This is a genomic window from Rhodococcoides trifolii (genome assembly GCF_014635345.1).
GTDB classification, from domain to species: domain Bacteria; phylum Actinomycetota; class Actinomycetes; order Mycobacteriales; family Mycobacteriaceae; genus Rhodococcoides; species Rhodococcoides trifolii.
On sequence record NZ_BMCU01000006.1, the window covers coordinates 283,172 to 340,842 of the forward strand.

Annotated in this window: 49 protein-coding genes and 1 pseudogene (2 of these 50 running past the window's edge); 37 read left to right on the forward strand and 13 right to left on the reverse strand. The window is 63.6% G+C overall.

The features are described from left to right. The 3 genes in view from IEW02_RS23225 to IEW02_RS23235 are tightly spaced (at most 44 nt apart) and all read left to right on the forward strand, a layout consistent with a single transcriptional unit that may run on beyond the window. On the forward strand, nt 1-172 hold the end of the coding sequence (locus IEW02_RS23225) for an acetaldehyde dehydrogenase (acetylating) (RefSeq protein WP_188547452.1). The gene continues 776 nt to the left of window position 1, outside the view; 172 of the gene's 948 nt are visible here — the last part of the coding sequence; its start codon lies beyond the left edge, outside the window; it ends in the stop codon at nt 170-172. Further along, the gene (dmpG, locus tag IEW02_RS23230) at nt 169-1,212 is read left to right on the forward strand and encodes a 4-hydroxy-2-oxovalerate aldolase (protein ID WP_188547454.1); all 1,044 of its coding nucleotides are present in this window, start codon (nt 169-171) and stop codon (nt 1,210-1,212) included. The genes IEW02_RS23225 and dmpG overlap by 4 nt, the downstream gene beginning before the upstream one ends. Nucleotides 1,213-1,256: 44 nt before the next feature. Then, a complete protein-coding gene (locus IEW02_RS23235) occupies nt 1,257-2,129 on the forward strand; it encodes an alpha/beta fold hydrolase (protein ID WP_188547456.1) in 873 nt (290 codons plus the stop codon). Between the two features lie 74 nt (nt 2,130-2,203). Here the strand turns inward: IEW02_RS23235 and IEW02_RS23240 are convergent, their stop codons facing one another. Beyond that, on the reverse strand, nt 2,204-3,931 hold the full coding sequence (locus tag IEW02_RS23240; RefSeq protein WP_188547458.1) for an acetolactate synthase catalytic subunit: 1,728 nt from the start codon (nt 3,929-3,931) through the stop codon (nt 2,204-2,206). Between the two features lie 138 nt (nt 3,932-4,069). Here IEW02_RS23240 and IEW02_RS23245 point away from each other — a divergent pair, with 138 nt between their 5' ends. From IEW02_RS23245 to IEW02_RS23275, 7 genes are all read left to right on the forward strand, one after another. Next, nucleotides 4,070-4,969: a LysR family transcriptional regulator gene (locus tag IEW02_RS23245; RefSeq protein ID WP_188547460.1), complete on the forward strand. Its 900-nt coding sequence runs from the start codon at nt 4,070-4,072 to the stop codon at nt 4,967-4,969. A gap of 114 nt (nt 4,970-5,083) precedes the next feature. Beyond that, nucleotides 5,084-6,049 (forward strand): NAD-dependent epimerase/dehydratase family protein, encoded by a 966-nt coding sequence (locus tag IEW02_RS23250; RefSeq protein ID WP_188547462.1) that lies wholly within the window; start codon nt 5,084-5,086, stop codon nt 6,047-6,049. Next, nucleotides 6,046-6,864 (forward strand): alpha/beta fold hydrolase, encoded by an 819-nt coding sequence (locus IEW02_RS23255; RefSeq protein WP_188547464.1) that lies wholly within the window; start codon nt 6,046-6,048, stop codon nt 6,862-6,864. Before IEW02_RS23250 ends, IEW02_RS23255 begins: the two co-directional genes overlap by 4 nt. Before the next feature lie 79 nt (nt 6,865-6,943). Then, the gene (locus tag IEW02_RS23260) at nt 6,944-7,573 is read left to right on the forward strand and encodes a cysteine hydrolase family protein (protein ID WP_188547466.1); all 630 of its coding nucleotides are present in this window, start codon (nt 6,944-6,946) and stop codon (nt 7,571-7,573) included. 33 nt (nt 7,574-7,606) lie between these two features. Continuing rightward, on the forward strand, nt 7,607-8,518 hold the full coding sequence (locus IEW02_RS23265) for a DODA-type extradiol aromatic ring-opening family dioxygenase (RefSeq protein ID WP_188547468.1): 912 nt from the start codon (nt 7,607-7,609) through the stop codon (nt 8,516-8,518). After that, nucleotides 8,515-10,050 (forward strand): aldehyde dehydrogenase family protein, encoded by a 1,536-nt coding sequence (locus IEW02_RS23270; protein WP_188547470.1) that lies wholly within the window; start codon nt 8,515-8,517, stop codon nt 10,048-10,050. The genes IEW02_RS23265 and IEW02_RS23270 overlap by 4 nt, the downstream gene beginning before the upstream one ends. After that, nucleotides 10,047-11,450 (forward strand): MFS transporter, encoded by a 1,404-nt coding sequence (locus IEW02_RS23275; protein WP_188547472.1) that lies wholly within the window; start codon nt 10,047-10,049, stop codon nt 11,448-11,450. The genes IEW02_RS23270 and IEW02_RS23275 overlap by 4 nt, the downstream gene beginning before the upstream one ends. A 112-nt stretch (nt 11,451-11,562) precedes the next feature. Here IEW02_RS23275 and IEW02_RS23280 read toward each other — a convergent pair whose 3' ends face one another. The 3 genes from IEW02_RS23280 to IEW02_RS23290 form a co-directional block, all read right to left on the reverse strand. Then, nucleotides 11,563-12,717 carry an alcohol dehydrogenase catalytic domain-containing protein gene (locus IEW02_RS23280; RefSeq protein ID WP_229746278.1) on the reverse strand — a complete coding sequence of 385 codons (1,155 nt, stop codon included), beginning with the start codon at nt 12,715-12,717 and terminating at the stop codon, nt 11,563-11,565. A 102-nt stretch (nt 12,718-12,819) separates the two neighbouring features. Continuing rightward, nucleotides 12,820-15,705 (reverse strand): aminotransferase, encoded by a 2,886-nt coding sequence (locus IEW02_RS23285; protein ID WP_188547476.1) that lies wholly within the window; start codon nt 15,703-15,705, stop codon nt 12,820-12,822. 140 nt (nt 15,706-15,845) lie between these two features. Next, nucleotides 15,846-16,460, reverse strand: a complete 615-nt coding sequence (locus IEW02_RS23290) for a TetR/AcrR family transcriptional regulator C-terminal domain-containing protein (RefSeq protein WP_188547478.1) — start codon at nt 16,458-16,460, stop codon at nt 15,846-15,848. A gap of 97 nt (nt 16,461-16,557) precedes the next feature. Here IEW02_RS23290 and IEW02_RS23295 point away from each other — a divergent pair, with 97 nt between their 5' ends. The 4 genes from IEW02_RS23295 to IEW02_RS23310 are packed head-to-tail and all read left to right on the forward strand — an operon-like array spanning nt 16,558 to nt 20,976. Continuing rightward, nucleotides 16,558-18,090 (forward strand): APC family permease, encoded by a 1,533-nt coding sequence (locus tag IEW02_RS23295; protein WP_188547480.1) that lies wholly within the window; start codon nt 16,558-16,560, stop codon nt 18,088-18,090. Continuing rightward, nucleotides 18,083-19,675, forward strand: a complete 1,593-nt coding sequence (locus IEW02_RS23300) for an amidohydrolase (protein WP_188547482.1) — start codon at nt 18,083-18,085, stop codon at nt 19,673-19,675. The genes IEW02_RS23295 and IEW02_RS23300 overlap by 8 nt, the downstream gene beginning before the upstream one ends. Further along, a complete protein-coding gene (locus IEW02_RS23305; RefSeq protein ID WP_188547484.1) occupies nt 19,672-20,148 on the forward strand; it encodes a DUF3237 domain-containing protein in 477 nt (158 codons plus the stop codon). The genes IEW02_RS23300 and IEW02_RS23305 overlap by 4 nt, the downstream gene beginning before the upstream one ends. Nucleotides 20,149-20,184: 36 nt before the next feature. Then, nucleotides 20,185-20,976: an SDR family NAD(P)-dependent oxidoreductase gene (locus IEW02_RS23310; RefSeq protein WP_188547486.1), complete on the forward strand. Its 792-nt coding sequence runs from the start codon at nt 20,185-20,187 to the stop codon at nt 20,974-20,976. A 568-nt stretch (nt 20,977-21,544) separates the two neighbouring features. Here IEW02_RS23310 and IEW02_RS23315 read toward each other — a convergent pair. Next, nucleotides 21,545-22,348 carry a hypothetical protein gene (locus tag IEW02_RS23315; protein WP_188547488.1) on the reverse strand — a complete coding sequence of 268 codons (804 nt, stop codon included), beginning with the start codon at nt 22,346-22,348 and terminating at the stop codon, nt 21,545-21,547. After that, the gene (locus tag IEW02_RS23320; protein WP_229746262.1) at nt 22,345-23,151 is read right to left on the reverse strand and encodes a HipA domain-containing protein; all 807 of its coding nucleotides are present in this window, start codon (nt 23,149-23,151) and stop codon (nt 22,345-22,347) included. Before IEW02_RS23320 ends, IEW02_RS23315 begins: the two co-directional genes overlap by 4 nt. 185 nt (nt 23,152-23,336) lie before the next feature. Here IEW02_RS23320 and IEW02_RS23325 point away from each other — a divergent pair, with 185 nt between their 5' ends. Both IEW02_RS23325 and IEW02_RS23330 read left to right on the forward strand, forming a co-directional pair. After that, entirely contained in the window at nt 23,337-24,002 is a 666-nt protein-coding gene (locus IEW02_RS23325) for a class I SAM-dependent methyltransferase (protein ID WP_188547490.1), read from the forward strand. Between the two features lie 245 nt (nt 24,003-24,247). Next, nucleotides 24,248-24,838: an ArsR/SmtB family transcription factor gene (locus tag IEW02_RS23330; RefSeq protein ID WP_229746263.1), complete on the forward strand. Its 591-nt coding sequence runs from the start codon at nt 24,248-24,250 to the stop codon at nt 24,836-24,838. Here IEW02_RS23330 and IEW02_RS23335 read toward each other — a convergent pair. Further along, the gene (locus IEW02_RS23335) at nt 24,801-25,142 is read right to left on the reverse strand and encodes a hypothetical protein (protein ID WP_188547492.1); all 342 of its coding nucleotides are present in this window, start codon (nt 25,140-25,142) and stop codon (nt 24,801-24,803) included. The genes IEW02_RS23330 and IEW02_RS23335 overlap by 38 nt on opposite strands. A 230-nt stretch (nt 25,143-25,372) precedes the next feature. On the opposite strand from IEW02_RS23335, the gene IEW02_RS23340 reads away from it, so the two are divergent. The 9 genes from IEW02_RS23340 to IEW02_RS23380 all read left to right on the forward strand — a co-directional run bounded on the left by IEW02_RS23340 (nt 25,373) and on the right by IEW02_RS23380 (nt 38,579). Beyond that, nucleotides 25,373-25,888: a hypothetical protein gene (locus IEW02_RS23340; RefSeq protein ID WP_188547494.1), complete on the forward strand. Its 516-nt coding sequence runs from the start codon at nt 25,373-25,375 to the stop codon at nt 25,886-25,888. 224 nt (nt 25,889-26,112) lie between these two features. Next, entirely contained in the window at nt 26,113-26,496 is a 384-nt protein-coding gene (locus IEW02_RS23345; protein ID WP_188547496.1) for a hypothetical protein, read from the forward strand. After that, nucleotides 26,493-28,007 (forward strand): hypothetical protein, encoded by a 1,515-nt coding sequence (locus IEW02_RS23350; protein WP_188547498.1) that lies wholly within the window; start codon nt 26,493-26,495, stop codon nt 28,005-28,007. The genes IEW02_RS23345 and IEW02_RS23350 overlap by 4 nt, the downstream gene beginning before the upstream one ends. Before the next feature lie 208 nt (nt 28,008-28,215). Further along, nucleotides 28,216-28,452, forward strand: a complete 237-nt coding sequence (locus tag IEW02_RS23355) for a hypothetical protein (RefSeq protein ID WP_188547500.1) — start codon at nt 28,216-28,218, stop codon at nt 28,450-28,452. A gap of 396 nt (nt 28,453-28,848) precedes the next feature. Beyond that, nucleotides 28,849-32,184 (forward strand): DUF4132 domain-containing protein, encoded by a 3,336-nt coding sequence (locus tag IEW02_RS23360; protein ID WP_188547502.1) that lies wholly within the window; start codon nt 28,849-28,851, stop codon nt 32,182-32,184. Continuing rightward, entirely contained in the window at nt 32,181-33,269 is a 1,089-nt protein-coding gene (locus tag IEW02_RS23365; RefSeq protein ID WP_188547504.1) for an ATP-binding protein, read from the forward strand. Before IEW02_RS23360 ends, IEW02_RS23365 begins: the two co-directional genes overlap by 4 nt. After that, nucleotides 33,266-35,455, forward strand: coding sequence for a DUF5682 family protein (locus IEW02_RS23370; RefSeq protein WP_188547506.1), 2,190 nt, complete (start codon nt 33,266-33,268; stop codon nt 35,453-35,455). Before IEW02_RS23365 ends, IEW02_RS23370 begins: the two co-directional genes overlap by 4 nt. Further along, entirely contained in the window at nt 35,455-36,624 is a 1,170-nt protein-coding gene (locus tag IEW02_RS23375) for a VWA domain-containing protein (RefSeq protein WP_188547508.1), read from the forward strand. The genes IEW02_RS23370 and IEW02_RS23375 overlap by 1 nt, the downstream gene beginning before the upstream one ends. Next, nucleotides 36,621-38,579 (forward strand): YehQ family protein, encoded by a 1,959-nt coding sequence (locus tag IEW02_RS23380; RefSeq protein WP_188547510.1) that lies wholly within the window; start codon nt 36,621-36,623, stop codon nt 38,577-38,579. Before IEW02_RS23375 ends, IEW02_RS23380 begins: the two co-directional genes overlap by 4 nt. A 120-nt stretch (nt 38,580-38,699) precedes the next feature. Here the strand turns inward: IEW02_RS23380 and IEW02_RS23385 are convergent, their stop codons facing one another. Together IEW02_RS23385 and IEW02_RS23390 are read right to left on the reverse strand one after the other, a co-directional pair. Beyond that, a complete protein-coding gene (locus IEW02_RS23385; RefSeq protein ID WP_188547513.1) occupies nt 38,700-39,152 on the reverse strand; it encodes a DUF8820 family protein in 453 nt (150 codons plus the stop codon). Nucleotides 39,153-39,181: 29 nt separating this feature from the next. Further along, the gene (locus IEW02_RS23390; protein ID WP_188547515.1) at nt 39,182-40,387 is read right to left on the reverse strand and encodes a DUF6745 domain-containing protein; all 1,206 of its coding nucleotides are present in this window, start codon (nt 40,385-40,387) and stop codon (nt 39,182-39,184) included. A gap of 224 nt (nt 40,388-40,611) precedes the next feature. Between IEW02_RS23390 and IEW02_RS23395 the strand changes: the two genes are divergently transcribed. Both IEW02_RS23395 and IEW02_RS23400 read left to right on the forward strand, forming a co-directional pair. Then, a complete protein-coding gene (locus IEW02_RS23395; RefSeq protein WP_188547517.1) occupies nt 40,612-41,493 on the forward strand; it encodes a hypothetical protein in 882 nt (293 codons plus the stop codon). Nucleotides 41,494-41,542: 49 nt separating this feature from the next. Then, nucleotides 41,543-42,091: a DUF2716 domain-containing protein gene (locus IEW02_RS23400; protein ID WP_188547519.1), complete on the forward strand. Its 549-nt coding sequence runs from the start codon at nt 41,543-41,545 to the stop codon at nt 42,089-42,091. Between the two features lie 63 nt (nt 42,092-42,154). On the opposite strand, the gene IEW02_RS23405 is transcribed toward IEW02_RS23400, so the two are convergent. After that, nucleotides 42,155-44,053 (reverse strand): HNH endonuclease, encoded by a 1,899-nt coding sequence (locus tag IEW02_RS23405; RefSeq protein WP_229746265.1) that lies wholly within the window; start codon nt 44,051-44,053, stop codon nt 42,155-42,157. Nucleotides 44,054-44,152: 99 nt separating this feature from the next. On the opposite strand from IEW02_RS23405, the gene IEW02_RS23410 reads away from it, so the two are divergent. The 4 genes from IEW02_RS23410 to IEW02_RS23425 all read left to right on the forward strand — a co-directional run bounded on the left by IEW02_RS23410 (nt 44,153) and on the right by IEW02_RS23425 (nt 51,760). Continuing rightward, complete coding sequence (locus IEW02_RS23410) at nt 44,153-44,857, forward strand: DUF4190 domain-containing protein (RefSeq protein WP_188547522.1); 705 nt, start codon at nt 44,153-44,155, stop codon at nt 44,855-44,857. Between the two features lie 1,671 nt (nt 44,858-46,528). Next, entirely contained in the window at nt 46,529-50,500 is a 3,972-nt protein-coding gene (locus IEW02_RS23415) for an NACHT domain-containing protein (protein ID WP_188547524.1), read from the forward strand. Nucleotides 50,501-50,561: 61 nt separating this feature from the next. After that, nucleotides 50,562-51,212: a HEPN-associated N-terminal domain-containing protein gene (locus IEW02_RS23420; RefSeq protein WP_188547526.1), complete on the forward strand. Its 651-nt coding sequence runs from the start codon at nt 50,562-50,564 to the stop codon at nt 51,210-51,212. Then, nucleotides 51,161-51,760 carry an RES family NAD+ phosphorylase gene (locus IEW02_RS23425; protein ID WP_268236781.1) on the forward strand — a complete coding sequence of 200 codons (600 nt, stop codon included), beginning with the start codon at nt 51,161-51,163 and terminating at the stop codon, nt 51,758-51,760. Before IEW02_RS23420 ends, IEW02_RS23425 begins: the two co-directional genes overlap by 52 nt. 41 nt (nt 51,761-51,801) lie before the next feature. On the opposite strand, the gene IEW02_RS23430 is transcribed toward IEW02_RS23425, so the two are convergent. Together IEW02_RS23430 and IEW02_RS23435 are read right to left on the reverse strand one after the other, a co-directional pair. Beyond that, nucleotides 51,802-52,725 (reverse strand): hypothetical protein, encoded by a 924-nt coding sequence (locus IEW02_RS23430; RefSeq protein WP_188547530.1) that lies wholly within the window; start codon nt 52,723-52,725, stop codon nt 51,802-51,804. A gap of 615 nt (nt 52,726-53,340) precedes the next feature. Beyond that, a complete protein-coding gene (locus tag IEW02_RS23435) occupies nt 53,341-53,973 on the reverse strand; it encodes a helix-turn-helix domain-containing protein (protein WP_188547539.1) in 633 nt (210 codons plus the stop codon). 135 nt (nt 53,974-54,108) lie between these two features. On the opposite strand from IEW02_RS23435, the gene IEW02_RS23440 reads away from it, so the two are divergent. From IEW02_RS23440 to IEW02_RS23465, 6 genes are all read left to right on the forward strand, one after another. Next, a complete protein-coding gene (locus tag IEW02_RS23440) occupies nt 54,109-54,306 on the forward strand; it encodes a helix-turn-helix domain-containing protein (protein ID WP_188547540.1) in 198 nt (65 codons plus the stop codon). A gap of 739 nt (nt 54,307-55,045) precedes the next feature. Beyond that, the gene (locus IEW02_RS23445; RefSeq protein ID WP_188547542.1) at nt 55,046-55,318 is read left to right on the forward strand and encodes a hypothetical protein; all 273 of its coding nucleotides are present in this window, start codon (nt 55,046-55,048) and stop codon (nt 55,316-55,318) included. Beyond that, a complete protein-coding gene (locus IEW02_RS23450; RefSeq protein WP_188547544.1) occupies nt 55,315-56,121 on the forward strand; it encodes a ParA family protein in 807 nt (268 codons plus the stop codon). Before IEW02_RS23445 ends, IEW02_RS23450 begins: the two co-directional genes overlap by 4 nt. Continuing rightward, complete coding sequence (locus tag IEW02_RS23455) at nt 56,108-56,434, forward strand: hypothetical protein (protein WP_188547546.1); 327 nt, start codon at nt 56,108-56,110, stop codon at nt 56,432-56,434. Before IEW02_RS23450 ends, IEW02_RS23455 begins: the two co-directional genes overlap by 14 nt. 130 nt (nt 56,435-56,564) lie before the next feature. Further along, nucleotides 56,565-56,918, forward strand: coding sequence for a hypothetical protein (locus tag IEW02_RS23460; protein WP_188547548.1), 354 nt, complete (start codon nt 56,565-56,567; stop codon nt 56,916-56,918). Further along, nucleotides 56,902-57,633, forward strand: coding sequence for a DUF2637 domain-containing protein (locus IEW02_RS23465; RefSeq protein ID WP_188547550.1), 732 nt, complete (start codon nt 56,902-56,904; stop codon nt 57,631-57,633). The genes IEW02_RS23460 and IEW02_RS23465 overlap by 17 nt, the downstream gene beginning before the upstream one ends. 25 nt (nt 57,634-57,658) lie before the next feature. On the opposite strand, the pseudogene IEW02_RS23470 reads toward IEW02_RS23465, so the two are convergent. Further along, nucleotides 57,659-57,671, reverse strand: a pseudogene (locus IEW02_RS23470) (histone-like nucleoid-structuring protein Lsr2) (it continues 362 nt past the right edge of the window).

Genomic DNA, 57,671 nt, shown 5'->3' on the forward strand with positions numbered 1-57,671 from the left:
CGGCGGCGTCGACAAAGGGCCGGGCCTGTGGAAGGTCTCGGTGTTCCTCGAAGTCGAAGGCGCCGCCCACTACCTGCCCGCCTACGCCGGCAACCTCGACATCATGACCTCCGCCGCCCTCCAGGTCGCGGAGCGCATTGCCCAGAACACGTCCTTGGAGGCGGCACGATGACCGACACGACCAGGCCGAACGCGAAAGACGGAGCGGCCCTCTACATCCAGGACGTCACCCTGCGCGATGGCATGCACGCCATGAGGCACCGCATCAGTCCCGAGAACGTGGCGAGGGTGGCGAGCGCGCTCGACAATGCCGGTGTGGACGCCATCGAAGTCACCCACGGCGACGGTCTCGCCGGCCACAGCCTCACCTACGGACCGGGCAGCAACTCCGACTGGGAGTGGATCGAAGCCGCCGCCGCCGTGGTGCACCGCGCCAAGCTCACCACGCTACTGCTGCCCGGGGTGGGCACCGTGGCCGAGCTCGAACACGCGTTCAAGCTCGGCGTGACGTCGGTGCGGGTGGCCACCCACTGCACCGAAGCCGACGTCTCTGCTCAGCACATCACGAAGGCGCGCGAGCTGGGTATGGACGTATCGGGGTTTTTGATGATGTCGCACCTTGCCGAACCGGCGCAGCTGGCCGAGCAGGCGAAGCTGATGGAATCGTATGGTGCGCAATGTGTCTACGTCACCGACTCCGGCGGCCGGCTGACGATGGACGGGGTCCGCGATCGGGTGCGGGCGTACCGGGACGTGCTCGATCCGGGCACGCAGATCGGCATCCACGCCCACCAGAACCTGTCGCTGTCCGTCGCCAACTCCGTTGTCGCCGTGGAAGAGGGCGTCACCCGCGTCGATGCATCTCTTGCCGGTCACGGCGCCGGGGCCGGTAACTGTCCGATCGAACCGTTCGTCGCTGTCGCCGACCTGTACGGGTGGAAGCACAACTGCGACCTGTTCGGCCTCCAGGATGCCGCCGACGATATCGTCCGCCCCTTGCAGGATCGGCCGGTGCAGGTCGATCGGGAAACGCTGACCCTCGGCTATGCCGGGGTGTACTCCAGCTTCCTGCGGCACGCAGAAACCGCGGCGAAGCAGTACGGACTCGACACCCGCGCAATCCTTCTCGCCGTCGGTGAGCGAGGACTGGTCGGTGGTCAGGAGGACCTGATCACCGACATCGCGCTGGACCTGGTGGCATCCAAAAGCTGAGGGACCGAACACCTCACACGACCGTCACGTCAAGGAGCGACACCATGAGCACATCCATTGCCACGCCCGACTACGTCACCGACGATTTCTTCGGTTTGGAGGACAAGTGGTTGCCCACCGCCGCCGGTGAACTGACCCACTATCACGAGCTCGGCGAGGGCACGCCGATCCTGTTCCTGCACGGATCCGGAACTGGAGTCACCGCCGCCGCGAACTGGTGGCTCAACCTGCCCGAACTCAGCAAGCACGGTCGATGCATCGCGATCGACTCGATCGGATATGGGCAGAGCATCGTCGCTGACGGCACGAAATACGGTATCCGCGAATGGGTCCGCCACGCCGTCCGGGTGCTCGACGCCCTGGGCATCGACAAGACGTGGATTGTCGGGAACTCACTCGGGGGATGGTTGGCGTTCCAGTTCGCGATCGATTTTCCCGAACGGTTGCTCGGCGTGGTGTCGATGGGGACAGGCGGTGCGAAGCTGACCGCTGCGCTGAAAGGGCACTCTGCTCCCACGCTGTCCGAGGACGGTGTCCGGCGCACGCTGGAGCAGTTCGTCGTCGACACGTCGTTGGTCACCGACACTCTGGTGTCGCTGCGATACCAGTCGGCTCTCAACGACACCGCCACCGACCGGTTGGCAGAGGTCGTTGCCGCACGCGACCGAGACCGTACGGAGTTGCCCCTGGACTTCGACGTACTCGGCAAGCTCGACATCCCGGTGTTGTTGATTCACGGGGTTCAGGACGTGGTCATCCCGGTTTCGCGTACCTGGGAACTGCTCAACGTGATCCCGAACGCCGACGCGCACATCTTCAGCCAATGCGGCCATTGGTCGCAGGTGGAGCGATCGGACGAGTTCAACGAGGTGGTCGGACGCTTTCTCGCACGCCATATCAGCATTCGGGAGCGGTGACAGGACTTGTAATCGGAAGGTCTCGGCGAATCCCGGTGCGCACGAAGCGCACCGGGATAGTCGGGGCGGCGGTTCTACCGGGACATGACCTCGTCCGACACCCCGGACCACCCTGTGATGGGTGGGTAGGCGGACGGATCGGTGATGATCTCCACGAGAGTGGGCCGGCCCGAGGCCACGGCCTTGGCAAGGGCATCACCGACCTCGGCGGCGTCGGTGACCCGCACACCGTCCGCGCCGCACGCTCGCGCAATGGCGGCGTGATCGACCGCAGCGAACGTCACGGCGTCGGTGTACTGCCCGAACTGCACCAACTCCACGTGTTTCTGGAAGCCGAGGATGCCGTTGTTCAACAGGACAACGATGACCGGTAGGTTCTCGCGGACGGCGGTCTCGAATTCCGACCACACGTGCCCGAACCCGCCGTCACCGGTGAGGCAGAAGACCGTCGCTTCGGGTCGGGCGACCTTGGCGCCCATCGCCAGAGGCATTCCCCAGCCCAGACCCGCAAGCCCGCGGGGTGAGAGAAACCGCTGCCCCGGACGTCGGGCGCGAAGGTAGTTCCCCAACCAGATGGACGAGTAGCTCGCATCTGCGGTCACGATGGTGTCTTCGTCGAGCAAGTTGTCGATCTCGTTCGCCACGAGCTCCGGGCGAATCGGGCCCTCGGCAGGTGTGAGGATATCCAGCACTGCCTTGGCATGCTCGACGCGCGCCTCGGCGATACGCGCATGAATGGAATCGACTGCAGCACGCCGCTTTCCGAGGTCCAACTTGTCGAGAGCGGCGAGCAGGTCTGTCACGGCGAGGCGTGCATCCCCGACCACACGAATCGCTTCGTAGTTGCGGCCGACCTCGTTGGAATCGATATCGATGTGAATCAATGTGGCACCGTCGGGAATCAGACTCCATGCATCGGTCCCGTTCTCGTTCGTGCGCGTACCGATCAGCACGATCACGTCAGCATCGGTCACCATAGAGCGCAGCCCGTGCGTCGCGCTCGTAGGTCCCATGTAGTTGCCGATCACTCCGACCGACAGAGGGTTTCGTTCGTCGACCGATCCTTTGCCCATGTTCGTGGTCGCCACGGGAAGGCCGACCCGCTCCTGCAGATCGGCGAGAACGTGAGCCGCCCCGGCCAGGTGTACACCGCCGCCGGCGATCACCAGCGGGCGTTCGGCGGAGGCGATGACCGCAGCAGCTTCGGTAATCCGTTCTGCCGCCGGTCGAACGGGGTCGAGAGGGAAATGTCCGAGAACGGCGGAGCGGCGTCTCGGGCCCGTAACCGGCTCGATCAGAACGTCGCGAGGCAGCATGAGGACCGCGGGTCCCGGCCTACCCGATGTGGCCGCGGTGATGGCCATGTCCAGATAGTCGTCCACGCGAGCGGGATCGTCGAGCGTGCGCAACCACTTCGAGCACGAGCGGAACAGATCGCCGTGATCGAACTCCTGGAAAGCATTGCGGTCCCGGTTCGACCGCGGAACATCCTGCACGAGTGCAAGTATGGGCACCGATGCCTTGGTAGCCTCGGCAAGCGGCGGAACCAGCAGAGTAGCGGCCGGGCCGTTCTGCGCCGCCACGACCGAGATCGTGTTCGATACTCGTGCGAACCCATCGGCCATCGTGCCGGCCGCATTCTCGGTGCGGTACGCCAATTGGCGAATGCCGAATCTCGGGGCAGCCAGCATCAGCGCCGACGGCAAAGACTGACCGAAGATGACTGTGACGCCGTGTCTCTGCAGACCGGCGGCCAGTGCATCGGCGACCGTAAAAGGTGATCCTGGAGATTGCTCGGACACGTGTAAGCCCTTCGTGATGTCGTTCGGCCGCGGATACCGTGAAGGTGATCGGCCTCGGCGTTCAGCCTGCGGGAGGACCGGGCGCGACGTCCAATAGGACTCTTTGCGATTGCAAGAAGCAATGCTTATGGTTTCGAGGTGAACCTTCGACGGCTCGAGTATTTCGTCGTCCTCGCCAAAGAACTGCACTTCGGGCGGGCAGCCGAGCGATTGCACCTTGCCCAGCCAGGGTTGTCGCAACAGATCAAGGTGTTCGAAAAAGAGTGTGGTGTGAAGCTTTTCGAACGAAACTCGCACGGAGTCACTCTGACCGAAGCGGGGCGGGTTCTGCTGGAGGAGGGCCAGGCCATCCTCGATCAGGTCGAACGCACTCTGACACGGGTGCGCGCGTCCGGAGACGGACGAGCCGGAACGCTCCGCATCGTCTTGACGCGCTCGGTTGCCTTCGGATTGCCGGATACGTTGGTCAACGAATTTTCCGAGCGCTATCCGGGCGTAGAGGTGACTCGCGATGTCGCCTGGACCGCGCGCAATGTCGAGATGCTGCGTGCAGGAGATGTCGATGCGGCGTTCGTCCGGCTTCCACTGGACAACGAACCGGACATCGACGTGCTCAGGCTCGGTGACACCGAGGCTGTGGTCGTCTGTCCGGTCGATCATCGGCTCGCGGCCAAACACCGGATCGAACGCGGCGACCTGAGCGGCGAAACCCTGATCAGTTGGCCGCGTGCTCAGGCGCCCGGATACTTCGACGAGATGCAACGAGACATCTTCGGTGACGATCCGCCGACCAGCATTGTCTGGGAACCGGACCCGGAGCATCTGATGGCGGCCGTCGACGGCAACCGGGGGGTCGCCGTCGTGGACAGCGAACGAGCCTCGACCTTGCGATCCGACAAGGTGGTCATCAGAAAGTTTGCCCCACCGGTGCCGCGCTTCGGTTTCGGCGTGGCCTGGCAACACAGGCGGGACGAACCAGTGCTGGTTTCTTTCGTGCGGATGTGTCGCGAACGGCGGGACGACATCGGCAATCACTAGATGTTATCGCCGACGGTCAAGGTTCTATTGGACTGTGACTCGAGGTAGATGATGACCTGTGTGCATGAGTGCACACACCGCCGAGACGGTCGTTGTCCGATGAAAGTCCTTGTCATGGGAGGCACGCGTTTCGTCGGCGTCATCGCAGTACGTCGTCTGCTGGACGCCGGCCACGACGTGACGGTGTTCCACCGCGGCAGTAGGGAACCCGACTGGATCGGATCCGTCCGATCCGTCGTGGGAGATCGAAACAACGCGGACGACCTGACGCGCCTGGCCACCGAACACTTCGACACCGTCCTCGACCTGTCCGCATACACCGGCGATCAGACAGCATCACTGCTCGCCGCCCTGCCGGACGTGGAACGGTGGGTCCATTGCTCCACAGTGAACGTCGTTCGACCCGACCCGGTCATCCCGTGGACCGAGGACATCGACTACGGCCCGCATCCGCTGTGGGGCCGCTATGCCGTCGACAAGATTGCATGCGAGCGCGCAATTTCCTCGGTCCGCACAGATGCGCACTCGGTCGTTGTCCGCCTGCCGCTCGTTCTCGGCCCGCGCAACTTCATCCCGCGGGAGGAGTTCGTACTCAATCGCATACTCGACGGAGCTCAGATCCTCCTGCCCGGCGACGGGCAGGCAGTACACCAATACATCTACCGCGACCACGCCGCAGAAGCATTGGCACGCGCAGTCGAACTCCCCGGCCACGGCTTCGACGTCTACAACGTCGCCTCGAAAAGGTGCAACACCTCGCTACAAGGATTCGTGGACGTCTGCGCCGAGATCGTCGGCCGCTCGGCCGACACCCGTGCGGTCGGAGGTGGTCCGACAGGGGAAGACCGCGACACCTTCGACAACGCAGACTGCGTCTTCCCGTTCAGCAACGAAAACACAATTCTGGCCATCGACAAGGCCGAACGCGCCGGACTGGTAGCGCCGTACCTCGACCTGAGGGAGATGATCTCGACCGCGTACGAGGCCCTGCTCGACGATCCGGAACGTCGCGCATGGCAGCGGACCGATGCCGAAGAGCGCGTCCTGTCCCGGTTGAAGACGGCCGGAGCGCGCCCGTGACCACGCAGGTCCAGGCCAAACTGCATACCGTCGACGGGCACAGGCTCGAGGTCGCCGACGCCGGGTCCGGCCCTCCGGTGTTCCTTTTGCACGGCGCCGCTCCGGGGGCCTCCTCGGCCGGAACCTGGTCCTCACTGACGCCGGTACTGGCCCGCACCCACAGGGTCGTTGCTCCGGACTTCCTCGGTTTCGGCGGCTCGGACAAGCCGGAACGCGGCGACTACGGAATCGGCCTGTGGACCTCGCAGACTCTCGCACTCGCCGACGAACTCGGAATCGACCGTTTCAGCGTCATCGGTAACTCGCTCGGCGGTCGTGTGGGACTACAACTCGCGCTCGATGCACCCGAACGGATCGACGACCTCGTGTTGATGAGTACCCGCGTCGCCCCGTCGGACTCGCCGGCGCAGACCCTCCTGCGCAACTACCGACCCGACCGAGACTTGATGCGCGAGTTGGTGACCGAGTGCTTCGTCCACCGGCCCGGCATAGTCACCGAATCCCTCGTCGAACGCCGCTACACCCTCAGCGCGCTCCCCGGGGCCCACGAGGCCATCCAATGCTTCTTCCGAGGCGGCGCAGCTCCGCCCTCCACTGACCTCGAAAAACTCCTCCCGACGATCGAACACCGGACACTGGTCCTGCACGGCCGCCACGACAAAGTCGTCCCGGTCTCGAACAGCATCACGCTGGCCCAATCGCTCCCGCACGCCGAACTGCACGTCTTCGCCGACACCGGACACTGGTTTCCCCTCGAGCGAGCCGACCGTTTCGAGGACTCGGTCTCGCACTTTCTCACACACGCGCGCGACTGATCGGCGCGCCCTATCCCGTGCGGAAATCCCTCCAGCACAACACGATTCGTACAGCTGAACCTCAGCACAGGAGCTCACCATGGAACTCGACCCTCGCACCACCGCCGTCGTCGCCATACACTGTCAGGGCGACGTGGTCGGACCCACCGGCGCGCTCGCCGGAATGTTTCACCAACAGGTCCGGCACCGAAACGTCCTCTCCCGCATCGCCGACCTGCTCGATGCCGGTCGCCGAGCAGGGTGCACCACCATCTTCACGCGCATAGCATTCGCACCGGACTACTCCGATCTCGTTCCCAATTCCCCGATACTCGCGGACATTCCAGTCCTGGGATGCATGCAGGACGGATCGAACGCGGCGGAGATCGTCGACGAGGTCGGACTGCAGTCGGCCGATATCGTCATCACCCACAAGCGAGTGGGCGGATTCTCCGAGCGAATGAGTCTCGAACTCACCTCGCGAGGCATCACCACCGTCCTGTTCTGTGGCGTCGCGACCAACGTGTCGGTGGAGAGCACGGCCCGCGTCGCCACCGACCTCGGGTATCGAGTCGTGATTGTCGAAGACGCGTGCTCGGCGGCCACCCTCGACGTGCACAACGCGGCCGTCGCGTCGCTCGGTGCTCTGGCTTCGATCACCTCCGTCGACGACGTGAGAGCCGCATTGAACGAATCCGTTGCACCCCCGTCCGTGCAACACACCCCCTGAGCCGCAACGACACTCACGAGCCGAAGGAAGTACATGGCAACATTGCAATCGGGTGCGCGACTGGCAGGTATCGCGCTCTCCCACAGCCCCCAGATGCTGGCCGACGTCGAGCACACGCAAGGTCTGAAATTCCGGATCGCAGTGGAGGCGGCAGCGCGCGCCGTGCAGGCCTACGATCCCACCCTGGTCGTGTACTTCGGCCCCGACCACATGCGCGCACTGGCCGGCATCGCGCCCGCATTCACCGCGGTCGAAGCCGCCACGGGCTACGGCGACTGGAACACCGCAAGCTCGCGCTACGACATTCCCTCGGAACTCGTCCGAGACTACGTGCAGTTCACCACCGACAACGGTGTCGAAGTAGCGCTCGCGCCGGAGCTGAAGCTCGATCATGGTTTCGGACAGTCGACTACCGATCTGTTCGGGCGACTCGATGCGGTGCCGATGCTTCCTGTCGTCGTCAATTGCATCGACCGCCCACTCGCGACCACCTCACGCGTGATCCAACTCGGAGGGATCACACGCCGTTTCCTCGACACCTCGACATCCCCCGACGATCGAGTACTGGTGATCGGATCCGGGGGACTCTCGCACTCGCCGCCCTCGCTCATTCCCGGCGCGCACAAGCTGCCCGAAGCAGAGCGTCAGGCGCTCATCACCGACAACATGGGCAAGGCAATCGAGGCCATCAGGCCGGACTGGGACAAGAACATGCTGCGTCTCCTCGCCGACGGTGACCTCGACGCGATCTCGCGAATGACGCACGACGACATTCAAACTGCGGGGACCGGTGCACACGAGGTGCGCACATGGATCGCAGTGGCAGCCACGGTCGGCGAACCGCTCGACACGATCGGCTACGAGACCGTGTCCGAGTGGATCACGGGCATGGGCATCGCGGCGGACAGGGAGCTCGGAGTCGAGCCCGCGGTGGCGTCGCGATGACCGAGATCGCTCACCTCCTGGAATCGCCGGCCGAGCAGATTGCGGCCACCGTCGACGCGGCAGCACGTGCGGCAGCGAGCTGGGCGAAGACGTCCCGAACCGATCGTGCAAACTCTCTGCGCGCGGTCGCGGACGCGATGAACCGCTCCGCGGACGATCTGATCCCCATCGTCGATTCCGAAACGGCGCTCGGCGCAACGCGATTGACCGGTGAACTGGCCCGAACAGTGCATCAATTACGTATGTTCGCCGACGTCGTCGAGGAGGGTACGTATCTCGAAGTGGCGATCGACCACGCCAACCTCGATGCCCCCGTCCCCATCAGCGGCGACATTCGGCGATGGCTCGTCCCCATCGGTCCGGTCGCGGTGTTCTCCGCCAGCAACTTCCCGCTTGCCTTCTCCGTCCTCGGCGGCGACACGGCCTCGGCGTTGGCGGCGGGATGCACTGTGGTCGTCAAGGCGCACCAGGGACACCCCCGAACGTCCGACATGGTGCTCGGCATCGCGCGCAACGCACTGCGTGCCAGTGGAATCACCGAGGACATCATCGGTCTGGTCCACGGCCGCGAGGCGGGTCGATCGCTGATCTCTCACCCGGCTATTGCCGCAGCAGGCTTCACCGGGTCCGTTGCGGGCGGAAAGGCTCTCGCCGAACTCGCCCACGCACGCACCCACCCGATTCCGTTCTTCGGCGAGTTGGGCAGCCAGAACACCTTCCTCGTGTCGTCGGGTGCTGCGGACGCACGAGCCGACGCGATCGCCGACGGACTGGCCAACTCCGTCCTCCTCGGCAACGGGCAGTTCTGCACCAAGCCGGGTCTGGTGTTCCTTCCCGCGTCCCCGTCCGGACAGCGAATCGTCGACGTGCTGGCGGACAGAATCGGAAGCCGCCCCGAATCGGCCTTCCTGACCGGTCCCGTGCGAGACGGTTTCGTCGCCGGCATCGGTCGGCTACTGGATGCAACCGGGCTCACGCGGCTGGCGGGGTCGGACACGGCGACTGCCCCGTCGTTATGGGAGTGCGAACCGGCACTCCTCGGCGATGAGGTTCTCGAAGAATGCTTCGGGCCGACTGCCGTCGTCGTTCGATACCGCGACCAGCACGAGCTGTCAGGTCTGCTCGACCGAGTCGATCCGGCCCTCACGGCGACGTTCCATACCGAACAACACGAACGCGATTTCACCACATGGATTCTCGACACGATCGCCCCCAAGGCCGGTCGCATCGTGGCAAATCAGTATCCGACCGGTGTCGCGGTGACGGCGAGCATGCATCACGGTGGACCATCACCGTCGACCACCAATTCTCAGCACACGTCGGTGGGAGCGACTTCTATCCGCAGGTTCCTTCGTCCGATCGCCTTTCAGAACGTCGAGCAGGAACTTCTCCCCGCCGAACTGCGAGACATGGACGGCGCCGCCGTCCTTCGCCGAATCGACGGAACCCTGTCCTTCAACAGTCGTACCTCCACCGGGATCGTCTCGTCGGTATACCCGAATCTACCTCAACTTCCGAGAGAGACACCATGACAGGATCGTCAAGTCAGACAACAGCAGTGGGCGCCACCGGGACGTCGCCGCTACGCGTTGCGGTGGCAAGCTTCATCGGCACCACGGTGGAGTACTACGACTTCTTCATCTACGGAACCGCTGCAGCGCTGGTGTTTCCGAAGTTGTTCTTCCCGGGTGTCGATGCAGCAACGGGGATTCTGCTCTCGTTCGCTACGTTCGGCGTCGGTTTCCTGGCACGCCCGTTGGGCGGTGTGGTGTTCGGGCACTTCGGAGACCGAATCGGCCGCAAGAAGATGCTGGTGCTCTCCCTCGTCGGAATGGGATCGGCGACCATGCTGATGGGTCTGCTACCCGGGTACGACCAAATCGGTATCGCCGCACCCATTCTGCTGACCGTGTTGCGTCTTCTGCAGGGGTTTGCGGTCGGCGGCGAGTGGGGCGGTGCGACTTTGATGGCGGTCGAACATGCCCCGCAATCGAGAAAAGGATTCTTCGGCGCCTTCTCACAGATGGGTGCGCCGGCGGGAACCAGTGTGGCCACCTTGGCATTCCTGCTCGTCGCCCAACTTCCGGACGACGACTTCTTGTCCTGGGGTTGGCGCCTGCCCTTCCTGTTCAGCGCCGTCCTGATCGGTATCGGGCTGTTCATCCGGCTCTCGCTCGCCGAGAGCCCCGACTTCGCCGAAGTACGCAAGCGCAACGCGGTCGTCGCGCTACCGGTGGTCACCGCGGTGCGTCGTCACTGGAGAGAGATACTGCTCGTCGCAGGAACCTACTTGAGCCAAGGCGTCTTCGCCTACATCTGCAGCGCATACCTCATCTCCTGTGCGACCGCCAACGCAGGAATCAGTCGGACCTTTGCGCTCACAGGGGTGTTCCTCGCGGGGATCGTCGCCGTAATCCTGTACCCCATCTTCGGCTCACTGTCCGACACCTTCGGACGCAAGACTCTGTATCTGGTGGGGGCGTCGTCGATGGCGATCGTCATCGCACCCGCGTTCGCACTGATCAACACGGGAAACCCGTGGAACTTCGTGCTGGCGCTGGTCTTGATCTTCGGCATCGCGATGGCCCCGGCGGCCGGAGTCACCGGCTCACTCTTCACCATGATCTTCGACTCCGACGTCCGCTACAGCGGAGTATCGTTGGGATACACCCTGTCTCAGGTGCTGGGATCCGCCTTCGCGCCCACGATCGCGACAGCCCTCTACGCCGCGACGAAGTCGAGCAACGCGATCGTGCTCTACCTGCTGGTGGTGTCGGCGATCTCGATCGTATCGGTCGTTCTGATACCCGGCGGGTGGGGACGCAAGGGTGCGGCGCAACAACTGGTCTCGGACGAAGAGAACAACACGGTCAAAGTGTCCGTGGACACGCACGCGCAGCGTCGTTCCGCGCAGTCAGCGCGGAAGCAGTGAGGCCCCCGCTCCTCGGACCTGTTCGGGTCTGACCGGTCGGCTCCAGCGACAAACGATCCCCCGCCGTCGACACGGCGGGGGATCGTTTTGTACCGTCGACTCGGGAGCGTCGTCAGCCGGCTGTCGCTGTTGCCGTTGACAACTGAGCGTCAGATTTCTCGGAGGCGAGAGACGGGTTCACCACCACATTGGTGAAACCACCCTTCCTATTGTCGACTGCGTCGAGAGCGTCGTTGACCTCGGACAGGGCGAAGACCTCGTGTTCGAAGACGGACAGGTCGAGGGTGCCCGCCTCCGCCATGCGCGCCATGTCCTGACCTTCGGCGACGCTGAACCAGTTCGATCCGATCACGCTGATCTGGAAGCACATGAGCTTGAACATGTTGAGCGGCAATGTCTCCGACATCCCGCCGATATCGACCATCCGGCCGCCGCGACGAAGCGCGTCGATGCCGGACAGCGTGATCTCGTGTGGGGCGCCCGGGCCGACGGCGTCGACGAATGCGTCCGCGCCGAGGCCATCGGTGTGGCGCAGTACCCACTCGCCCACATCGCCGTCCCCGTGCGAATGCACCTGCACACGGCGGGGGTCCAGTTGCCGAACTCGCTCGAGCAGCGCGCGGTCGCGAGCCATGACCAAGACGCGAGTAGCACCCATCGCGAGCGCGTTCAGCACGGCCCCGACCCCCAGAGTCCCTGTGCCGCCGTTGATCAGGACCGACGACCCCGCCCTGACGTCCGCTTTACGTAACGCGGAGTAGGACGTACCGAGGTAACCGAAGCGGCACGCCTGCTCGAAGGTGACGGAGTCGGGAAGAGTCACCAACCCGTCGACCGGAGTCATCACGTACTCGCCGAAACCGCCATAGGGGTAGTCCTGGTAGATCTGGTGCGAATCGGGACCGAAACCGAAATAACCCTGGAAGGTGAAGCTGGGGTCGTTGAGCGGGTCACCGCCCCTCGACGCGTAGGAATCCCCGGAATGTCGGCCGGGGTTGATGTACACCCGTTCACCGACCTTGACATTGCGGACCTGCGCGCCGACGCGGCTGACGACTCCAGCGGCATCGAGACCGAAGATTGCGGGAAGCGCCGGCAGAGGTAGGTACGGAAACCACTCCGGCCACGACGTCACGACGTTTCGTAGATTCGGAATGACGTTGCATGCCTTGATTTCGACTATGACATCCCGTGGTCCCGGATCGGGCACCTCGACACTGTCGATCCGGAATGGTTGGCCCACCTCGTGAAGGCGGGCGACGCGCATGTGGTTCATCAAGGCTCCTCGTTGATCGTGAGCCTCAATTGTGTGACGCACGCCTCGGAGTCGTCCAATACGCAATCGAGCATCGGCGATACGCAATAACTATCACCAACCAGTGGTGAGGACGCGGTCCAGGGCGTCGACGAAGTAGTCCACGGACACTCGTGAAACGCAGAGCGGCGGTTTGATTTTCAAGACATTCTGGTAGTCGCCGGTGGGCTGCATGATGACGCCCAGTTCGAGCAGTCGATCGCAGATCGCGTGTGTTTCCTCGGTAGCGGGTTCGAGTGTCGCGTGGTCGCGGACGAATTCAAGCCCGAGGTAGAGGCCGGATCCGTGCACGGTGCCCACGATCGAGTGCTTCTCGGCAAGGACGACGAGCCGCGACTTCAGGTGTCCACCCACCACACGCGCATTCTCCTGCAGACCGTCCTGCTCGATGATATCGAGAACCGCGAGCCCGATCACCGACGACAATGGTGATCCGCCGGTGGAGGAGAAGAAGTACCCGCCCGAGCGGTACCGGTCGGCGATCTCGCGACGAGTGATGACGGCGCCGATCGGTTGCCCGCCGCCGACCGATTTCGCCACTGCCACGACGTCGGGGACGGCGCCTTGCTGTTCGAAGCCCCAGAACCAGTCACCGAGCCGTCCGTACCCCACCTGCACCTCGTCGGAGATGGTGACGCCGCCGTGTCTGCGTACGGCCGCGTACACCTGCTTCAGGTAGCCGTCGGGCAACGCGACTCCGCCCGCGTTGCCGAAGTACGGCTCGCAGATGAACCCGGCAGGTGGTGTTCCGGCAACGCCGAGATCGTCGATGACTCGAACGGCGTCGGTGGCGTAACGGGTTGCGTCCGGGCCTCGGTGTACTCCGCGGTACGAGTTGGCCGCATCGACGGTGTGCACCCAATCGGGGCGGGTGGCAAGCGCATTGGGGTTGTCGGCGATCGAGGTCGACACTGCGTCGCTGGCGTAGGTCCACCCGTGATACGCCTCGCGCATCGCGACGATGTCCCTGCGCCCGGTCGCTGCCATCGCGACTCGGATCGCGAGATCGGTTGCCTCCGAACCGGAGTTGACGAAGAACACGGTGTCGAGCTCATCGGGGAGCGTCGCGGCGATGCGCTCGGCGAATGCGGTGATCGCTGCGTAGTTGAAGCGCGAGTTGGTGTTCAGCAGTCGGAGCTGACGGTGGGCCGCTTCGGCGATCTTCGGGTGAGCGTGTCCGACGGAGGCGACGTTGTTGACCATGTCGAGGTAGACGCGTGCGTCGGTGTCGACGAGGTATTCCCGCCACCCGCGTTCGATGCGTGGGGGCTGAGCGTAGTAGTGCTCCTGTACTTCTGCGATCACGCGTTCCCGGCGCGCGAGGGTGTCATCGACGTCGTCGACGTCGGACGGCGGCATGCCGACGACCGGCGCGGGATCGCCTGCGAGACAACGCCACCCCGGTGCATATGCTGCGGCCACCCGCAGCGGGACGGTACCGGCGTCTGCGCGTGTGAACTGGATCTCGATCGGAATGCGAGCTGGAAGCAGACCGCGCTGGGCGGTCGAGTCCGGGACGCCGGTGAAATTCACGATGTGCTGGTCGACCAAGACGCTCACGCCGCTCTCGGTGCACGTGAGGCGGCCACCCGGGGGAACGTCGATCGGCGTGTCGCGCGCAAGCCACACCGTCAATGCGGTCGGAACGGTCGCAGGCGCGTCGGGGGTTCGAGCCGGAGCGCCGGTGAGCCGCGGCGTCCACGCCGGTGCAACCACCGCCGCCGCGCCGCCGTCCAGCTCGGTCAGCGCAGCGTCGGTGAGCGCGCCCTGGTGCAACCAGCGGCCTTCGTCGTTGAGCGGGGCCGTGGTGCCGGCGTCGAGAATCACCGGCGTGCCCACACCGCCGAGAAGGGGGGCCATGTTCCAGGTGGGCTGGGCGCGCGGGGCGAAACCCACTGCGCGACGAATCACCTGCGCCATGACCTCGAAGGGCACCGACGCAGCGTGTTCGAGGATTCGGAACTCGCGGTCCAGTGCCTCGTCGGCGTAGGAGTTGTCGGCGTCGAGACGAACTTGCGCTCGCCCGCTGAGGACCAGCACCACACCGCGCAGGGCGACCAGAGGCCACAGTGCGTCGACCTCGATCTCACCGAGCGGCCGGATCGCGTGAAAGGCACGCACTGCGGGTACGGCGTCGGCAGGGGTGACGCCGTCGTGGTGCAGGAGCGAGGAGAGTGTCACGGCGATCTCGCTCACCGCCCACGACTCGGCGACATCGCCGAAATCGATGACCGCGTCCGGGAGAGCTCCTGGCGTCGAGGCGGCGATGACGTTGTCGTCCGTGATGTCGAAGTGACCGATCTGGACGGGCAGGAGGGACCTGATCGGTTGCAACTGTCGGCCGGCTGATTCGGCTATCGCAGAGCAGAATTCACGCACGTCGAGGTCGGGCTCATCCGATAGCAGTGCTCCGATCACGCGGTCGGCATGACGCAGGTCCCATTGCAACACACGCGAGGACGCCGGATGTCGAACGTCGGACAGTGCGACGCTGACTGTCGCGGCGAGTTCACCCATCCGCGCTACCGTCGCGGGGGAGAGGTAGCCCGAACCCATCAGCGTCGAACCCGCCATGTACTCGATGACGCGGCCGTGAATACGTCCTTGCGACGTGTTCAGCCACATCGACATCGGCCCACGTGGCCCCTGAACCACCCTTGGAGTGCGCGTGCCCGGGTTCCGTTCGGCAACAGTGGTGGCGGCGAGGTCCTGCAGCGCGATCTCGGCTTCGCTGAACACGGGGTTGCTCAGTTTCAAAACCCCGATCGGAGAGTCGTTCTCGCCGCGGAGAAGAAAGTTCTGATCCTGCTGACTTCCCAATTCGGTGACCCTGGCTCGCAGCCCGAACCCCTCCTGCAGGAGTTCGCACACCTCGTCGATTCCGAGGGTTGGGGTGGGGAGCTCGTAGTGTTCGAAGAAGTCGAAAACGGTGTCAGCCATGAGTCTTGCTCCGTTCGTTGCCGGACAGGGTTCCGCTTCCGACGATGATGTACGTGTAGGCGGTGTCCGGGCAGACAACACCATTGAGGAATTTGAATCGAGCTCGAACGGCACGATCGCGCCAGGCGCGACGGTGTGAGTCAGCGGTTGTCCAGCTTGTGTCGCAGACCGGTGAGGATGGCGGTGAGCCCTGTCTCGAACGCCACATCGGTCGGGTTTGCCGGGTTCTCCGGGGCTCCCACCGCCGCCGACAGCGCGGGGTGCGTCTGCGGGTCGGGCGTGTAGAGGTTGTTGCCTCCGCTTGCCATGTCGAGCGCTGATCCGAGGACGAAGTTGTCGAACGCGATGATGATGGGTAGCACTTCCGGCCACGAGAAGCCCGCCGTATGAAGACCGTTCGCGAATCGGTCGTACTCCATCAGTGACTCCTTGTCGCGGACCAGAGCTGTTGCGAGCAGACGAATCGACCCCGGGTGGCGGGCGAAGGCCGATCTGTACGACCACGCCAGGCGCCTCATGGCTTCGTCCCATGGGACGGTCCCGAAGGCCGAGTTGTCGATCGTGCGTCCGATCCGCGCCCGCATGAGGTCGACGACTTGGTCCCGCCCGGACACATGATGGTACAGCGACGACGGGTGTACACCCAGCTTCGATGCGAGTTCGGTGACGGTGAAATCGCCTGTGGCATCGGAGATTCGAAGCGCTTCGTCGACGATGCGCTCGACGTCGAGTAGTGCTGTGCGAGGTCTTGCCACATTCCACCCATTTCTCTCCAGGGCTATCCAAGCCGACGACTGTGGTTTACATTACAGCAAAACCAAAACAGTTTTGGTTAATCGGACGGAGCCCACCATGACCACTCCCCACCAACCGGGGCAACCGAGTGCCCTCGATCGCGCCAGCCTCCACTCGCGCGACATCGTCTTCTTCGTCGTCGCCGCGGCGGCGCCCCTCACCGTCATGGTGGCAGTGGCTCCAATTGCGTTGCTGGTGGGCGGGATAGGCGCACCGGCCGGATACCTGGCCGCCGGCCTGATCAACATGGTGTTCGCCGTCGGATTCACCAAGATGGCGAAACACGTCCACAACAACGGTGCGTTCTACTCCTACATCCGCAAAGGACTCGGCAAAATCGCCGGACTGGGCAGCGCCTTCGTCGCAGTGGTGTGCTACACCCTGCTCCAACTCAGCGTCTACGGACTGTTCGGCGCCGTCACAGAAGCCACGGTCAACGACTTCATCGGAGTCGACTTGCCGTGGTGGGTCTGGGCATTGGTCGCCGCGGCCATTGTCTCCGTCCTCGGATACCGCTCCGTTCGTGTCGGAGCAAAAATCCTCGGAGTGCTGCTCGTGCTGGAAGTCGTCGTTCTCCTGGTGCTAGCCGTCGGTGTCATCGCGAAAGGAGGCGCAACCGGTCTCTCTCTCGAACCGTTCCAGCCGGACAACGTCTTCACCGGATCGATGGGTGCAGTGCTCGCCGTCTCGTTCGCGGCGTTCGTCGGATTCGAGGCCACCGCCCTGTTCCGCAACGAGGCCGTTCGGCCGGATCGCACGGTACCGCGCGCAACCTACGTCGCCGTCGTGTTCCTGGCTGTCTTCTACTGTTTCATCGTCTGGGTAGCAGTCATGGCCTTCGGGCCCGCGAACGCGGTGCAGACGGCGGAAGCCGATCCTGCCGGTTACTTCTTCACCGCGATGGACACCTACGTCGGAAGTGCGGCAACCGATGTCATGCGAATACTCATCGTCTCGAGTGCTCTCGCCGCACTGCTTGCCTTTCACAACGCGATCACGCGCTACGGGTACGCCTTGGGGCGCGAGCGGATCGTGCCCGTCCGGCTGAGCTTCGTCCACAGCAAACATCTCTCTCCGCACATCGCCAGCGTCACGCAGTCCGTGATCGCAGTGATCGCCGTGTTGTGCTTCGCGGTCTCCGACGTCGACCCGGTGCTGCAATTGGCCGCGTGGACGGCAAGTACGGGCACCGTGGGGATTCTCGCACTGCAGTGGCTGACGTCCCTCTCGGTCGCTGTCTTCTTCGTGAGAGGTAGAGACGCGGTACACGATCGAGGTGCGGCTGTGGCGGGTGTCGTCGCCTTCCTCTTGTTCGGTGTCGCGCTGTACTTGGTCATCGACAAAATCGAGCTGGCCACCCTCTCCGACAGTCCCGTCGTCAATACCATTGCCGTCGGTGCGCCGATCGTCGTGTTCGTCCTCGGAGCTCTTCTTGCACTGTGGATCCGCGCCCGCCGCCCCGACGTGTACGAAGGGTTGGGAAGTACCGACATCGATTCCGATCTCGCTCCCGACTCGCAGTCCGTGCGACGCACGCTCGCTCCGACCATGGACCTCACCGAAAACGCAGATGGAGCTCACCATGACTGATGCCACCCTGGCCTTGATCAACGCACACGTACTCACACAGGCCGGCGACACGAAGTCTGCGGAGGCTGTTGCGGTACGCGGGGACCGGGTCGTGGCCCTCGGAACCACAGCCGACATCCTCGACATCAGCGGTTCAGGAACAAGAATTGTCGATCTCGCAGGCGGCACCCTGACCCCGGGTTGGGTGGACGCCCACACACACGTGGTTCAAGGCGCACTGATGTCGCTCGGTGTCGACATGAACGGGTGCGAGAGCCTGGACGACGTTCGCCGCGTTCTGCACGAGGCGAGCCCGGTGGACGGGTGGATCCGCGGATGGGGCCTCAATCACAACGTCTTCGGCGGTAATCCGCCGACATTCGACGCCATCTCCGACTCCATCACGACACCGGTTCTGATCCGGTTCTACGACGCACATTCGTCACTGGCCAACCGCGCGGCGCTGGAAGTGGCCGGCGTGAGCGGCCGAGAAGCCTTCGATCACGGCGTTGCACGGGTCGCAGTGGACAGCGAGGGAAACCCCACCGGTCACCTCATCGAAGAAGCCGCCATCCATCTGGTCGAGAGCGTGGCACCCGCACCGAATCCCGACTCCGCGAAGTCGTTGTTGCACAGCGTTACCGAGGAGATGGCGTCCGTCGGACTGACCGGAGTCCACGTGATGGACGACCTCCCCGGAACCATCGACATGATCCGGGCGCTCGACGAAGATGACGCAGGATTGCGGTTCTGGGTGTACGGATGGGTTCAGCCGGATCACCCCGCCGAACGGGTGGACGAATTGGCAGCATTGGTTCACGGCACCGGCGGTGTCCGGTGGCGGTACGCGGGCGCCAAACTGTTCATGGACGGAACCGTCGAAGGCGGCACGGCATGGTTGTGTCACCCGGATCTGTACGGCGACGGGACCCGTCCGTCGTGGACCGACCCGGCACGCTACGCAGAGGTCGTGGCAAGGCTCAGTGCACGTGGAGTGAGGACGGCCACCCATGCGATCGGCGATGCTGCTGTGCACCACTGTGTCCGAACTCTGACGGCGCTGGGAGACGGTGTTCGGCACCGCCTCGAGCACCTCGAGACCGTCTGCCCGGAGGATCTGACGGCGATCGCCGCCGCGGGCGACATCGCCACCTCGATGCAGCCGACGCACTGCACGAGATACACCCGCGCAGACGAGGCCGACGACTGGTCGAAGCGCATGGGTCGTGACCGAATCGACCGCGGTTGGCCGGTGGCTGAGCTTCTTGATCTCGGGGTCACCGTCGCACTCGGATCGGATTGGCCCGTAGCACATTTCGATCCACGCATCGTGATGGCCGACGCACGACTACGGCGGCCGGCGGACCGGCCGTCCGATCCGCCTCGCCAACCGCGGCAGGCAATTTCGGCACAGCAGGCACTCGACGGATACACCACCCACCCCGCGTCGGCGGCCGGTCTCACCGACGGCACCGGAACCATCGTCGTCGGCGGTCCCGCCGACTTCACAGCGATGGACGGCGACCTGTCGGGACCTGCCGATCGACTGCCCGAGCTGCCGATCATCGCGACTGTCGTCGCCGGCACCGTGGTGTACGAACGGTGACCTCGTCTCGGGACGATCTGCCGCACCCGACGCTCGACTTCGTGTTCGAAGTCAGGGTGAACGTTGCCGACGAACTGCGCATCGGTCGCAGCGCAGAAGAAGTGCTGCATTTCGTTGCTATCACCGGCGGGACCGTGACCGGCCCCAAGATGACGGGCACAGTGCTTCCCCACGGCGGTGACTGGTTCGTCGAGCGCGGAGACACCGTCCAGCTCGACGCACGATACGTGCTGCGCGCCGAGGACGGAGCGCTGATCGACATCCGTAATCGAGGTTACTATCGCGCGGATCCCGGCGTCGAAGCGCGTTTGGCGGCAGGCGAATTCGTGGACGAGCGTGAGTACTACTACCGCACGGCGCCGGTATTTCAGACCGAATCAACGCAGTACCGGTGGCTGGCAGAAAATCAATTCGTCGGTATGGCCCGAAACGACGGCGGTCAGATCTGCATCCGGTTCTTCTGGTTGCACTGATCGCACACGGAGAACGAGATCGAGGGGTATCAAACAGTGGCAACAAGAGCATTCGACGCGCCGAGGCCGGTTGCAATCGTGACGGGTGCAGGCAGCCCCGATGGCATCGGGTTCGCCTGTGCGAAGGCACTGGCACCCACCCATTCACTGCTGATCGCGGCGACTTCCACACGAATCGACGAGCGTGTCGCCGAGCTGACTGCCACGGGCGCGCACGCAGTCGGGTTCATCGGCGATCTCACCGCATCGTCTACTGCGCAGCGACTCGTCCGGGACGCACTCGAGCACTTCGGCAGGCTCGACGTCCTCGTCAACAATGCGGGGATGACCGCAACGACGGGGAGTGAGGATCAGACCCCGGCAGATCGCACGTCCGATGCTCAGTGGCAGGCAGCGATCTCCCGCAACCTCGACACGAACTTCTTCGTCACACGAGCCGCGTTGGCGCCGATGGCACAACAGGAGTTCGGTCGAATCGTGAGCGTGGGTTCTCTGTCGGGATCGGTGATGGCGTACCGCGGTGATGCGTCTTACCACGCTGCCAAGGCTGCGCTGGTTGGGCTGACTCGATCGATCGCGATCGACAACGGCCTCCGCGGTATCACGGCCAATATCGTTGCCCCTGGCTGGATTGCGACGGGATCGGCGACCGAGCACGAGAACGCGATGGGAGCCGCCACCCCGCTGGGACGTTCTGGTCGGCCCGACGAGGTCGCCGCGCTCGTGGCGTTCCTCGCCTCTACCGCGGCGTCGTACATCACCGGTCAGGTGTTCGTCGTCGATGGCGGCAACTCCATCGATGAAGAGCGTGGGGTCCGCGCGTACTGAAACACTGCATGAGCAGGAGTCAACTGTGTCGAGTGCGGAAACTGCACCGTCGCAGTGACCTCGTCGTGATGACCGTCAGCCGCGGGCATGTCACCTCGAAAGGGACTATCTGTGCGGTCGCCACGTCATGAAGGGGACTGACCGTGGCGGATTTTCACCACTGGACAACTGCATTGGGAGTCGAGTGTCCGAAATGGCGCCGATTCCGCGCGACCTGGGGAAACGTGCCACCGACTGACCGTTTCGGCCGGTATTCACTCATGACTTACTCGCTGAAAGTCATGAGTAAGTCATGACCTACGGTGCCGTAGCCCAAAGAAAAAGACCCTCCGACCAACGTTTCCGCTGGTCAGAGGGCCATTCTTGTGCGCCCACAGGGACTCGAACCCCGGACCCAGTGTCTACGCCGGGCGACCCTCGATTCGTCCGTGTGAACTCGCTAAAGTCCGTCTGAACAGGTGTCTATTCGGTGATAATTCCCGTTGAATTCACTCGCGTTCAAGTGGATTCGCGCTGAAAGTCATGAGTAAGTCATGACCTGGTCCTCGTGTGTCGAGTGCCGGGGTTTTCATCCGTTCGATTGGGTTGGGTCCGCCGGCGAGTCAGCGTCGGCGTCCCCGCGCGTGGCCCACGCCGGACCGTCGAACAGTCCTCGATTGCTGGGGGTCCGCCCAGCGATGTTGACGAGAAGTCGGAAGTGGAATCCGATCTCGGGTCCGTTGGCGCGCTCCACCGTCAACCGTGTGTCGGTCAGCGATTCGATCACGGCGATCAACGGGTCGGGGACCCAACCGAGCCGGATCTCGCCGTCGTCGGTGACGAGGAACGCATGCGGGTTGACCGGGTTCGAACTGTCCCGAACCAGCTGAAGGGCGTCGCCGGGGGAGAGCGAGGCAATGCGCTGCTGCTCCATCTGTGCCAGGTGGCGGACACCGTGTGTGAGGAAGGGGAACGACACCGACTCGCTGGGTCCTGCCGTGGGGGCAGGCAGCAGTTCGATCGTGTCACCGACTCGTTGTCCGTGCGAGCGGGCGAGTACCTCGAACGGAGCGGCCGTCATCGGCAGACCGAGTGCATTCATCGATGCACTGCGGTCGGGCCGACGCGACGAGACGACGCGTTCGGCGAACACGGGGAACAGTTGGCTGCTGCGCATCGGCGCTTGTGTGGCATGCGTCAGCCCGGGCAGTGGCCGAAAATCGTCCCGCGCGAGCGCAGACTCCAAGTATGCGAACTCGAAGCAATCGAGCGTGCGGCGGAGGAAGCCGATCGGCACGTACTGGCGTGTGTCGGGGTCGCGAACGGTGACGAGCAGCCGGCTCAGCGTCTGGGGAGCGTCCGCCGGCCGGTGGTCGACGACAGTGGTGGTCATGCTGTCAACCTCCTCTGGTTCGTGTTCAACAGCGTACTGACAAAGGTACGTCGGACCTCGGACATTCCCGGGACAGCGTGCACGACCGACTGGACAGCATCGGGGTCCAGCTCTCCGATTCGCTCGATCCACTGATTACCGCTCGCCCCAGCCCGAGCCACTGCATTTTTCGCCAGCTTCACCAGAGGAACGTTCTGACCGTTCTCGAAGCGGTGCGCCATGCCCCGTTCGGCGTATTCCGTGGCGTCTCGTGTTGCAACGAATTCTTCCTGCGCTCCGGAGGCGAGGGCGCTCCCGTGATCGAACGACGGAGCCAGTGAGCGGGCGCCGTCGTCGTTTTCGGTTAGGACTCCCCAGTTGATGGCGTGTCGGTCGGTGTTGGCGATCCAGGCATCGAATGCGAGGTAGCCGGCGAACAGCCCGAAGCCGCTCGTCGTCGATGCAAGTGCTCCGAAAGCGTGAACACCGTCGAGGAGGCGCTCGATGTTGTCGAGGTTGTGGCCGACCCTGTTCTTCGGGCGATCGTCGCCGGCGCAGGACAGGTAATCGCCGAACTCGGAGAGGAGTGTGTCTCCGGATTCGAGCGAGCAGCCGTCCGGTGTGACGTTGCGAGAGATGATCCCGCTTTCGTGGCCGCGTGAGGCGAGTTCGACCCTCGCGGCGGGTAGCCCGATTAGGCCGGCGAGTTCGGAGGCGATCTTCTCCGACGAGTCGTCGCACCGGCGGTAGCTTGCCCTCTTGATCGGTTTGAACAACCACCACGACGACTGACCGTCTCGTCCGGCGTCTTCTGGCAGTGCCACCCAGTCCTTCGGATCGAGACCTCGCGCCTCCTGGCTGACCACAATCCAGTCTGAGATGTCCCGGACGGCGAACAGTGGCCAAGGTGCCGACCGGTGAAGATGCACCACGAAATAGTCTCACTTCGGTGGATGCGTGGAGTAATGCCACAGGCTGTTATCCGAACACTAGGAAGGGGAACCGTCCCGTGAGCAACCCTGATGCCGACGCAAGCAGACTCGCCGCGGAGTCCATCAACAAGCGTGATCCAACTGGGTGGTTCGAGCAGCTGTACACCGAGGCGGCCGAAGGTAGAGCGATCGTCCCGTGGGACCGCACGGCACCGAATGCGTTGATCGGAAGCTGGATTCGTGACCGTGCACCTCATCGAGGTCGAGCGCTCGTCGTCGGGTGCGGTTACGGAACGGATTCCGAGTTCATTGCCTCGCTCGGATACGACACCACAGCCTTCGACATCTCACAAACAGCGATCGACACCGCGCACGCGCGGTTTCCCGAGTCTGTCGTGCAGTACGAGGTGGCAGACGTCCTCGACCTGCCACAACGGTGGTTACGTGCGTTCGACGTGGTGATCGAATCCATCACGGTTCAGTCCATGCCGGTGTGGGTGAGACAGAACGCCGTTGCGGCAATTGCTTCGACGGTCGCACCGGGAGGGTCACTGCTCGTAGTCTCAGGCATTCGTGAGGACGGTGTCGAGGTCGAGGGACCACCGTGGCCGTTGACACGAGAGGAGATCGAATCGTTCGCCTCGACAGCACTGACAGCAACTCGAATCGAACGTGTTACCTCTGAAAACAGATGGCGCGCAACCTTCATGAACGAGCTCGGAAGTGAAATGGCCGGTGACTGAGGGGCCTTCGTCGTCATGTCGCTCGGCAAGCGCTCCGGGCTACCGACATCGACTTTGATGTCGGTAGCGGCGAGACCGTAGTCGGACCGGAAGAGGTAATGGTCGTGACCCTCGTTGACCGCGTGACCGTGCATGATCACTTCCTCTGGGACATACCGGCGCTCGGGCGGAAGGGGCGGCACTCGACTCACCGAATATTCGAAAGAACTATTGCGCAATAAATCTTTCGAAGTTGGTGTGGGTCGGTGTCAGAACGCCAGCAGCCCCGGAAGAACGTCAAACAGGTATCGACCTTGGTCGAACTCAAGGCCTTGTCCCATCCCATCCGGATGCGACTGCTCTACTCCTTGAAGGCGCACGGACCCTTGACCGCAACACGATTGGGGGAGATGGTCGACGAATCGCCGGCTTCTGTCAGCTACCACCTGCGGAAATTGGCCGACAGCGGCTTCGCGGAGGAGACCGAGAACGCGAGTGGCGACGGCCGCCAACGTTGGTGGTGCACGACGTCGCAGGGATTCTCCTGGTCTGCAACCGATTTCAGTGATTCGCCGGACGGGGTCACGGCAGCCGATGCGGCCAAAGCGGTGATGCTCGAGCATCGGTGGTCACGATTGACCGAATACGGTCGCACGGCCGCTTCCTGGGGACCCGAGTGGAGCGACGCAGGCTTCAGTGCCGACAATTTGCTTCACCTCGACCCGTCCCAAACCGAAGCGCTGAGCGCTGAGCTCCTCGAAGTGGTCGAACGGTATCGAGCGCTTGGCGCGAACACGCAGGCACAGGGCGCGACAACCGTCATGGTTCTCCTCCACGGATTCCCGACGCAGATGTGAGGCAACGATGCACCCTCTCTATCCGCACGACCATCTCCGGATTCTGGCGCAGGATCGCGAACAGCAGATGGAACGCACCGACCGACTTCGCGTGGCGCGGGCTCGAGCCGACCTCCGCCGCCAGGAACGCCGGGTGCAGGAGGCCTGGCTCGAACTCGTTCGCGCAGTCGAAAACGCCGGCGATGCGCGACGCGCTCTGGTCGCGATAGACAACCATCGATAACCGCTGCAACGAAATCGGTTTGACGAATTGCGTGCCGACCGTGGGGCTTTGGGTGGAGGAAACGGCCGTGTGGAGGATCAAGACTTTCGATTAATTTTTGCCCTAGGGCAAAGCCTCAACGATGCTTTGCGAACCCTCGGCGATTGGGGTGAAGAACACGGGAACGCATCGCCGGCATGAACGCCAGGTCTTAAGGTCAACCCGCGCTCTGCTTTGGATCCGGGCCCCGAGCCTGATCATGATCAGAAGAGCGGGACTGGCCGGTTTCGATAGCTGCCGGTGCGAACCTTTTTACCGTATTGTCCTGTTTCGTGATTCGATCCTGGACCGTCCGAACTGCTGCTGTCGGAGCTGCGCTTGCGGCGCTGTGTGTGGGGGTGCCGGGGGTGGCGTCGGCGCATCATCGGGAGTTCACGCCGTTCCCGTACGACCTGTCGCTGGGGCGGGGGATGTCCTTACCATGTGTAGGTGAGGTGGGCGGAGATGTGTTCACCCCTCACGATCGGCCGGGCATTGCGGTGGTGACGCTGACATGGCGGACGTTCGTCACCGATGCGTGTCCGCTGACGGTGTTCGTGAACATGAACAACTTCGATGCGCCGGGGGTCGACCCGTACAGCGGTGCGAAGCCGACGGGCGGCACGTGGTTGGCGCATCTGACGTCGGCTCGGGTGGGCGAGAGTGCACCGGCGGACCGTGAGTGGACGAAGCAGTTGGTGATCGACATCGGATCCGGCAACGCCGGGCTGACGGTGACGACGGATGCCCCGCTCAACACGACGTTGCTGGATCCGGCGGGGAACACTGTGCGGTTCACGGTGGCTTGAGAATCGTGGTGGGCGCGCAGGCTCCGACGGAGCCGCGGCATTCCGAGCGGCCGTGGGTGTGGACGGTGCTGTTCTGGGTGTCGGCTCCGGTGTATCTGTACGGCATGCTATAGGCTGTCGACGGAAGTTGGTGGCTCACAGCAGCTGTGAGTGCGATGGCCATTGCAGCGTGCGCGGTGTGGACGAGGCAGAAGTGCCGGTCTTCTGCCCCTTCACTGGCCCCGATGTGGCATGTCACGTGCTGTGTCGTGCTGGCCCTGATCGCGGTGTCGGCCATCGCCTACGGCACCCGCGAGATCACCCGCGGTGTCACCGCGTCGGTGGGCGACACGATGGACCCACGGTTCGTGGCATGTGGTTCGGTTCTGAATCCGATCCCGTCGTCCGACCTCGAGGTCAGTTTCCCCACGTCGTATCCGCTGGAGCCGCGGTCGACATTGCAGCCGATCCCTGACAACGTGCTGAGTCCGCGGTGCGACGACCGGCTCGCGGTGAACGAAAACTTTGCCGGCGGTGCGGTTCTCGGTGGTCTGATCGTGCTAGCCCGGTCGATCGGTCACGCCATGGTGGCGTCGGGGCGCCGAGCCGCGCCGGGGTCCCGCGAATGACCAGCCGTCGGACGTTGGTGGTGCACGTATCCGCGTCGGTCATCGGTGACGGTGAGATCGACCCACCGAAGGTCGGGTCCGTCCTGACCGGGGCGCTCAGATTTCACGAGCTCCCGGCGGACGAGCCGGACGTTGTTCGGATACGGGCGCGTCTGGAACCGTCCGGTGACGACCCCACCTGGCAGGTCACCGGTGACGACTCGCAGGGCTGGTGGGAGTGGGAGGGATTGCTGCGCGACGACGGGTGGACCGCATCGTGGCGTGGCGTCACTCCGCGGACGGGGGAGGTCGAACTGACCGGGCAGTTCCGGGGAGTGTTCTCCTATGACACGGTCGGCCGGTTCCGGGGACGCGTGACCCGAGTCCGGTTGGTCTGCACCCGATATCAGTACCGTCCGGGTTCGGGCTGGGCTCCGGTCGTTCCGCGGCACCGCACCCTGCGCGACGTCGATTCTGTCCCGCAGATGTTCGGCTTCGACGCGATCGCCGCTGAGGGCGCCGAATACTCCGACATGGAGAACAGTGTGGTCGTCGACCTCGATCTCGACGATGTGCCGCCGCTTCCTGCCCGGCCGAGCATCGTGCCGGGGAGCGTCTCGTCGGCGAACGGTGTGCTGTGGGTGTCGGATGCCGAACTGCCGCTGATCGTGAGCATTGGTGCCGATGACGTCGTGGCGGAGCACGTGGTGCCCGGACGCATCGGTGTCGCGCGGCAGATCTGTGCCACGCCAACAGGGTGCTGGGTGACCGGTCCCGACGGAACCTACTGGATCGCAATCGGTCACGAGCCGATCCGTGTCGACGATCTCGCGGTCCACGCCGCTGCGGTGGTCGGCGAGACGCTGCTCGTCTGTGGCGACGGAACGACGTGGCGCATCTATTCGCCCGGTGTCGAACCGGTCGATGTCGCAGCAGTAGGTGGGTACGTCGCTTCTGTCGTCGCCGACGAGGGGGGGTTCGTCGCTGTCGTTCTGCCCGGCGGAGCTGTCGCCCGGTTGGTTCGGGTCACCCGAACAGGGGAGTCGACGATCGGCCCTGACATTGCGCTGCTCCCGCGCGGTCACGGCAGGCCGTACCTGGGGGGCGAGCCTCTGAGGCTCGTCCGCGGTGTCGACGTGGGTGTCGTTCAACCTGGTCTCGGTGTCCGTGATGTCGGAGAGAGGCTGGGACGCCATCAGCTTCACGGCGGTCGGGCGGGTCGGTTCCTGTGGACCGTCGGTCATTCGCCCGATGGCACGTCCTCGGGCGGGTGGTGGCCCTTACCCGGCCCGGTGACGTTCGAGCGTACGGAGCAGTTCTGGCTGCTGACCGTGTACGACGGGCGCACTCTTCGACCGCTGACGAGCGTGCCGGTGTCGACGAGCCAGCCTGCTGTGACCATCGACGACGACGGTCTGGTGTCGGTCACCGCCGGCGGGGTCCAGCAGTTCCGCGTCGACAGTCCGGTGATGCAACCGCCGGTCGAGCTGGACGTTGCGGGCGTGCTCGATCGATGTCGGGCGGGGTCATGAAAGCCGTGGGACCAATCTTTGAGGCCGCAGTGTGCCGCTGGCGTGAATGCTCCAGGTCGGTAAGAACTCCGAGACGTCCAGCGATCCAGATTGCCGCGAGAAGCAACGCCGGTCCGCAGTATCCGTGGGGCAAGGACTAGGGACTACGACGCGACCCTGTGCGCCTGCTGATCAGCCGGGCGGGATCAAGAATCAGAATGGAGCACCGATGAAGGTCAAAGTGCTGATGTGTGCGGCGGGTTTCGTTGTGGGTCTGCTCGTTGTCGTCACCGTGTTCGCCACGGTTGTTCGCCCGCGGCGGGTGAACTTCGCCTACGTCGGGGGAGACGAACCGTTGTTGATCGATTACGGGTGGTGGTTGAGTGTCGCGGGCGGCGGTGTGGTCGGCGCGGTTGCGGGCTTGTTGCTGGCGATCTCTATCGTTCGGCGTCGACGGAACCCGTGAAGTCTGCACTGGGGCAATCGATCATGATCAGCCAAGCGGTCCCCATCTCCGACCGGGAACCGTGTGCGTGTGGTAACCGATAGTTCGCCCGTACGGAGTAATTCTCCTCTGGGAATCACGACATCGCAGTCACGTCCGGGTGGAGGAGTGCGGCTGAGGACCTGGTAGGTATCCGAGGTCAAGAAGAGAGGGGTGCGTGAAGATGGCGAGGATTTCGCGCGCACCCGCGTCGTCCGATATGAAGGCGACAAATGTCGGGGGCCTGGTGGATCGAGCACACCCTCGAGGTCGATATGTCCGCTCCGAGATCGTTCGTACCGCTATCATTTTGCCACGTGCACAGACCGGGTCGGGACCTCGAGGAGATGTGTGAATCACGCAGCGATGGACCGCACCGTGACTGATCCGGAAACGCAGTTCGCGCCACCGGCAGCGTGGCTTCCAATGCGGTATCCGCGTCACGGTGGTTTTCCTGCCCGCGCGAAGCCCGTCGACCCCGGCGCAGGAGATGCTCTCGACAACCACTTGGAGAAGAACGAGCAGGCGCTGCACTGGGCTGCATGGGAATTGGAGAACAATCCGGAACCCCACGAGTGGGTAATAGCGGCACGGCGATACCTCGCTGGGGACGTTACCGCAGTCGGTGCGGCAGCGGCATACGTCGTTTTGACGCGGGCCGGAATCGACCTTAGGGACCGAAAGAACCTGGTCGTGGACGGCTGGGTGGCGAGATACGGTCTTCCCTTCGCTGTGGAAGCCGCCATGCGTGCATCGGACATGGGTTACGTCAGAACTCGGGTGCCGGTTCCGACGAACAGCGGCCACCTCATCATCGTGATGGAGAACTCCGATAACGCGGTTTCATCGCGGTACTCGGAACCGTCACATTACGAAGTCGAGGTGCTGGCTCAGGTCGACGACCCCGATAAGCAGATCATCTACACCCCGCGCGAGTACATGCTCGACCGACTCCGTGAGCTGTTGGCAGTCACCTCCGAGGAGTCGTATGCAGCCGCGCGTGATCTCGCGGCGCCGCTGCGCAGCAACACCGTTCGACGCTTGACCGCCAGCTTCCTCTTCCCCACCGAACGGCAGTGGTCCGACGATCTCACTGAACACTTGCGAGCTACCCCCTATCACTGGCAGACGCATCTCTACGCCTCCTGCAACACCGTCGCCGACGTAAAACGCGCAGAGGGCGAACAATGGGGTCAGATGTGGCTGAACTCGGACGAGATCACGGCCGCCGTCGTCGAAGGTGTCGGAACGGCCATCACACCGTTGCTCGTTGCAGCTGCCGATGAACCAATTCACTACTACAGCTCCGAGAAGGATGCGCGTCTGCTTCGCATTCTTCACGCTTTCTCTGCCATCCCCACGGACGAGGCATTCACGGCACTTCTCCACCGCGCGAACGTCAAGAACGGCTTACCGGCGCTCCTGCATGCCATGACGCATTTCCCGCGCCGCGCACTGAGACTTCTGGCGCAGGAAGAGTCGACCCTCTTCGATCGCCACGTCCTGCAAAACCGCACCCTCGCAATCGAACTCGCGGACTCGCTGCCGGATCGTCACCGGCGGCGAATCGTGGATCTGACCACCGAGGTTCCGGTCGCCGACGACCTTCCCGGGGTACTGGCGGTTCCGCCGTGGACGGAGAACAAGCTTCCCGCGCAGACGGTCGTTGTCGACGATCTGACCGCTCCGCACATCCAGCGAATCGATTGGCTACCAGGTGAAGTAGAGGAGCTGAAAAACTCGCGCCACGAGTTCTCCTACTACACCTGGGAACAGCAGAGCCAGTACTTCAAAGACACGAAACCGCAGGACCTTCACGAGTGGTACGCGCTGACGACGTTCCTGATCGGTCCCGAGGACGTGGCCCGGAAACTCCTGTCCGAGTGGCCGGGTACCACCCTCAAGGAACCGCTTCGGGTGGTCGCACGGTTCGAGCTCGAAGCCCTGCCGTTCATGCTTCGAATGGCTCGCGCACACCCCGGGGCCGCGGCTCCGTATCTGATGCCGTTCGTCGATCTCGATGTCGCCCGCCTGCACGCGACGATGTTCGCGACCCGAAAGAATTTACGTAAGCCAGCGTTGGCGTGGCTGGTGCGCCACGCCGACGACGCCGTCACTTTGCTGATGCCCGACGCGATCGGACCGCTGGGCGCGCAACGAGACCACGCGGAGGCAGCACTGCGAGGGTTGGCGTCGGCGACCACGCGAGAAACGGTCATCGAGGGTGCGCGTCAATTCGGTCCCGAGGCGGTGACCGCCGCCAAGACGATCGTCGACTTCGATCCGCTGCAGATGCTCCCAAAGAGAATCCCGCGAACACCACCGTGGGTGGACATCGAATGGCTGCCCCCAATTCTCGTCTCCGATCGGGCCGCGAAGCTCCCGACGACGGCCGTCGCGAACATCTTGACCATGTGCGCCATCGGCACGGTCGACGCGCCGTACGCGGGCCTCGAGACGGTAAACGACTTCTGCGACCGCGCATCCCTGGCGTCGACGATGTGGGAGGTTTTCGAGAGGTGGTGGGGCGACGGCGCACCGTCGAAGGACAACTGGGCCATCATGGCCCTCGGGTGGCTCGGTGACGACAGCGTGGTCTCGAAACTGGCACCGTTAATCCGTCGGTGGCCGGGTGAGAGCGGCACTGCCCGTGCTCAACTCGGACTCGACGCACTGGCCGCTCTCGGCTCGTCGCGGGCGTTGACCGAACTCGATCACATCGCACGCAACATGAAGTTCAAGTCCCTCAAATCGGGAGCAGCTCAGCGTGTCGCCGAGGTCGCCGAGAGCCTGGGACTCGACCGAGAGCAGTTGGCCGATCGAATCGTGCCCGACCTCGATCTCGCATCCGACGGAACGATGACCTTCGAATACGGGACCCGCTCGTTCACCGTCGGTTTCAACGAAGCGTTGGTCCCGTACGTCGTCGACGATTCCGGCAAAAAATCCGCCAGCCTCCCGAAACCGAAATCCGGGGACGATGCCGTGCTCGCGGAAGAATCGAAACAGAAATTTGCGGCTCTGAAAAGAGAAGCGAAAACCGTTGCAGCCGAGCAGGTGAAGCGTCTGAACCGGTCGATGGTGATCGGCCGACGGTGGAGTCCGGACGAATTCCGCACGTACGTACTCGGTCACCCGCTGATGATCCACGTCGCCCGCCGGCTGCTGTGGGCGTCGTTCGACGGCACCTCACCCGCCGTGGTGTTCCGGGTGGCGGAAGACTCGACGTTGGCCGACATCGACGACTCCACAGTCGAACTCCCGGACGGTCCGATCGGCCTCGTCCACCCTGCGCACATCCCCGATACCGTGGGCACCTGGTCGGACGTCTTCGCCGACTACGAAATTTTGCAACCATTTCCGCAGCTGGGTCGGGCGGTACGTGACCCGCTGCCAGGCGACTTCGACGGAACCGGATTGTCGCGGTTCACCGGTGTCACCGCGACACCGAGCCAGGCGCTGCGGCTGACGTATCGAGGGTGGGAACCGGTGTGGGAGAACCCAGATGGGTGGGGGCAAGGGTTGCTGTACCGCCTGAGCGACGACGTCTCCGTACTCCTCGGGCTCGAACCGGGGATGGGCACAGGGGATCCCTACAACGGGTACCCCGATCAGACGCTGAGATCGGTGACTCTGCGCGGCGGGACTCTGGACGACGTCGACCGCGCGGCGGTCAGCGAACTCATCGCCGACCTCGACGGATTCGCCACGTGAACAACCGAATTCAGAGACCGCCGGCCGAGGTCCGGTACGCCGACGAACTCGCTCTCCTTGCGGGGGAGGACAGTGGTCCTCGCCCGCCGGGCTGGGCGATGACACTTCGAGCGGCTCGCACCTTCGTCATGGGAGACGACGACCGAAACATACGAGGCAAGTACGTCGGGGACCCGTCCCTGGTCGAACGGTCGCTGGTGACGTTGGCCACCACGAGGGGCCTCATGCTCGTCGGCGAGCCGGGAACCGCGAAATCGCTGCTATCGGAGCTGATCTCGGCCGCCGTGAGCGGCGACTCGACTCTGACCATCCAGGGAGGCGCCGCCACCACCGAGGACCAGATTCGATATTCCTGGAACTACGCTCTTCTGGTCGCGGAAGGTCCGTCCGTTCGTGCCCTCGTACCGGCTCCCATGCTGCGCGGAATGGGAGAAGGGCGCATCGTCAGGTTCGAGGAGATCACCCGATGCCCGCTCGAAGTGCAGGACACCCTGCTGTCGTTGCTGTCGGAGCGGGTCCTCGCCGTGCCGGAACTGACCGGCGACGACGCCATGGTCTACGCCCGTGACGGGTTCAACATCATCGCCACAGCGAACACCCGCGACCGAGGGGTCAACGAGATGAGCGCTGCGCTCAAGCGACGCTTCAACTTCGAGACCGTTCACCCGATCTCGGACTTCGACACCGAGGTCGACCTGGTCCGCACGGAATCTGCAGCGCTGCTCCGAGCGTCCGGCGTCACCATCGATCAAGATCCGGCGCTGACCGAACTGCTGGTGACCCTGTTCCGAGACCTACGCACAGGAACGACGTCGGATGGAACAGCGGTCGAGAAACTGTCCTCGGTGATGAGCACGGCGGAGGCCGTGTCTCTCGCGCACGCCACCGGCATTCGAGGATGGTTCCTGCGCGGCGACACGGGTACCGTCGCCGATCTCGCGGAATCCCTTGCCGGGACCGCATCGAAGGACAGCGCAGAAGACGCGGCACGCCTCGGTCGTTACATCGAGCGCCAGGCGCACAGGTACTCGGGTTCGGCATGGCATGAACTGCGCGAGGCCCACTCGGGTCCACCGCGCCGATGAACTCGGTCGTCGTCATCGGAATCAGTCACGGCAGCCCGGCATGTGCCCGGATCGTCGCGGACACCGTCCACCGACTCCGCCCGGCACACGTACTCGTCGAAGGGCCGGCCGATCTCAATGCGCTCGCGCCGGACCTCACCCGCGACCACGAGTTACCGATCGCGGTGCTGTCCCATGTGCGGCGCGGCAACGTCACCCGAGTCATCACGACCGCCTACACGCACTGGTCACCGGAGTGGATTGCCCTCCGCGCCGCCGCGTCCGTAGGAGCTCAGACACACTTCATCGATCTTCCGACCTGGCATCGCGACTTCGAGACGAGGGCGCCCCAGTACGGGTCCACAGCAGCATCACTCCTGCGGCGACTGGGCGTCGACACGATGGGCGCCGCCTGGGATCACATCGTCGAATCAAGGGCGTTCTCCCATCCCCCGGCCGACCTTGCGGCAGTGATCGACGACTATTTCGACACACTCCGCCCCGCCGAGGACACGGTGTCCGCACGCGAGCGATTCATGACCGGATGGGTGCGCGCAGCGCGCGATCGTGACGGCTCGGGGCCTGTGGTCGTGGTGTGCGGAGGACTCCACCGACCGGCCATCCTCGCAGGCCTCGCGACCGACGAGGTGACAGACGGCTCGTGGCCCGAGATACCGGTGGCCGACGACGATATGGACGTCGGGAGCTACCTGGTGCCCACTTCCTACGGACGCCTGCAGATCGATTCCCCGTGGTGGTACGAGACTCTTTGGGAAGCAGGAGATTCCGCGGCCGAGGTGGCCCTCGACGCGGTCGTACGCGATCTACGCACGCGCGGACACGCGGTGTCGACAGCCGATTTCATCGCCTGCCGAACGCAATTGCACGCCCTCGCCGCCACGCGGTCGCATCGAACACCAACGCGGATCGACGTGTTCGACGCGGTGGCGAGCACCCTCGTCGACGAGGCGCTGGCGTCCCCTCTGCCCTGGACTCGGTCCGACAGGCCGCAACCCAGCGAGCACCCGGTCCTTGCATCGTGCTCGAAGACCATGCGAGGGAGACGGTTCGGATCTCTGCACCCCCGCACTCCGGCACCGGGCCTGGTGCACCACGTCGACCTGCTTCTCGAAGAACTCGCCCTCGGGCCCGGCACCGTCGAACTCGACCTGACCGCCCCGCCGGACCGCCGGCGCAGTCGAGTACTCCACCAACTGCGGGTCGCGGGAATTCCCGGGTTCGACCGCCGACTCGGCCCCGGATCCGGAAACGAAGTGAACACGTCCGAGCAGTGGTCGATCGCCGAGGGTGTCGATCGCCTTCCGTCCCTGGTCGAGGCTGCCGCCTACGGACACACGCTGGTCGACGTGACCGGTTACATGCTCGAATCCTCGCTCCGCGCAGCTCGTTCCGACGTGGCACTCATCGCCGCGACGTTGTTCGACGCGGTCCTGTGTGGAGTGGATTCGGTGTCGAACCGGTCGGCCTCGCAGGCCGTCGCATCAATCGCGAGCAGCGCAGACCTCGCCGGAGTGGGAGTGATGTTGCGTTCGGTACTCGGCTTGTGGCGCCACGACGTCGTGCTCGGGAGCGGGGGATCAACCTTGCTCGGTGCAGTGATCGATGCCGCATCCTCGCGCACGGTCGATCTTGCACGCAGGACCCGCGCCGCCGCGGGCGGAGCCGACGCCGGCCGCATCGGTGCCCTCGCTGCGCTGTCGGATGCGATGACCTACGCGGCCGACGTGGTGACCGAGAATCACGCACCGGAGCTGGCGGCTCTGGCCGATGATGTCCACGCCGCCGTCGACATCAGAGGTGCAGCACTCGGCACCGTGTGGTCCACAACATCGGCTGTCGCCGCGTCCGCTGCTGTGCGGTCGGTCCCGACCGACCGACTCGGTGACTGGCTGTGCGGGTTGTTCGCGGTGGCACGAGAGGCGTTTCTCGACGCACAGTCCGGCGGCGCTGTTCTCGGAGCGGTCGACGACGTCGTCCGGAACTTCACCGAACACGAATTCCTGATGGCATTACCGGCCCTGCGCCAGTCGTTCGAGTACTTCCCGCCGCGTGAGCGCGCACGAATTGCGCTGCGCATCACCGCCCCGACCCCTCCGGTCGAGACCGGTCACGGTCACGAGATCGTCACCGCCGGTGCGGGACTCGACGAGAGGGTCGATCACGCGCTGGCCCGGGTCGGTCTGTGATGAGCACCGATCGATGGAGATTGATACTCGGTACCGCGGCCGCCGGGGTGCTCGGTGACGCCACCGGCGCCGCGGCAGAGCAGGACGCCTCCCTGGAATGGCTCTACAGCCGCGATCCGTCTCGGACGCTGCGCGGCGTCCGGGCCGGTTCGTCCCGCACGGTCTCGAACGACGACGGGACCCTCCCTCGGCGGCGGGGAGAACCGCGCGATCGCCCCAGCGGCGTCGGGACCACGTCGGTGACAGCGGTGGACTGGCTCGACGACATTCACCGGTTGTTCCCGCGTGAAACCGTCCACCGGCTCGAGCGCGACGCCGTCGAGAAATACGAGATCACCGAAGTGATCACCGACATCGACGCGCTGCAACGCATCGAACCGAGTGTGTCGCTCCTTCGTGCAGTCATGCGAACGAAGCATCTGATGGACCCGCGGGTCCTCACCCTCGCGAAGAAGACCGTCGACACAGTGCTGCGCGAGCTGATCGAGAAACTGTCGGTGGACGTGCGTCGAACCTTCCACGGAACCCGCAGCCGCCACCGCACGGCGTTCCGCAACTCCCGTAACTTCGACTTCCCAGCAACCGTGCGCGCCAACCTGAAACACTGGTCTCCGGCGACGCGGCGCATCACCATCGAGACCCCGCTGTTCACCTCACGCACCCGCCGACACATCGACACATGGACACTCGTCCTTCTCGTCGATCAGTCCGGTTCGATGATCGACTCGGTCATCCACTCTGCCGTCACCGCAGCATGTTTCTGGAACATCCCGGGTCTGAAAACCCACCTGATCGCCTACGACACCCACGTCGTCGACCTCACCTCGGAGGTCGACGACCCGGTCGAGCTCCTGATGGGTGTACAGCTCGGCGGAGGCAACGACGGAGCGAAAGCCGTGGACTACGCAGCGCAACTCGTCGACTCACCGCGCCGAACCATCGTGGTGATCATTTCCGACCTGTACGAAAGCGACCCCGATGGCTTCGTGCGCAGCATCACCCGTCTCACCGACGACGGCGTCCGAGTGCTCGCTCTCGCGGCGCTCGACGAAGGGGGAGAACCGGACTACGACCGTGAGATCGGCCGCAGACTGTCCCGGATCGGCGTTCACGTCGGCGCGATGACACCGGGCGCCCTCGCCGAGTTCGTCGCGGACAGCATGACATGAGCGCTGCAGACAGCCAGAACACCGACGGCACCCGGCGTGACCTCGCCGCGTTGACGGACGACGCACTCTCCGCCGTCGCGAACAGAGGCCTGGTGAAACGGGCGATTCGCATGCAGGAGAACGAACCGCCGGAATTGTCGATCTCGAACGAGGCCATCGTGGCGCGTTTCGCCGACGGGGTGGAGACCGTCCTGCGCGCGGGCGAGGCGTTCGTCGAGGCATCCTGCTCGTGCGGAGCGCGGTCGGTGTGCCGTCACCGGGTCGGTCTGGTGCTCGCGTGCCGAGATCGCCAGGGGCGGTCTGTGTCCGACGCCGAACAGTGGTCACCCGCCGAATTCGACGACGACGCACTCACCGAGCACCTCGGGAAAGCCGCGCTCTCGCGGGCGCAGCGAACGCGATCACGCGGATACGCAGCGACGATCCACCGCCCAGTTGGGACCGATCGGGCTGTGCGAGTGGAGCTTCCGCATTGTTCTGTCCGATTCCTGGTACCCCACGACTTGAGTCATGCGCATTCTTCGGCCACGGACGAAACGTCCCGCGAGTCCGTCGCGCTCGCAGTGTGGGCAGCCCAGGAAGCCGACGCATCCCACAGTGACCGCGTGTTCGTCGGCCGCCGTGCGGCCGTACTGGGCAGAAACACAACGGGTGACGCCCGCGCGCTGGCGCGAACGATCCTCCTTAACGGGGTCACCGCGACCACCTCGGTGCAACTGTCGAACGCCATCAGGACCACGAAAGCGGTCGAGTCCGGGACCGCAGTGTGGCTGGCCGACGCGTGCGCGGAGTTGACCGACCAAATGGATGCCTACCTTGCCCGGCACGCTCGCCACAGCCGGGTTCTACTCGCACGAGCGATCGCGGAAATTCACGCACGAGTTCAGCTCGGCGATTCGGCGGATCTCGCGGTGGCCGCGGACGCGCTGGGAACGGACGCGCCGGGTGAGACTCCCTTGCGCCGTGCCCATTTGATCAGCATGGGTGCCCGCGTACGAGGAGATGCCGACTCGATCACCGCCAGTCTGTACTTTGCCGATACGAACTCCGACGCCGTCTTCGTGGTCGAGCACGGATGGGCCACCGAGGTCGGCGAGCATCCCACCGGGTACAGCGTTTCCGATCGTCGAATCGCAGGATCCACGGTCGCCGCCCTGGCGTCGTCGACAGTGGTCACAGAGTCGGTCATCCGGCGCGCGAATCACCGGATTCGATTCGTGAGGAGGGGGATCGGTCGCTCGTCGGTGATGCCGTCGAGCATCGATGCCTGGCTGAAGTCGACAGCTGTGGTGGAGAACTATCGTGATGCGTCCCGTCGCCTGTCGACCCGACATCCATGGTTCGCGCGAGAACGGCTCGTGACCGACTCGATGGGTTGCATTCGAGTAGAGGCTGTCTCCAGAATCGACTATCAGCCGGACGAGCAGCGACTGGCGGTGACGGTTCGAGACCAGCAGGACGGGCGCGCGCTCGTCGCCCTGGAGCACAGTTCCTCCGCACCAGGGGCTCTGGACGCCGTGACGCGGGCAATGTCGTCGCATCCTGTGATGGTCGCCGGTCACCTGTCGAACCGTTCGGGGCAGCTGCTCGTGACGCCGACCGCCATCGCGTGTGCTGACGGAATTGTGGTGCCGGATCTGGCATCCGGTGATGGGAGTGGCCTATTGAGCCGGGCAGACATCGCTGCACGGCAAGACGATCCGATCGGTTCCGTGATCGATGCTGCGACCGCTCTGCTCGCCGACTTGTCTCATCTCGGGCTTCAATCACTGTCGTCGGAGCACCTCAAGGGTCTTCGCCTTTGCGCGGATCGTCTCGATGGAGTCGGGATGGCGACGACAGCGCGCGCGGTGCGATTACTTGCCGAGTGCGCAAACTGTGATGACCGGGAGCAGCTCGCCGACGCCTGGAACGCGGTCATGCTGCGACTGACCACCGCGGCGGACAACGTGTGACAACCCCGGTTGACTGTGTGTGCACACATGCGCATGGGAGGCTGCGGAGGTGAGGCCGCGGGATGCAATGCACAGGAAAGGGTTCGATTAGCCCCCGCCATCGATCGCGCTCCTCGTCCCTCAGTCTGCAACCAACCGCGCCGAGTGGAAGTATCGACCCACCCCGCGCTCGCGTTGTCTGCCGATGACGTAACGCCCCGGCGCTATTCCGGTCGCCCCGTGTTCGGGGTGTATCAGGTACGCCGTGACTTCCGTGTCGAGGATGCCCAGTGCGAGGCCGCTCGGGTCGAACACCGGAGTGGACCACTTGCAGCGGCCTGCCTCGCAGACCAGGCTGTGGGGATTGCCGCCGGCGGCGCTGCGGAGCAGTTCGACGCCCGTCAGGGGCACGTCATCCGTCCTGGTGTCCTGCATTGCGGCAACGTGTTTCACGATCGAATGGGGGATGACGATCAGGTCGCCTTGAGCTTGTAGCCCGTCGACGACAGGTATGGATACTTGTCGGTCGAGGTAGTCGAAGACCTCGAGGCCGGTGAGGGCAGTGAGAGTGGACAGGGTCATGGTCGTGTTCATCGACGTCACCTTGGGTCGAAGGGTGGTGGTCACGTGCGGCGCACGAGACGGGAGTAGTCGTCGCCGGTGATGCCGTAGGTCCATCCGGCGGCGTCCAACGCGGAGGACACGATGTTCGGGACGGGCAACCCGTACCGTCGCCGCCGGCCGTCGCGTTCGGCAGATCCGTTGACCACGAGAAGGATTCGACCTTCACCCACCCAACTGTCCGGCGTGGCGTACAGCGACAGCGCGGCGCCGGCATTTCCGGGGTCGTCAGTTCGGTCGAGGAGTTCGAGGCCAGCCTCGTCGATGTAGGTGTCCCATCCGATCCGCTCGATCGCGCACCGGCGGATCTCGATGTTTCGCTCGCGCGCAATGCGTTCGACGGTCGGTTCGTGGACGACCCAGTCGGGAACGACGGTCCCGTGGTCGACGTAAGCTGTTTGGCCGTCGACGAATTGAATGGCGGGCTTGTTATGTCCGTGTAGTCGACGTTCGTTGTGTACGCCCCCGGGAAGAGGTTCGGTGTGCAGAATCCGGGGTCGCTCCGACATGACGCAGATGTGGTCGAAGGCCCACCACCATCCGGTCGCACCCGCCAGGGCTTTCTGGGTGTCGAGGATGGCGTGGTCCGCGCCGCGGAAGACAGAGATGCCGAGGGTGCGATGGATGTCGTAGAACGCGACCCGGTGAGCTTCCTGCTGCCCGTACCACGCCACGCTTCCCGTCGGGTGCCGAACGAGTGACCGGACGGCGGCCGCCACTCCGTCGAACACGCTGGTGAGCAGGGAATCCCACACTGCTGCTCGCAGTATCGCGTCAGGTCTTATTCCCTGTCGGGCGGACTCTCCGAGTGCCTGTGTGCGTGCTGTCCAGAGCGGGCGGTCGTCGGAGGGCCAGCGTTGCGCTGACCTGCCTGTACGGCGGTCCATCCGTGCGCGCGATCGTGAGATCACGGAGGCGATCCGGGCGGCAGCGCCGTCGGTGAGGGAATTGTATGCCGACAGTTGTTCGGAAGCAATCAATTCGGCACCCGCCGGGGGTGAGGGGACCCACACGAACTCGGGTTCGCGGAACCCTGCGTGTCGATAGAGTTCCGAGACGGCGGCCTCTGCGGTCGGTCGATCGGACGGCAGGGTGGACAGGCCGTGCGCGAGCCAGGTGTCGCGCATTGCGGGCACGGATGCCATGTGCTCGAGGTAGGAAGATGCGGTTCTTGTCCCAACCGCGGAGGGAAGTGCTGCGGCGCTCACGCGAGGGTGGCGGTATCCGCCTTTCCGGTTGTCATGTGTTCGAGAATGACACGTCGCGAACTACAGCGCAAGCATTGGTTCCGATACCCCTCGAGCGTGCCCGATGATCCGGACGTCGAGCCGCCCAAATGGAACTGAGGACTCCGCCGGACGAGCGCCCGCAGGCGTAGACATCCCGCCGGGGGTTAAGGTCGGACCATGATTTTCGACTCGCAGAAAGGCGCATGAGCGCCCACAATCGTCATTTCATCCCCGGATCGCTTGCCGCGCACGAGAACACTCTGTGGGTGTGCGAACGGACAAGGCCGCTGCTGGTGTGCGTCACCGACGTCGGAACCTCGATCCGCATCCCTATCCCCGGCCACATCCGTGGTTTCGAACCGGTCGGCTACAAGGTCCGCACTCTGTACGCCGACGAGTCGGGGTGTTGGGTCCGCAGTCAGGACGGTCGGGTGCATGTCGCCCCGGATGGCACCGTCACACCCCTCGCGGAGCGCGATGTCGTCCCGGATCCGGTAGAGACCACGCGCTGGTCGATCAGCCGTCCGCGAGAAATGAACCGGTACACGTTCGTGCGAAACGGTCGGGTGCAGTGGGCGGAGGCGCCGGTGTTCCCGAAGGACCACGTCGAACTTCCCGCTGCGCGGCAACTGTTCGTGACCACCACGCGCGAATTCCTCGCCTCGGCACCGGGCGCGCTCGACGCATTCGGCGAGATCGAATTACAGCCGGCGAGCACCGACGAACTGTTCGGAACGTGTGTGCTGATCCCCGTCGACCCCGCCGACAGCATCGGCGACCCGATCGTGTGGGCGCTGAAGGAGCGCGACCGGATTCGGCGGGAGAACGCATCTCCCAACCTCGTTGACGTAGTGCTCGAGGGCAGTTTCCCGTTCACCACACTGATCTTCATGTTCAAGACCGCCGAGTTGCCGGGACGGGTGCTGGCGCGGAAATTCTCGTTGTTCGATCGGGACGGCGGGCCCGGTCTGTGGCGCGGCGCGCCATCGATGATGTTCACCGTCGAGCTGCACATCATGGAATCAGGGGGTGCCGAGAGAATCGAGAGGCGCGACCCCGCCAGGGACGGGATCACGTGGGTGTGAACGATCGCGGCTCCGTCGACCAGTGGAGTTTCCTGGCAGGGTGGGCGGCATGACCACGCGAGTCACGCACGACCACGGCACACCCCTCACCGCTGGATGGGAGGTTCTCGACGAGATGGACCACCGTCGTGCGTGGGCGCTGTTCGACGAGAAGTTTCGTTTCGAACCAAGAGCGGCAAAGGATTCCGCGCTGTCGATCGTCGAGCCGGTTCCGTCTCTGACGTTCGATTTCCGGCCGACGCCGGCCGGGAACGAATCGGCGTGGATCGCGCGCAACGATGCGGTCAACGCAGAAGCGCTGCGGTGCTTCGTGACCGAGTTCGCGGACAACCCTGTGTTCATCGTTCTGGATTGGCAGCACCAGAGTCACTCGTTCGATGCGGGGTCTCATGCCGCAGCCGGGCCTGCCGCAGAATGGCGGAAGCCGGTGTATCCGTGGGGTGATTACTGCGTTTTCGCTCGAGATGACTTCTCGGAGGGGACCTTCTCCCAGCCGTGGCACAACACGCTGTGCGTTTTCGGTGATCGGATGGTCTCGACGCTGGGCCGAACGTTGAGCACCTGGCTTCCCGTGCTGCGTACCGACGGGCAATGCTGACACGTCCGGGTAGCGTTGAGCTCCAATGTCATTCGGATGGCGCAGTTCTGGGCAGCGCAGCTCTCAGCCCTTCGCGCGTGTCCTATTTCGTATGCACTGTCTGCATTCGGTCCCTCGGCGGGCCCGGTTGTAAGTGTTTTCCGGTGTCATGAGGTGGCCGTGCAGGCACACACGTGGGTTGCGTTCAGCTTCGTACCGACAGGTCAGGCAGCGCCTCTTGGTTGTGGGCCCGGTCGGATCGATCACGAAGTCGTGCCCGTGAACAGGCGTGTGGCGCGCGTTGAGTTGGCAAGCGAGACAGTTCCGTTGACCTCGACGGGTCACCACCGTATTGGCCAAAGTGAGTTCGTGACCGTGTACGCAGTGCGTTCTTTCAGTGCGCGCCGCAAGGCAGGTCAGGCATCGGCGCTTACGCGGGTTCGGGGAGTTGGGGTCGGCCAGGAACGGGTGCCCCTGTTTGTCGATGTGGTCACGATCAGCGGCGCACTGTCGGCAGTAGCGTTTGCCATCCACCCCAACGCGTTTGTTCTCCACCGAGTATTCGTGCCCGCGAGGGCACTGGTCTACTCGTGACTCGCGCACCAGTCTGCAGGTGAGGCAGCGTCGGCGGACCTCGCTCGGGTTGGTCGGATCGTCTACGAACTCGTGTCCGTGGACTCGGACGTGGTATCGATCGGTGTTGCACTGCCTGCATCGTCGGTGACCCTCGAGACCGTACGACGTGTTTGCCTCGTCGTACTTGTGGCCACGAGGGCAAGCCACCACGCGTTCAGCGGCGCGCGCGAGGTTCACGGCGATGGTGACCGCTTCGAGGTGAGTGACGTTGCAGCACAGCCGTACTCCGCAGAGGTGATCAATGGTCCAACCTTCTGCAGATCCCGCGCCGTGGTGGAGTTCGTAGGCCAGTCTGTGAGTCTGGATCGACCGACCGTGGCGCTTCCGGCCCGGTGTCGCGACGTAAGTGCAGCCGTACCCCTGCGTCAGGGTCGGTCCGGTCCAGATCAGACAGTCCTCGACGAGACTGAACCGGACGCGCCCGTAATCCGATACCGCCTGTGGTGTGACGCCTTCACGCAAGATCTGCGCCGGTGGTCTCACCACTGACTGCACCCCATGGCCGGGTAGGTAGTAGAGGCCGGTGAACGTGACGGAGACCGGGATCAACGAGCCGCATCCGCAGCCGCATTTGGTCACCAGTGGGTCGCCGTACTTTCGAGCGCGGTGGTAGTGGACTTGGCACATACGCCTGGTGACGGCGCCGCGTCCGCAGCCAGTGACGCAGCAGAGCCCGATGTTCACGCGGGGACGGCCGATCAGTGGCCCACTGTCCGATATTCGTTGCGGGACCGACCGAGGCGCTATCGGGTTTGCCCCAGGGGCCGGAACTGTCGCCACATATGACCTCGGCGTGGAAGCGGTGTGCTTGCGTGCGTTGCACGTCCAGTGCGCCGTCTTGCAGTTCTCGAAGGTATGCGGGCCGCCCTTCGACAGCGGGACGACGTGATCGACGACCGGCGCAAGCGGGTCGTAGGCACCGCCCAGCACCCGCGTCCCCCGTAGCTTCTTCGGGACCACCCGGTTGCAGATGTGGCAGCGCCACCGGTCCCGTTCGAACACCTCTCGCGCGATGACCAACTCGGCAGGGACACCGAACGAGACGGCTCTGTTGTATGCGTCGCGAGCGCGGATCAGCTCCTTCTTCCGTTGCGCCGCATGCTCGGTGCATCGCTGGCGGCGGGGGCCGCGCCCCGACGGGCGTGCGTCGATCTCCTTCGAGCAATCCAGACACCGCGCGAACTCTCGCTCTACCGTCACTGCGCGACTCCCTTCTGGACTGTGTTCGGCACGATCGGCGTGGTTTGCGGAACTTATCTCAACCGACCTACCGATAGCAGGCAACGGTGCGCCGAGGTCCGTCGACCGGATATGTGCCTGAACGGAGCAATCTCGGATTGCCGTCATTCAGACGAATGATTACCGATCAGTAGTTTGGCCAAGAGGCGTGTGGGATCTACCGTCCACCTGTGCGCGCCTGTCCGGTTCGCTACGGAAAGGCGAAGCGTGTCGGCACCATCAGATCATTCGTCGGAGGTCAGCGGTCCTCCGGACCCGATCAACACCTACGCGGTGATCTCCCTTGTCGCAGCACTTCTCGGGCTTTTCCCCGTCGCGATAGTGTTCGGCATTCTCGCGTTCTGGCGGCCAGCCGGACGAGGACTAGCTATCGCCGGCGTGGCCATCGGCGTACTCGAACTCGCCGCGGTGCTCGCGGTGCTCTTTGGTATCGGCAATGCTTTCACCGACGATGCTGACGGTGATGCCTTCTCTTCGTACGGTCTGACCCTGCCCTCCAGCACGTTTCTGGTGCCGACCACAGTTCCCACAACTACCGAGCAGGTGACGACACCGCCCTTCGTCGCACCGACTACGACCGTCGCTGCCCCCGAACCTGCCCGCGAGACAGTCACACTCGGTGACTACTGCTCGTCACGAGGGGCGTCGGCGTCGACCGAAGACGGTTCCACGGCTTACTGCTCGAGGCTTGCCGGGACAGATGCCTACCTCTGGTCGCTCACCGACGGTGTCGCACCCAATCCCGAACTGCAGCAGACTCAGAACGAGTCGACCGGATCCGTCGCCGCACCCGGCGACCCGTGTTACGACGACTCAGCGACCGCGACGGACGCAAGTGGCCGCGCCGTCTACTGCAACCCCACGGTCAACGGCCGCAACGCCGGCAACCTACTTTGGCAACTCACTCCATAGCAACGCCCCGGCTTCCAGCAGCGGTTGAACCATCTCGGGAACCGCGGTGATTCCGAGGCCCGGCAGCACAAAGTTCAATGACTGGAGGCGGGCCGCGTTCATGTCGTCCGCTGTCCACTACCAGTCGAATTTATCGCCCTCCCACACCGGGGTTGGCAAGCACCGGTAGCGAATTGGCACGCGCCACCGCAGCCGCCCGCACTGCCTTCAGCGTGGGGTAGAACGGATTACGTTTGTTGCCCAGTCTACGCAATCGGACAGCCCACATGGATCCGTTACTCGCGGTCAGTGTGACAGCAAGATTTTCTGATTGTCTGCATTTGCTCGGCTGTGTATCGCCAGCTGCCCGCGACTGCTGCGCGGGAATCAGTTGAGTCAGCGCCATCAACAATGGCCGGCCACCGGGTTTATGAGCTGGGCGGCTAGCCGGCGGCTGGAATGTCACAACGACGAATTTAACGTCAAGTTGTACGCGGGCGGCGGACGCAGGCCGCTCGACGACACAATGGGATCGTGACGAACGAGCAAGCCGGGCTGCCGGCGACACTGTGGTCGACTCCGGATGGGTCGTGGCCCCTTCCCCCGGTTGAGAGTCGGCCGGCATTGTTGCCGGTTGGGGAGCTGACACCGGAGAACGCGGAACGCTTGTTCGCGCGTCTGTTGGAGACGGAAGCGCGTATCGAGCACGCCACCCTTTATGGTCTTCCGGGGCAGGCGCAAGCGGGGATCGATGTGTACGCAAGGACGACGCCGTCTCTGGACGCGACGGTCTCCGTAGGGAAAGGTTTCGTCGCTCTGCAATCGCGACGGGTAAAGAGCCTCACCCCCGCGTCGATAACGTCGGCGGTTGCAGATTTTGTCGGCGGCGAGTGGGCGGAGCGGTGCTCTCGGTTTTACTACGCCACGAGTTCATCTCTTCGCAACACGAATCTGGATGCCGCCGTGCGATCCGCGCGCGAGACACTCCAAGAAGTAGGAATCGAATTCGAACCGTGGGGAGCGGAAGAGCTCGCTGGTCGGCTCCGTGATCAACCGAGACTTGTCGACGATTTCTTCGGCAGAGAATGGGCAACGAAATTCTGCGGACCGGAACGGGTTTCGGATCTTGCCCGGCGCATAACACCCGAGCAGGCGCGGACCGCCCGTGTCGCACTCGGGGCTCTTTACCGCGCAGCGTTCAGGGCGCAGGGTGCGTCACCGACGGTCGTTGGCACACACAGGCATGGTCTGCGATATCTCGTCCTCGACACGGAACCGGTGTCCGAAAACGCACCGGTACCGGCAACCTCCGCCGAACCGGATCAGACAGATCCGCCCGTTCCGATGCAAGTGCTTGACGAATACGCAGGAACACCCCGGATCATGCGGCGCCGCAGTCGTCAACCGATGCTCAGAGGCTCCACAAGGGCCACGGATGCGGAGGGGTCACGTACCCCCGTCGATGAATGGGCCGAATCTGGTCGTCTACGGTTGCTCATCGGTGCGCCGGGATCGGGCAAGTCCAGCTTCCTTATGTTCGCAGCCGCGGACATTCTCGCTGCTGAACCACAATCCGCCCCATTGCAGCGCGCCCACGGTGGTGACCTTCCGTTGTGGTTACCTTTTGGGTTTCTGTGCCGTCACCTCGACGGGTCCACGACGAACTCGGTCCTGTCGGCCATCGAGGCTTGGGTGACCCAGCAGGGTGGCTCCTCGGATTGGCACCTCGCTCAGCCGGCTCTCGACGACGAACGGGCGATCCTGCTCGTCGATGGCATCGACGAGTGGACTGATCCCGCATCCGCAGAACACGCGCTCGGGCTCATCGAATCGTTCGTCTCCCAAAGAAGTATTGGGGCGATCCTCACCGCACGTCCCTACGCGCTGGACCGATTGAACTGGGTGGAATCGTGGGACAAAGCTGCGCTCGCGCCGTTGACCCGCCCGCAGCAGATCGCGCTGGTTACTCGAGTGTTGTCCGAGTCCGATACGACCGGTGTCGAGGTGCCGTCCAACCCGCACGCGGAATCGTTCTTGACCGAGCTGGGGCAGGTTTCTGCGCTGAGTTCGCTACTGGCCACTCCATTGTTTCTCGGTTTGCTTGCGAAGTCGTGGCGCGGGGAATCGTTGCCGCCGCAGCGGTTCCGCCTCTTCTCCGCGCTCGTTCGGCTCCTGGTCGACAAACACCCGCAGATGCGTCGCCGCGCTTCCTCCGCGGCGGGATCCGATTTTTCGACCGTCGAAATGCTCACGGTGCTTCGTGGTGTTGCGTACCAGTCCCGAATCGACGGCGGATCGGCCATCCGGACCCGGCAGGAGATGACGCACCGGTTCCGGCACGAGTTACGCCGCGAGGACGGTCTCGCTTACCCGCCGGCTGACGCTGCTCGGGTGGCGACGGCAGTCCTGTCTCAAGCAGAGGACGAGTACGGACTACTCGTTCCACAAGGTGCTGGCATGGTCGGGTTCTTGCACCGGGTGCTGCTCGATCAGCTCGCCGGTGAGCATCTGGCCACGCTGACACCAGACGAGCAGCAGTGCACGCTGACCGTGCGGGCCGGTGACCCCACCTGGCGGGATGTGCTGATTGCGGCGCTTGCAACGCAGGTCAACGCGCACGTCAATACTTCGTTGCTGACTCATCTCAGTGGGCATCCCGATGTGGACCCGGACGACAGATACGAGTTAATTGCCGAGGCCATCGCCGCCGACGTTGCGATTACAACGAACAAGCAGTCGCAGTGGGTTTCGGAGATCGTCGACCGCGTCGACGGCCATTCGGACACCGTGCATAGGGCCAGGCTCATCGAGTCGCTGGTGTCGATGACGAAGCAAGCTTCACTCCGATCGCGGTTGCTCACGACGTTCACGCGGTGGCTCAACGCTGCGCATCCTGAACCGACTTCACCGCTGTGGATGCTCAGGGACTCTGCAGTCGCGGAGGCGGGGGTTCTTCCCGCGCTGCTGTGGGGATTGCGACACGAGGAAGAAGCGGTGCAATTGAACGCAGCTCACGCTCTCGCGGTCCGTTACGCCGGCGACGGCGCTGTCGGTGCCCGCATCGAAGCGAACATCTACGAAGGCGCGAACGCCATCGACCAGGCATTTGCGCTGCTGTCCCTGGGAACAGGGTGGCCCGACTGGCCGCAACTTCCGACACTTCTCGCCTGGGCGAGAGTGCAGAGGACTCCGGAACTGCGGGTATGCGCCGTGCATCTGTTGCACCAAGTTGCTGGAGGCGGGTTCGACTATCTCACCGATGAGGAGAAGCAGTGGTTCGGTGGATTGCTACGACACGACAGGATCCGGCCGCGAGACCATTGGAGAGACCTCGCAATGCCGTTCGTACAGCACGCGGTGTCCGAGCAGCCGACTGCGGCGCATCGTGTGCTCGAGATCCTCTCGGACAACGAGAGGACGGGCGGCGACCAGTCGATGGCTTGGCTACTGGCCTGCACCACGTTCAGCGAGGATGCCGCGATCAGGAACTGGGTGATCGACGAGCTGAAGCACCCCGACCGTGACAGGCTCCGTTGGTTCAACCTAACGATGATCCCCGAGTCATGGCGCGCCGACCCTGAATTCGTACGCAGTATCGCGCGGACCTTACGAGATGACTCCGTGAAGATCCCGTTCAACGAGGGTCTCGTCGCTCTTGCTGAACTCTCGGCTGATGATGAGGCGCTGGACGCGCTTCTTCCCGCTTTGGACTCGTGGCGGCCCGGGTACGTGGCGGCGGCGCTACTGCGACGGTTTAGGGACCGTCCAGACGTGCGTGCGGTCTTCGAGGAGCGCTTGTACGGGTCCGTCGAGACGGCGGCGCCGCTGGCGCAGTTCGCACTGGAGGTGCTGGGGAACGCTGAAGGTTTCAGGGTGCTTGTGGAGCTGCTGAGATCCTCGGCTGTTGACGACCGAGAGAAGCGGGTCGTGGTGGCGACGGCTGTGGCCGATGCCTGGGTGCGGTTCGTGAACGCACCCGATGAACCCGAATCTGCCGCGATCATGAAGGGCTACGATCCGGACGAACTCGCAACGCGCTGCGTTGCTGTCGGGACCGACTACTTGCTTTGGCACGTCGGCTCGGTCATCGGCGCTTGGCCGTCACACCCGGCAGTCGTTGCCTTTGCACTGGCTGCCCTTCGGCACCCCCGCTACATCAGCAGTGGCGTGCAGGACCCGACACCCCCGGCCATAGTGCGGGCGTACGGTGCTCGCGTCGACGCGACGGCCACTACAATGATGAATGCCGTCCTTGACCAACTCGCCTATCTGCCACCGCATCTGCGCGAGGTGCTCGTCGACGCATTGACACGCTCCGACCTCACTCCTGCAGCCCTACGCGATTTACTCGGCGACTGGAGTGAGGACCCAGATGTCTGGGTGCAGCGCACCGCACTGACCGGCATTATTCGTCGCATCGAACGGTATCGGATCTCACCGAACGCAGTGCAAACCCCCGAAGAAGTCAACGACTGGGTGCGGTTACAGGTTCGATCCGAGCTGTCGGGTTACGGTCCGATTCACGACAACCGCAGGCAGACAGGGTGGGTCGGGATGTTGATGCTCGCCGACTTCGGGCTGCACGACGATCTTCGGGAGACCATTGGGGAACCCACCCGACCGGGAGTGCGCCTTCAACACTGGGCTGGAGGCGTCGATCGGGAACTCGTCGACTTGATCAACACCAAGTGGGACGAGCTGTTCGCCCACTTCGGTGACGACTTGTTCGTTCTGCTGTCCGCCACCAACGTTAGGGACGTACCCAAGAATCCGCGCGCGAGGGTGTTGGGCTATCTCAGCACCAGCTCGTCACCGCACCCCGCCGTCGATGAACTCATACGTGAAGAGGCGGAGGCCAACTCCCAGTTCCGCAGCAGCGCTGAGTACTTAATCTGGGCGCATCGCAGAGGGCGCCGTGATCTCGACCTGTTTGTCGCCTGCATGGCGAGCGTGGGCTCCTTGACCTCGAACCAACGAGAGACGGACGGTCTCTACGACCTGCTGGTCGACTTGAATTCTTGGCAGTTTTCTGCCGACGCGCTTCGTCAAGTGTTCGTGCAACAGCCTGGGTTTGAAACCAAACCGGTGTTGCGAGCGCTGTTCTGCGAACTCTTCCCGACAGATGAACGCAGTCGGACGATGTTCGCCGAGTTGGAGGAGTGGTTCCGCGTGGGTGATTCTCGACAGCGTCGTGAATGGGTCGACACACTCGCCATCGCGGTCCGGTTGGCACCGGCGAGTGTCCTACCTGTGATAGTTGAGCGTGCGCTTCAGATTTTGTTCTGGGATACCGCAGACGTGTTCCCACTGGTGACAGGCCCGCTGTTGCGTCGCCTCCGCTCGGATCCTGATGCGGTCTCCGCTTTCCGATCCGCTATCGAAAACCCGGCGTCCGCGGACACCAGCACTGTAATTTGGGCCGGCCCGGTCGGCCACGAGCGGGCCCAGGACGCCACAGCGAGTACGCAACGCGCCTACCTGGCGGCTTCCGTGCTCAGACACACTGGACTACTCAATGAGAACACAGCAGCGACAGCACGAGACGCACTTGCTGCCAACCCAGACGTGGTGGTCAGCGAGCCGTTCACCGGAGTTGAGCGCAGCGCGCACAGTGCGTTGGCCAACCTGATAAGACCTCAGTCACGCCGAGACTGGGGTTTGTAGCAGGCCGATGCGTTGCGAAACAATGGCTTACGATTTTTACCCACGATAGAAGGGTATTTGTATGGGCACGGGAGAATTCGTTGTGGAAGCCTCGAGCAATGGTTACTGGCCTGTCGAGCGCAATATATGTGACCAACACTTCCGCGACCCGGAGTTGGTGACGGCTCTGCGCGACAACCTCACCGAAGAGTCCTGCGACTTTTGCGACCGCACCGGAACACCAGGTACGCCGTTCGCCGCTCATATGGATGCGATTATGCCCACCCTTATGGTTGGTATTAGGGCGCTGTACGAACCGGCATCCGAGTCTGGCATCGACTACATGGACACCGAGATAACTTCGAAGTACACAGATTATGACGTGGTCTACGACGTCGTCGACGCCGAGGACGAAGTGCTAAACGCCGTGGCTCACAATCTGACCTGCGACGATTGGCTGCAATCTAACTGGCAACGCCCTCGTCCAGATCAGGAAATGTTTTACGGGTGGGAGGCGTTCAAATCAATAATCAAACACTCCCTTCGGTTCCTTTTCGCAGGACACCCTGTAGACGTCGATGACCAACCATCGGGGGCCCGGTTTCTGCACGACCTGATCGAAATGATCGGTCAAATCGATGGTTGGTCATATCGTGTCCGTCGCCGTTGTATCGCGGCAGAATGTACGCTTCAGAGCCGGATCTCGCGAAGGAGGGCAGTGCGCAGCGACTAGGTTCGCCTCCCAGTGATCTTGCGGCAGCCAATCGAATGAGTCCGGCAGGAATCAGCATGTTCTACGGCGCGACCGACGTTGACACCGCCATCGCGGAGATCGGAGCGCACAGCTCATACACTCACGCAGTCGTCGGTGAGTTCACACCGGTCAGAGAGCTTCGCTTGCTCAATCTGGCCGGTCTGAACAAACTCCCGAAGCCAAGTCTGTTCGACCAGGGGCAACACAAGGCGTTCTTCGCGACGAAATTTCTTCGAGAGTTTGTCGCAGACCTTACCAAGCCGATCGAACTGGACGGCCGAGAGCACATTGACTACGTCCCGACTCAAGTCTTCACCGAGTATCTGAAGACGGCACACCCAGGTCGGCTCGACGGGCTGATGTTCCCGAGCGCCCAGAACGACAGCGGAAGCAATGTCGTCATCTTCTGCGGACCTGAGCACTGTGCTAGCAATGGGTCCGAGGGGAAATATTCACGTCTTTCTCTCGATCCGGCGACGGTTGTCAAATACCGCGTGACAACAGTCATTAGGCGAAGTGGGAAGTAGTAGATCGAGACGCCAGTCGGCTCGTACCCCGTGAAGTGTCTTTAGAGTCCTGCGGTCGTTCCGTATCGCTGCAGTACGGCGTCAAGAGCACGAGTCATGCTGGTGGCAAGCATGATCGCGATCGTGGCATTGACCTTGTTCAGCTGGTCTGTGCTCGCACCGTGGACGGTTACGTGTCGGGCCAGGGTTGTGGGAGCCAAACCGGTATCAGAGGGGTCCCAGTGCGCCAGAAACGGCACCGCTGCGGCCATCGGCATATAGAACCGCAGTAGCGGCCATAAGGCTGCTTCCTCGGAGTCTTCTATAGCTAGGCTTTCGCGCATCTGTTTATATCGCCCAGGTACGTGAGACTTCAGATAGCTGTCGCAGACCACCACTGCTAGCGCCTGCGCGGACTCGAAGTGGCCATCCTCGAACGCCTCAACAGCTCTCATTACTAACTGAGCCCGGTCAGCAACCGTGCTGTGCATGGGGTCCGTCAATGCGTCGTGGCAGTCGGCACCGATGTCAGCGTAGCGGGCGTCAATTATTGTCAGTCGGGCTTCTTCACCGTCCGCTTCGAGCAGGGACAGGACGATCTCGGCACGAGGGACGTAGAAGAGAGGGATCCCTTCGTCCTCGGCGATCGTCTTCATCTTCAGCAGGTCGATGGTGATTTCGTCGGACCAATTCGGTGGGCGAGCGTCTTTGACCATCGCGCTGGCCATCTGCGCGATTTTGGTGAGGCCAGGAATGGTAGGAGCGAGAACTGCTGAGATGCTCTCCCGAATGTGCTCGAACTGCTTGGCAAGCACGTTTTCGTATTGCTTCACGAACTGCTCGATCTGAGGATGCAGTTTCTCGTATTGCTCTAGTGCATGCTGAATTTCGTTATTATACGAAGCTTGTTGATTTACCAACTGCTCGATTTGGGGACGCCCTCTTTTGTGCTGCCCAAGTGCACGTTGGATTTCGTTGTCATTCATAGGCGGAGTGTAGGACACCGAAATCGCGCGGCAGGGCCGTTCTAGAGCTTTGGGTGGCGGTCGTCCTTACATTGCCCCCCGGCCAGAGACATTCTCAAGACAGCGTCAGCGTCGATCGCTACGGCGGATGTCGCCCGTTGGACTACGGTGACCGACGACCACCGCCACCTTCAGAGGGTCGACCCGATCTGCCGTTACCGACGCTCTGCGTCGATCGCACCTCATCGCCTCTGTTTTAGGTTTTGCCAGCTGACTGTAGAGAGAGCGCATCGGGCCCAGGTAAACCCCCGGCAGGTTGTGTTTGGAGGCTATTGACGGTTCTTGTGGGGGCTTACGCGGTCGGTGCGAGAAGTTTGGGTCTGTCCCCACTTCGGTTGTCTCGGTGGGTTGAGTGGATCATGCCGCGTCTGCCGCCCGATTGATCGAATCAAAGTCGATCGGGGTGAGCTTCCGGAGGCGCTGTTGCCGGCGCGTGTGGTGGCAGGTCGTCGATCCAGGTGACGAACTGCCCCCAGTTCCCTTGCGACTGGTGTGCGGTATCGAACGACTATCGGTGCAGCGCTATCTCGGAGAAATCAGAGCTCGCGGAGGGTGACTACGGCCATACCAGGCAGGTCATGCCCGAGCGTGGCCGTTGCCGACTTCCATACCCAGCTCTCGCATCCGTTCCGTCAACGTAGTCGACTGCGCCAGGGCGTTCTCGTACACGAACTCGAGCGCAGCGATCTGCTCCTGGGATTCGTTGTCTGTGAGCGCCTTCTGGAGCAGCATCCTGGCGCTACGCATCGACGTGACGGCCCGCAGCCACTCCCGCATCAGTGCGATTCGGTCGAGCTCGGGATCGAATTCCTGACGAGCCACCATCTGAACCGCGTTATCGGAGTCGTCCGACCATCCATCCGACTCCATAAGTAGGCCCACTTCGCCTCCGAACCAGCGAACGGCGTCGTGAGCCTCCTGCTCGACACCGGGAAGAACGTCGAACCGTCCTCGGGGCAGATCGGGGAAGAGCAGCTGCGCCGGCGCGACACGTAACGCTGCGGCGAGTATCAGAAGGTCCGAAACGTCGAGGCCACGTCGACGACCTGTCTCGAGGTCGGAAATGACCGCACGCGAAATCGGGTGCCCCAATTCAGTAGTTCGGTCGGACAGTGCCTGCGCGGACAACGTCGGCCGCGACGAGGTCCGCAACCGACGCACCTCGGCGCCGACGCGATCGACGGCTCCTTGAGACCAATCTTGCGTCATAGACACGAACTTTACCGCAAATCGACGTGCTCTTGCAGCAATCGCACGAGCGCCGCTAGGCTGTGGTGAATCCGCACGAACTGTGACAATCGAGCAGCCTTGCTGCGGTGAATCAACGCATCGAACGGAGGAACCATGGGCCGAAGTTTGCTCTCGATCAACGAGGCAATGTCGCGCACCGGTCTGGGCCGAACGAGCCTGTTCAACAGGATCGCAACGGGCGAGATCAAGAGCGTCAAGGTGGGCAAGCGGCGACTGATCCCAGACACAGCCATCGACGAGTTCATCGAACGACTCGAGGCGCAATACGCAGGTGGCTCCGACGTCGCATGACGTCCGAACGAGTCCCTGAACAAAACACGAACGCGCCCCCGGTGTTTCCCAGTGTTACCAGCACTGAGACCGAGGGCGCGGAAACCGCCACCGTTCAGGAAGGAGGCTCCGTCCTCTCAGGGTAGAGGACCACTCGATAAGCGGCAAGACAATTCGGACGCGACACGGACAGCGCAACTCTGCGGTACAACCTGACCGCGGTGGCGTACACCGCTGCGTCCGAACAACATCGGACACACGAACTCGCGCCGATGTTGCCGTCTCGCAAATCATCTCGTGCAGCCAAGTTGCTGCCGTCGTTCTCTGGCAGAGCCCGACACAAACCAGCCTGCCGCCGTTGACTGTGCACCCTTTAGCAATCCGCCGAGACCGGCCTCGAGGCACCGCCGCATCGACTGATCATCGACGCGGTGGCGATACCGATACCCCGCGCGTCCAACTGGACGCGGGGCTATCGGGCGTGGAGCGGACAACGTGGGTGCGGACATTGGGGTCATCCCCTGGGGGGTCCGGGTAGAGCGGCACGAAGTCCATCGCACTAGAAGGTGAGCGACCAATGAAACCCCACTCGTTTCCAACAGAGCTAAGTAACCGCATCCTGTTCCACCGCAGAACTTCCCATCATCGACACCACAAGCAACTACTGATCCTCGCTACCTATCGCAGGTCGACCAGATCCCCTTCCGCATTCGACCCGGGGCTTCGTCCACTCTTGTCTGAAAATACCAGTATCGACCGCGTGACACCCGAAACGGCGAGCGCAGCAACACCTCCGTCGAATCCAGACGCTCGTTGTGCCAGTGACAACGGTGCCACCCGCGACGCCACCAATGTCAGCCTTGCTGTCGATACCCGCATCGGTTCCGCCGCCGGTATTGCCAGTAACAACCTCGATGCCAGTCATGGTGGCGATGCCGGTACCACCATCAATGCCCGCCCCCGACAGCATTACCACCCCCGCCAGCGCCACCGGCAATACCGGCGCATCGCAGTGGGGCGGGAAACGCTATGACGACGCCCGTGATTGTGATGTGCAACCAGAAGGGTGGCGTCGGCAAGACCACCACGACGTTCCACCTCCTCGATGCCGTCCGTCGTCAGCGCCACGACATCCGTGTTCTGGCAGTGGACCTCGACCCGCAAGGCAACCTGAGCACAATCCTGTCCAGAGGTACTCGAGACTCCGCCGATGCGTGCCTGGCGGACGCGCTGTCGGATCGCTCGTCCTGCTCCCTGATCGATGTTGTGAACGAGACCATTTGGCCCAACGTGCACCTGGCTCCGACCAGTCCGGATACCGAAGCTCTGGCCTACGTCAGAGACGAACTTGTGCTGGCCGGCGCAGGGAGAGAGCGCAGACTCCGGGATGCACTCGACCCGCTGCTGCCGGCCTACGACCTCGTCTTGATGGACTGCCCTCCGAGTCTCGATCTGCTGACGATCAACGCTCTCGTGGCCGCACGGTCCGCTGTTGTGGTCAGTCAATCGGCATTGTTCTCCGCCAATGGACTTGTGCGGCTGCGCCGAACCATCGACGCCGTCAAGCGGAGTTACAACCCTGAACTGCATCTACGCGGCGCGATCATCAACCTGCACGAACGCAACACCATCGCCGGGCGGGAACAGTTGGCCGAGATTGCCTCCACCATCGAGCTGGTGGGTGACCCGATCCCGAAGCGCGTCGTTCTCAAGGACGCGTCCGAAGCGCAAACGAGCCTCCTCGACTGGGGCACCACAGATGCGCGCAATCTCGCCGCGCTGTACCGCAACACCGCAGCACTCCTGATGGGAGACCCGAACAATGCAACGTCCTGAACGCATCCGCAGCACGCTCTACAACGCGAGCCCCCTCGACCCACCAGCAGCTGCAGCCGAACCGGTGGTACCCAAGACAACACCAGTACCGACAAAGGTCAAGCGCACCTTCTACTTCCACACGGATACGAGTGAACGCCTTCTCAACGCGGCAGGGGCGTTGGCCGCAACAGCCGGCGCCCCCCGCGGACCCTCGGACCTCGTTGCGGTAGCAGTCGAGCGTTACGTGGACTACCTGGAGCAGACGTTCAATTCAGGTGCACCGTTCCCGCAACGCACGGGACCACTGCAACCCGGACCGAGGCTGCAATGACCACGTCATACGGCGCATGTCCGTTCGTCGACGAAAGGGCCCACTCCGCCCGGCGCGTCACTGCGCCTTCGCCATTCGGCAGGTCCACACCGGGCCGCGTCGAGTGCAGCCCAGACACCAGAGGATTCTGATGATCACCTGGACACTCACGACGGCTTCCGGCACCAATCCAGCCGACTGCGTTGCAGACGTTGCGTTGGACCGCAACGCCGCAGTCGCGACCGCCGCCGAAGTATTGCGACACGCAATCATGGATGCTGCCCGTCCGATGAACTTGGAATCCGAAGCGCCGGCCTTCGCGATAACGATGGACGGGGATGTCGTTGCTTCTGTGCACATGACCCGGAACCAACTGGGCGGACTGGACGTCGACGGAGCTCTCGATCGTGTCGAACAGTTCGAGCGGCATCGCTCCGGCCACGAAATGGCGGACCCCGAAATGGGTCCCGGCATGGGGGAGGTGGACCGTGGCGACTTCGCATGAGAGCTCGATACATCCCACGGCGTTTCTTGCAACTGTGGCCGTGTCTGGCGGCCTGACGCTCGCAATCGGTGCGGCCAGCTTCGTGCTCAGTTTCACCGTGCTTCGGGACCTTGCCCGGATGGCCGGCATCTCGAACAGCTACGCGTGGCTGTTGCCGTTCATCATCGACGGCACCATCATGCAGGCCACGCTGTCCGTCATCACAATGTCGTACCGGTCTGACGAAGCGAGTCGCAGAGGTCGTCGGTTCTTCTGGATCATGCTTTGTGTTGCAGCCGCAGTCAGCATCAGTGGCAACGCATTTCATGCCTTCGAAACGCGAACTTCGACTTTGTCGCCGACCATGGCTGCCAGCATCGCCACCATTGCACCCATCTTCCTGCTGGCGATGACACACGGCATTGCTGTTCTCATCAGGTCGACGCGAGAATCGGCAGCCGCGGTCGATCCGGTCAGCCCCGCAAACTCGCGTTCCCACCAGTCGACAGCTCCCGTCGCCCCGGAGGAGCCAGCCGTGTTGCAGGATGACGTATCGAGCGACGTGCTGGACACGGTCCGACTACGACACGAGCATCCCGAATGGTCGTGGAACCGTATCGGCGAACAGCTGGGTGTCGCAGCCTCGACCGCGTTGCGCCGTTACCGGCGCTGGGAGGAAAGTGTCGAAACGTCGGCGGCGGCTGACGACGAAGAGACCTTGACCGTCCATGTCTGACTTCGGTGGCCCAACCGCGTTGATGTCAGTGGGCGGCG

Excerpts from the sequence above, each read along its gene's own strand:
- IEW02_RS23400 (WP_188547519.1), top strand. The coding sequence starts at position 41,543 with ATGACCACGCGAGTCACGCACGACCACGGCACACCCCTCACCGCTGGA.
- IEW02_RS23250 (WP_188547462.1), top strand. The coding sequence starts at position 5,084 with ATGGGAGGCACGCGTTTCGTCGGCGTCATCGCAGTACGTCGTCTGCTG.
- IEW02_RS23280 (WP_229746278.1), bottom strand. The coding sequence starts at position 12,717 with ATGCGCGTCGCCCGCCTTCACGAGGTGGGCCAACCATTCCGGATCGAC.
- IEW02_RS23430 (WP_188547530.1), bottom strand. The coding sequence starts at position 52,725 with ATGAATGACAACGAAATCCAACGTGCACTTGGGCAGCACAAAAGAGGG.
- IEW02_RS23435 (WP_188547539.1), bottom strand. The coding sequence starts at position 53,973 with ATGACGCAAGATTGGTCTCAAGGAGCCGTCGATCGCGTCGGCGCCGAG.
- IEW02_RS23460 (WP_188547548.1), top strand. The coding sequence starts at position 56,565 with ATGATCACCTGGACACTCACGACGGCTTCCGGCACCAATCCAGCCGAC.
- IEW02_RS23270 (WP_188547470.1), top strand. The coding sequence starts at position 8,515 with ATGACCGAGATCGCTCACCTCCTGGAATCGCCGGCCGAGCAGATTGCG.
- IEW02_RS23425 (WP_268236781.1), top strand. The coding sequence starts at position 51,161 with ATGTACGCTTCAGAGCCGGATCTCGCGAAGGAGGGCAGTGCGCAGCGA.
- IEW02_RS23450 (WP_188547544.1), top strand. The coding sequence starts at position 55,315 with ATGACGACGCCCGTGATTGTGATGTGCAACCAGAAGGGTGGCGTCGGC.
- IEW02_RS23355 (WP_188547500.1), top strand. The coding sequence starts at position 28,216 with ATGAAGGTCAAAGTGCTGATGTGTGCGGCGGGTTTCGTTGTGGGTCTG.
- IEW02_RS23285 (WP_188547476.1), bottom strand. The coding sequence starts at position 15,705 with ATGGCTGACACCGTTTTCGACTTCTTCGAACACTACGAGCTCCCCACC.
- IEW02_RS23420 (WP_188547526.1), top strand. The coding sequence starts at position 50,562 with ATGGGCACGGGAGAATTCGTTGTGGAAGCCTCGAGCAATGGTTACTGG.
- IEW02_RS23405 (WP_229746265.1), bottom strand. The coding sequence starts at position 44,053 with ATGACGGCAATCCGAGATTGCTCCGTTCAGGCACATATCCGGTCGACG.
- IEW02_RS23370 (WP_188547506.1), top strand. The coding sequence starts at position 33,266 with ATGAACTCGGTCGTCGTCATCGGAATCAGTCACGGCAGCCCGGCATGT.
- IEW02_RS23315 (WP_188547488.1), bottom strand. The coding sequence starts at position 22,348 with ATGACCACCACTGTCGTCGACCACCGGCCGGCGGACGCTCCCCAGACG.
- IEW02_RS23380 (WP_188547510.1), top strand. The coding sequence starts at position 36,621 with ATGAGCGCTGCAGACAGCCAGAACACCGACGGCACCCGGCGTGACCTC.
- dmpG (WP_188547454.1), top strand. The coding sequence starts at position 169 with ATGACCGACACGACCAGGCCGAACGCGAAAGACGGAGCGGCCCTCTAC.
- IEW02_RS23300 (WP_188547482.1), top strand. The coding sequence starts at position 18,083 with ATGACTGATGCCACCCTGGCCTTGATCAACGCACACGTACTCACACAG.
- IEW02_RS23350 (WP_188547498.1), top strand. The coding sequence starts at position 26,493 with ATGACCAGCCGTCGGACGTTGGTGGTGCACGTATCCGCGTCGGTCATC.
- IEW02_RS23440 (WP_188547540.1), top strand. The coding sequence starts at position 54,109 with ATGGGCCGAAGTTTGCTCTCGATCAACGAGGCAATGTCGCGCACCGGT.
- IEW02_RS23260 (WP_188547466.1), top strand. The coding sequence starts at position 6,944 with ATGGAACTCGACCCTCGCACCACCGCCGTCGTCGCCATACACTGTCAG.
- IEW02_RS23395 (WP_188547517.1), top strand. The coding sequence starts at position 40,612 with ATGAGCGCCCACAATCGTCATTTCATCCCCGGATCGCTTGCCGCGCAC.
- IEW02_RS23275 (WP_188547472.1), top strand. The coding sequence starts at position 10,047 with ATGACAGGATCGTCAAGTCAGACAACAGCAGTGGGCGCCACCGGGACG.
- IEW02_RS23455 (WP_188547546.1), top strand. The coding sequence starts at position 56,108 with ATGCAACGTCCTGAACGCATCCGCAGCACGCTCTACAACGCGAGCCCC.
- IEW02_RS23295 (WP_188547480.1), top strand. The coding sequence starts at position 16,558 with ATGACCACTCCCCACCAACCGGGGCAACCGAGTGCCCTCGATCGCGCC.
- IEW02_RS23375 (WP_188547508.1), top strand. The coding sequence starts at position 35,455 with ATGAGCACCGATCGATGGAGATTGATACTCGGTACCGCGGCCGCCGGG.
- IEW02_RS23345 (WP_188547496.1), top strand. The coding sequence starts at position 26,113 with ATGTGGCATGTCACGTGCTGTGTCGTGCTGGCCCTGATCGCGGTGTCG.
- IEW02_RS23235 (WP_188547456.1), top strand. The coding sequence starts at position 1,257 with ATGAGCACATCCATTGCCACGCCCGACTACGTCACCGACGATTTCTTC.
- IEW02_RS23385 (WP_188547513.1), bottom strand. The coding sequence starts at position 39,152 with ATGAACACGACCATGACCCTGTCCACTCTCACTGCCCTCACCGGCCTC.
- IEW02_RS23265 (WP_188547468.1), top strand. The coding sequence starts at position 7,607 with ATGGCAACATTGCAATCGGGTGCGCGACTGGCAGGTATCGCGCTCTCC.